56 protein-coding genes (1 of these 56 running past the window's edge) are annotated in these 57,671 nt (G+C 38.0%); 36 read left to right on the forward strand and 20 right to left on the reverse strand.

Annotated features, from left to right (window positions below; genetic code table 11):
- The first annotated feature begins 181 nt into the window (after nt 1–181).
- A complete protein-coding gene (locus JHD79_RS06860; RefSeq protein ID WP_199118475.1) occupies nt 182–1,450 on the forward strand; it encodes a voltage-gated chloride channel family protein in 1,269 nt (422 codons plus the stop codon).
- On the opposite strand, the gene JHD79_RS06865 is transcribed toward JHD79_RS06860, so the two are convergent.
- Nucleotides 1,447–1,767 (reverse strand): hypothetical protein, encoded by a 321-nt coding sequence (locus tag JHD79_RS06865; RefSeq protein WP_199118476.1) that lies wholly within the window; start codon nt 1,765–1,767, stop codon nt 1,447–1,449. The genes JHD79_RS06860 and JHD79_RS06865 overlap by 4 nt on opposite strands.
- A 172-nt stretch (nt 1,768–1,939) precedes the next feature.
- Here JHD79_RS06865 and JHD79_RS06870 point away from each other — a divergent pair, with 172 nt between their 5' ends.
- Nucleotides 1,940–2,350, forward strand: coding sequence for a DUF3052 family protein (locus JHD79_RS06870; protein ID WP_199118477.1), 411 nt, complete (start codon nt 1,940–1,942; stop codon nt 2,348–2,350).
- Nucleotides 2,351–2,396: 46 nt separating this feature from the next.
- Nucleotides 2,397–2,840 (forward strand): SRPBCC domain-containing protein, encoded by a 444-nt coding sequence (locus tag JHD79_RS06875; RefSeq protein WP_199118478.1) that lies wholly within the window; start codon nt 2,397–2,399, stop codon nt 2,838–2,840.
- Here the strand turns inward: JHD79_RS06875 and JHD79_RS06880 are convergent, their stop codons facing one another.
- The 3 genes from JHD79_RS06880 to JHD79_RS06890 form a co-directional block, all read right to left on the reverse strand.
- Entirely contained in the window at nt 2,841–3,869 is a 1,029-nt protein-coding gene (locus tag JHD79_RS06880; RefSeq protein ID WP_199118479.1) for a quinone-dependent dihydroorotate dehydrogenase, read from the reverse strand.
- Between the two features lie 162 nt (nt 3,870–4,031).
- Complete coding sequence (locus JHD79_RS06885) at nt 4,032–4,679, reverse strand: NAD(P)-dependent oxidoreductase (protein ID WP_199118480.1); 648 nt, start codon at nt 4,677–4,679, stop codon at nt 4,032–4,034.
- A gap of 78 nt (nt 4,680–4,757) precedes the next feature.
- On the reverse strand, nt 4,758–5,168 hold the full coding sequence (locus JHD79_RS06890; protein ID WP_199118481.1) for an Rrf2 family transcriptional regulator: 411 nt from the start codon (nt 5,166–5,168) through the stop codon (nt 4,758–4,760).
- Nucleotides 5,169–5,293: 125 nt separating this feature from the next.
- On the opposite strand from JHD79_RS06890, the gene JHD79_RS06895 reads away from it, so the two are divergent.
- The 4 genes from JHD79_RS06895 to JHD79_RS06910 all read left to right on the forward strand — a co-directional run bounded on the left by JHD79_RS06895 (nt 5,294) and on the right by JHD79_RS06910 (nt 12,836).
- Entirely contained in the window at nt 5,294–8,407 is a 3,114-nt protein-coding gene (locus JHD79_RS06895) for an AsmA family protein (protein WP_199118482.1), read from the forward strand.
- Between the two features lie 173 nt (nt 8,408–8,580).
- Complete coding sequence (locus tag JHD79_RS06900) at nt 8,581–10,491, forward strand: ABC-F family ATP-binding cassette domain-containing protein (RefSeq protein WP_199118483.1); 1,911 nt, start codon at nt 8,581–8,583, stop codon at nt 10,489–10,491.
- A 30-nt stretch (nt 10,492–10,521) separates the two neighbouring features.
- Complete coding sequence (locus tag JHD79_RS06905; protein WP_199118484.1) at nt 10,522–11,499, forward strand: Gfo/Idh/MocA family protein; 978 nt, start codon at nt 10,522–10,524, stop codon at nt 11,497–11,499.
- Nucleotides 11,500–11,576: 77 nt separating this feature from the next.
- Nucleotides 11,577–12,836, forward strand: a complete 1,260-nt coding sequence (locus tag JHD79_RS06910) for a DUF5103 domain-containing protein (protein ID WP_199118485.1) — start codon at nt 11,577–11,579, stop codon at nt 12,834–12,836.
- A 34-nt stretch (nt 12,837–12,870) separates the two neighbouring features.
- On the opposite strand, the gene JHD79_RS06915 is transcribed toward JHD79_RS06910, so the two are convergent.
- The 4 genes from JHD79_RS06915 to JHD79_RS06930 all read right to left on the reverse strand — a co-directional run bounded on the left by JHD79_RS06915 (nt 12,871) and on the right by JHD79_RS06930 (nt 17,899).
- Nucleotides 12,871–14,340 (reverse strand): alpha-amylase, encoded by a 1,470-nt coding sequence (locus tag JHD79_RS06915; RefSeq protein ID WP_199118486.1) that lies wholly within the window; start codon nt 14,338–14,340, stop codon nt 12,871–12,873.
- A 337-nt stretch (nt 14,341–14,677) separates the two neighbouring features.
- Nucleotides 14,678–15,523 carry a hypothetical protein gene (locus JHD79_RS06920; RefSeq protein ID WP_199118487.1) on the reverse strand — a complete coding sequence of 282 codons (846 nt, stop codon included), beginning with the start codon at nt 15,521–15,523 and terminating at the stop codon, nt 14,678–14,680.
- A gap of 65 nt (nt 15,524–15,588) precedes the next feature.
- Nucleotides 15,589–16,359, reverse strand: a complete 771-nt coding sequence (locus tag JHD79_RS06925; RefSeq protein WP_199118488.1) for a hypothetical protein — start codon at nt 16,357–16,359, stop codon at nt 15,589–15,591.
- Nucleotides 16,360–16,363: 4 nt separating this feature from the next.
- Complete coding sequence (locus JHD79_RS06930; RefSeq protein ID WP_199118489.1) at nt 16,364–17,899, reverse strand: phosphodiester glycosidase family protein; 1,536 nt, start codon at nt 17,897–17,899, stop codon at nt 16,364–16,366.
- A gap of 341 nt (nt 17,900–18,240) precedes the next feature.
- Between JHD79_RS06930 and JHD79_RS06935 the strand changes: the two genes are divergently transcribed.
- Both JHD79_RS06935 and JHD79_RS06940 read left to right on the forward strand, forming a co-directional pair.
- The gene (locus JHD79_RS06935; RefSeq protein WP_199118490.1) at nt 18,241–18,762 is read left to right on the forward strand and encodes an acyl-CoA thioesterase; all 522 of its coding nucleotides are present in this window, start codon (nt 18,241–18,243) and stop codon (nt 18,760–18,762) included.
- A 154-nt stretch (nt 18,763–18,916) separates the two neighbouring features.
- Nucleotides 18,917–20,143: a cation:proton antiporter gene (locus JHD79_RS06940; protein ID WP_199118491.1), complete on the forward strand. Its 1,227-nt coding sequence runs from the start codon at nt 18,917–18,919 to the stop codon at nt 20,141–20,143.
- Nucleotides 20,144–20,148: 5 nt separating this feature from the next.
- On the opposite strand, the gene JHD79_RS06945 is transcribed toward JHD79_RS06940, so the two are convergent.
- Both JHD79_RS06945 and JHD79_RS06950 read right to left on the reverse strand, forming a co-directional pair.
- Nucleotides 20,149–20,685: a hypothetical protein gene (locus JHD79_RS06945; RefSeq protein WP_199118492.1), complete on the reverse strand. Its 537-nt coding sequence runs from the start codon at nt 20,683–20,685 to the stop codon at nt 20,149–20,151.
- A gap of 74 nt (nt 20,686–20,759) precedes the next feature.
- Nucleotides 20,760–21,167, reverse strand: coding sequence for an EVE domain-containing protein (locus tag JHD79_RS06950; RefSeq protein WP_199118493.1), 408 nt, complete (start codon nt 21,165–21,167; stop codon nt 20,760–20,762).
- Between the two features lie 381 nt (nt 21,168–21,548).
- Here JHD79_RS06950 and JHD79_RS06955 point away from each other — a divergent pair, with 381 nt between their 5' ends.
- Nucleotides 21,549–21,947: a hypothetical protein gene (locus JHD79_RS06955; protein ID WP_199118494.1), complete on the forward strand. Its 399-nt coding sequence runs from the start codon at nt 21,549–21,551 to the stop codon at nt 21,945–21,947.
- A 383-nt stretch (nt 21,948–22,330) separates the two neighbouring features.
- Here the strand turns inward: JHD79_RS06955 and JHD79_RS06960 are convergent, their stop codons facing one another.
- On the reverse strand, nt 22,331–22,681 hold the full coding sequence (locus JHD79_RS06960; protein WP_199118495.1) for a 4Fe-4S dicluster domain-containing protein: 351 nt from the start codon (nt 22,679–22,681) through the stop codon (nt 22,331–22,333).
- 79 nt (nt 22,682–22,760) lie between these two features.
- Here JHD79_RS06960 and JHD79_RS06965 point away from each other — a divergent pair, with 79 nt between their 5' ends.
- The 5 genes from JHD79_RS06965 (at nt 22,761) to dnaJ (ending at nt 26,822) form a co-directional block, all read left to right on the forward strand.
- Nucleotides 22,761–23,786 (forward strand): acyl-CoA reductase, encoded by a 1,026-nt coding sequence (locus JHD79_RS06965; RefSeq protein ID WP_199118496.1) that lies wholly within the window; start codon nt 22,761–22,763, stop codon nt 23,784–23,786.
- Nucleotides 23,787–23,912: 126 nt separating this feature from the next.
- Nucleotides 23,913–24,116, forward strand: coding sequence for a fructose-6-phosphate aldolase (locus tag JHD79_RS06970; protein ID WP_199118497.1), 204 nt, complete (start codon nt 23,913–23,915; stop codon nt 24,114–24,116).
- Between the two features lies 1 nt (nt 24,117).
- Nucleotides 24,118–24,798, forward strand: a complete 681-nt coding sequence (locus tag JHD79_RS06975) for a cell division ATP-binding protein FtsE (RefSeq protein WP_199118498.1) — start codon at nt 24,118–24,120, stop codon at nt 24,796–24,798.
- Between the two features lie 125 nt (nt 24,799–24,923).
- Nucleotides 24,924–25,508 carry a nucleotide exchange factor GrpE gene (locus tag JHD79_RS06980; RefSeq protein ID WP_199118499.1) on the forward strand — a complete coding sequence of 195 codons (585 nt, stop codon included), beginning with the start codon at nt 24,924–24,926 and terminating at the stop codon, nt 25,506–25,508.
- Between the two features lie 147 nt (nt 25,509–25,655).
- Nucleotides 25,656–26,822 carry a molecular chaperone DnaJ gene (gene dnaJ, locus JHD79_RS06985; protein WP_199118500.1) on the forward strand — a complete coding sequence of 389 codons (1,167 nt, stop codon included), beginning with the start codon at nt 25,656–25,658 and terminating at the stop codon, nt 26,820–26,822.
- Between the two features lie 258 nt (nt 26,823–27,080).
- Here dnaJ and JHD79_RS06990 read toward each other — a convergent pair whose 3' ends face one another.
- The 3 genes from JHD79_RS06990 to JHD79_RS07000 form a co-directional block, all read right to left on the reverse strand.
- The gene (locus tag JHD79_RS06990; protein WP_199118563.1) at nt 27,081–27,824 is read right to left on the reverse strand and encodes a LytTR family DNA-binding domain-containing protein; all 744 of its coding nucleotides are present in this window, start codon (nt 27,822–27,824) and stop codon (nt 27,081–27,083) included.
- 182 nt (nt 27,825–28,006) lie between these two features.
- Nucleotides 28,007–28,948, reverse strand: coding sequence for a TraB/GumN family protein (locus JHD79_RS06995; protein ID WP_199118501.1), 942 nt, complete (start codon nt 28,946–28,948; stop codon nt 28,007–28,009).
- A 124-nt stretch (nt 28,949–29,072) separates the two neighbouring features.
- Complete coding sequence (locus tag JHD79_RS07000) at nt 29,073–30,098, reverse strand: sensor histidine kinase (protein WP_199118502.1); 1,026 nt, start codon at nt 30,096–30,098, stop codon at nt 29,073–29,075.
- 11 nt (nt 30,099–30,109) lie between these two features.
- On the opposite strand from JHD79_RS07000, the gene JHD79_RS07005 reads away from it, so the two are divergent.
- The 4 genes from JHD79_RS07005 (at nt 30,110) to JHD79_RS07020 (ending at nt 34,604) form a co-directional block, all read left to right on the forward strand.
- Nucleotides 30,110–30,280 carry a hypothetical protein gene (locus JHD79_RS07005; protein WP_199118503.1) on the forward strand — a complete coding sequence of 57 codons (171 nt, stop codon included), beginning with the start codon at nt 30,110–30,112 and terminating at the stop codon, nt 30,278–30,280.
- Nucleotides 30,281–30,313: 33 nt separating this feature from the next.
- Nucleotides 30,314–31,189 (forward strand): DUF5694 domain-containing protein, encoded by an 876-nt coding sequence (locus JHD79_RS07010; RefSeq protein WP_199118504.1) that lies wholly within the window; start codon nt 30,314–30,316, stop codon nt 31,187–31,189.
- A gap of 66 nt (nt 31,190–31,255) precedes the next feature.
- Nucleotides 31,256–33,670 (forward strand): outer membrane beta-barrel family protein, encoded by a 2,415-nt coding sequence (locus JHD79_RS07015; RefSeq protein WP_199118505.1) that lies wholly within the window; start codon nt 31,256–31,258, stop codon nt 33,668–33,670.
- A gap of 214 nt (nt 33,671–33,884) precedes the next feature.
- On the forward strand, nt 33,885–34,604 hold the full coding sequence (locus tag JHD79_RS07020) for a DUF72 domain-containing protein (RefSeq protein ID WP_199118506.1): 720 nt from the start codon (nt 33,885–33,887) through the stop codon (nt 34,602–34,604).
- A 7-nt stretch (nt 34,605–34,611) separates the two neighbouring features.
- Here JHD79_RS07020 and JHD79_RS07025 read toward each other — a convergent pair whose 3' ends face one another.
- The gene (locus JHD79_RS07025) at nt 34,612–35,112 is read right to left on the reverse strand and encodes a hypothetical protein (RefSeq protein ID WP_199118507.1); all 501 of its coding nucleotides are present in this window, start codon (nt 35,110–35,112) and stop codon (nt 34,612–34,614) included.
- A gap of 177 nt (nt 35,113–35,289) precedes the next feature.
- Here JHD79_RS07025 and JHD79_RS07030 point away from each other — a divergent pair, with 177 nt between their 5' ends.
- From JHD79_RS07030 to JHD79_RS07075, 10 genes are all read left to right on the forward strand, one after another.
- Nucleotides 35,290–35,589, forward strand: coding sequence for a hypothetical protein (locus tag JHD79_RS07030; RefSeq protein WP_233164602.1), 300 nt, complete (start codon nt 35,290–35,292; stop codon nt 35,587–35,589).
- 82 nt (nt 35,590–35,671) lie between these two features.
- A complete protein-coding gene (locus tag JHD79_RS07035) occupies nt 35,672–36,313 on the forward strand; it encodes a hypothetical protein (protein WP_199118508.1) in 642 nt (213 codons plus the stop codon).
- A gap of 71 nt (nt 36,314–36,384) precedes the next feature.
- On the forward strand, nt 36,385–37,200 hold the full coding sequence (locus tag JHD79_RS07040; protein WP_199118509.1) for a helix-turn-helix domain-containing protein: 816 nt from the start codon (nt 36,385–36,387) through the stop codon (nt 37,198–37,200).
- A gap of 256 nt (nt 37,201–37,456) precedes the next feature.
- Entirely contained in the window at nt 37,457–37,930 is a 474-nt protein-coding gene (locus JHD79_RS07045) for a DUF6265 family protein (RefSeq protein WP_199118510.1), read from the forward strand.
- A gap of 97 nt (nt 37,931–38,027) precedes the next feature.
- Nucleotides 38,028–38,516: an SRPBCC domain-containing protein gene (locus tag JHD79_RS07050; RefSeq protein ID WP_199118511.1), complete on the forward strand. Its 489-nt coding sequence runs from the start codon at nt 38,028–38,030 to the stop codon at nt 38,514–38,516.
- A 116-nt stretch (nt 38,517–38,632) separates the two neighbouring features.
- Nucleotides 38,633–39,355, forward strand: a complete 723-nt coding sequence (locus tag JHD79_RS07055; protein WP_199118512.1) for a class I SAM-dependent methyltransferase — start codon at nt 38,633–38,635, stop codon at nt 39,353–39,355.
- Between the two features lie 109 nt (nt 39,356–39,464).
- Nucleotides 39,465–39,854, forward strand: coding sequence for a hypothetical protein (locus JHD79_RS07060; RefSeq protein WP_199118513.1), 390 nt, complete (start codon nt 39,465–39,467; stop codon nt 39,852–39,854).
- A gap of 153 nt (nt 39,855–40,007) precedes the next feature.
- Nucleotides 40,008–41,087 carry an efflux RND transporter periplasmic adaptor subunit gene (locus tag JHD79_RS07065; RefSeq protein WP_199118514.1) on the forward strand — a complete coding sequence of 360 codons (1,080 nt, stop codon included), beginning with the start codon at nt 40,008–40,010 and terminating at the stop codon, nt 41,085–41,087.
- Between the two features lie 19 nt (nt 41,088–41,106).
- Nucleotides 41,107–44,280, forward strand: a complete 3,174-nt coding sequence (locus tag JHD79_RS07070; protein WP_199118515.1) for an efflux RND transporter permease subunit — start codon at nt 41,107–41,109, stop codon at nt 44,278–44,280.
- Nucleotides 44,273–45,706, forward strand: coding sequence for a TolC family protein (locus tag JHD79_RS07075; protein ID WP_199118516.1), 1,434 nt, complete (start codon nt 44,273–44,275; stop codon nt 45,704–45,706). Before JHD79_RS07070 ends, JHD79_RS07075 begins: the two co-directional genes overlap by 8 nt.
- A 165-nt stretch (nt 45,707–45,871) precedes the next feature.
- Here JHD79_RS07075 and JHD79_RS07080 read toward each other — a convergent pair whose 3' ends face one another.
- Together JHD79_RS07080 and JHD79_RS07085 are read right to left on the reverse strand one after the other, a co-directional pair.
- Nucleotides 45,872–46,129 carry an EamA family transporter gene (locus JHD79_RS07080; RefSeq protein WP_199118517.1) on the reverse strand — a complete coding sequence of 86 codons (258 nt, stop codon included), beginning with the start codon at nt 46,127–46,129 and terminating at the stop codon, nt 45,872–45,874.
- A 79-nt stretch (nt 46,130–46,208) separates the two neighbouring features.
- Nucleotides 46,209–46,400 carry a hypothetical protein gene (locus tag JHD79_RS07085; protein ID WP_199118518.1) on the reverse strand — a complete coding sequence of 64 codons (192 nt, stop codon included), beginning with the start codon at nt 46,398–46,400 and terminating at the stop codon, nt 46,209–46,211.
- 190 nt (nt 46,401–46,590) lie between these two features.
- Between JHD79_RS07085 and JHD79_RS07090 the strand changes: the two genes are divergently transcribed.
- From JHD79_RS07090 to JHD79_RS07110, 5 genes are all read left to right on the forward strand, one after another.
- A complete protein-coding gene (locus JHD79_RS07090) occupies nt 46,591–47,499 on the forward strand; it encodes a GyrI-like domain-containing protein (RefSeq protein ID WP_199118519.1) in 909 nt (302 codons plus the stop codon).
- 41 nt (nt 47,500–47,540) lie between these two features.
- Nucleotides 47,541–48,023 carry a DinB family protein gene (locus tag JHD79_RS07095; protein WP_233164603.1) on the forward strand — a complete coding sequence of 161 codons (483 nt, stop codon included), beginning with the start codon at nt 47,541–47,543 and terminating at the stop codon, nt 48,021–48,023.
- 414 nt (nt 48,024–48,437) lie between these two features.
- Nucleotides 48,438–49,346 carry an ABC transporter ATP-binding protein gene (locus JHD79_RS07100; RefSeq protein ID WP_199118521.1) on the forward strand — a complete coding sequence of 303 codons (909 nt, stop codon included), beginning with the start codon at nt 48,438–48,440 and terminating at the stop codon, nt 49,344–49,346.
- Nucleotides 49,339–50,673: an ABC transporter permease gene (locus JHD79_RS07105; RefSeq protein ID WP_199118522.1), complete on the forward strand. Its 1,335-nt coding sequence runs from the start codon at nt 49,339–49,341 to the stop codon at nt 50,671–50,673. The genes JHD79_RS07100 and JHD79_RS07105 overlap by 8 nt, the downstream gene beginning before the upstream one ends.
- A 199-nt stretch (nt 50,674–50,872) precedes the next feature.
- The gene (locus JHD79_RS07110) at nt 50,873–51,778 is read left to right on the forward strand and encodes a Ppx/GppA phosphatase family protein (protein ID WP_199118523.1); all 906 of its coding nucleotides are present in this window, start codon (nt 50,873–50,875) and stop codon (nt 51,776–51,778) included.
- 111 nt (nt 51,779–51,889) lie between these two features.
- Here the strand turns inward: JHD79_RS07110 and JHD79_RS07115 are convergent, their stop codons facing one another.
- A complete protein-coding gene (locus JHD79_RS07115) occupies nt 51,890–53,110 on the reverse strand; it encodes an FtsX-like permease family protein (protein ID WP_199118524.1) in 1,221 nt (406 codons plus the stop codon).
- A 79-nt stretch (nt 53,111–53,189) separates the two neighbouring features.
- Between JHD79_RS07115 and JHD79_RS07120 the strand changes: the two genes are divergently transcribed.
- Nucleotides 53,190–54,437 carry an exo-beta-N-acetylmuramidase NamZ domain-containing protein gene (locus tag JHD79_RS07120; RefSeq protein ID WP_199118525.1) on the forward strand — a complete coding sequence of 416 codons (1,248 nt, stop codon included), beginning with the start codon at nt 53,190–53,192 and terminating at the stop codon, nt 54,435–54,437.
- Nucleotides 54,438–54,654: 217 nt separating this feature from the next.
- Here the strand turns inward: JHD79_RS07120 and JHD79_RS07125 are convergent, their stop codons facing one another.
- A complete protein-coding gene (locus JHD79_RS07125; protein ID WP_199118526.1) occupies nt 54,655–55,311 on the reverse strand; it encodes a protein-L-isoaspartate(D-aspartate) O-methyltransferase in 657 nt (218 codons plus the stop codon).
- Nucleotides 55,312–55,637: 326 nt separating this feature from the next.
- Between JHD79_RS07125 and JHD79_RS07130 the strand changes: the two genes are divergently transcribed.
- Nucleotides 55,638–56,321: a hypothetical protein gene (locus JHD79_RS07130; protein WP_199118527.1), complete on the forward strand. Its 684-nt coding sequence runs from the start codon at nt 55,638–55,640 to the stop codon at nt 56,319–56,321.
- On the opposite strand, the gene priA is transcribed toward JHD79_RS07130, so the two are convergent.
- A protein-coding gene (gene priA / locus JHD79_RS07135) for a primosomal protein N' (RefSeq protein WP_199118528.1) crosses the window boundary here: on the reverse strand, nt 56,318–57,671 show its 3' portion. Its footprint extends 1,121 nt past the window's final position; only the last 1,354 of its 2,475 coding nucleotides appear in the window; its start codon lies beyond the right edge, outside the window — the gene reads right to left on this strand; it ends in the stop codon at nt 56,318–56,320. The two genes, JHD79_RS07130 and priA, sit on opposite strands and share 4 nt — an antisense overlap.

Below are 57,671 nucleotides of genomic sequence, written 5' to 3' on the forward strand. Positions count from 1 at the left end.
CCCCCCCCCCCCCCCCCCCCCCCCCCCCCCCCCCCCCCCCCCCCCCCCCCTCCCCACCACCCGCCCCCCACCCAGACCTACACTATGGCTCGATCGTCGGCAGCGTCAGATGTGTATAAGAGACAGGATGGCGTCTACTTAATAAGCTCAAAAAGCTAACGTAGACTTTATTTGATAAATCATGCCACAAGACATCCACAAAAATCTTTCCTCCTCCTTTCTTTCTATCTTAAAATGGAGTGCCACTATACTGAGTATTGGTGTAGCTATAGGCTGCTCTTGCGCGTTATTTCTATACTTGTTAGATCAGGTCACCGGTTACAGAGAAAACCATAAATGGATCATTTCCCTTTTACCTCTAGCCGGGTTGAGTATCGGCCTGGCCTACCATTATTGGGGAAAGGAAATTACCAAAGGCAATAATCTTTTGCTTACAGCATATGAAAATCCAAAAAAAGTAATCCCCTTTAGAATGGCGCCATTTATTTTAATAGGCACCCTTATAACCCATTTATTTGGTGGTTCTGCAGGACGCGAAGGCACAGCCATACAAATGGGTGGAGCTATAGCAGACCAGTGTACCAAATATTTCAAGCTGACACAGCACAGCAGAAGAACACTAATCATCATGGGCATTAGCGCTGGTTTCTCTGCTGTTTTTGGCACCCCCCTTGCCGGAGCCTTATTTGCAATCGAGGTTTTGGCTTTCAAAAAAATTGATCTTAAAGCAGTCATAGGTAGCATTTTGGTGGCCTATATTGCTCATTATACCTGTATATCATTAGGTATTCACCATACTCCTTACCTGGTTAGCTCTAACCAAGTGCTTAACTTTAAAAGTTTGAGCTGGAGTGCTTGTACTGGATTAATATTTGGCATAACCGCTCTATTGTTTAGTCGCCTACTACATTTTTGGAACAAAATTTTCTCCAGTACGATTAAATATCCACCTTTTAGGCCATTACTTGGCGGAATATTTATTGTCATAGCCGTGTGGTTGCTCGGCACGAAGTACATAGGCTTGGGCATCCCAACCATAGAAGCTGCCTTTAAAACCCAGCTGAATAGTTACGATTTTCTCCTTAAGATCATACTAACCACCTTTACGCTAGGTGTCGGCTTTAAAGGCGGAGAGGTTACTCCCCTGTTCTTTATTGGGGCAACATTGGGCAATGTACTGATATGGATTGTTCCATTGCCCCTAGATTTACTTGCTGCGATGGGGTTTGTGGCCGTTTTTGCCGGAGCAACACATGCACCTATTGCCTGTACTGTTATGGCCGTAGAATTATTTGGAATTAAGGTCATGCCATTCATAGCGGTTTCATGCTGTATATCTTACTTTTTTTCAGGAACCCACGGCATTTATGCAGACCAATTCATTAGCCGGCCAAAACTCTATTTTCACAAGAAAGTTTTAAGAAGGTATAAAAAAGAAGTTAAACATTAGCTATGTATAATTTCATATACTTTATGCATATAGACGGCCTCATCCATGGCATGGATAAAATCATATAGTTCTGCCCTACTAAACTTCAGGCATAAATCTGGAAAGGGCGTAGAAAGCATAACAATACGATTACCATCTGGACCAAACTCATGATACTTATCAAAATTGAGTTGCTTTGCCACGTTCACAAACTCAAAAAACTGCGTATATGAAAAGCTTAAAAGCACTCCCGGCTTCCATATGTTGATCATCCTACAATGATTACACTGGGTAATCTGAATATCTCCTGAATTGGCTATAATGGTTTTTTCGCACATGATTTTAAAACTGGATTTCACAAATATCTCATTATTTAGAATAATTCCAAATAACAAGAGCTATTATTTATATTTTGTTATCAACATGTGACAAATTAATTCAGCACATCAATTCAACTCTTTAAAAAAATCCGACTAATAACTAACTTAGAAGTTAATTAAATTGAATTCAATGAAAACAACTGGATATTCTGGTACACCCTTGGCAAAAAAATTGGGCATAAAGGAGCATTTTAAATTATTATTAATCAACACCCCCGCTCATTACTTTGACTTATTAGTGGACCTTCCCAAAATTCTAGAAATAAACGAATCATCACCTCAAGACCTCATACACTATTTCACCAAGCAGCTTTCAGAATTAGATCGTGAGTTACCCTTCTTAAAGAGCCAAATAAAAGACAATGGAATGATATGGATTTCTTGGCCCAAGAAATCGGCCAAGGTGCCAACAGACCTAACTGAAGACTTAATTCGAGAAATTGCAATCAAAAATGGCCTTATAGATGTTAAAGTATGTGCAGTAGATGAAATATGGTCTGGTTTAAAACTGGTAATTCCAGTTAAGAACAGAAGAATATAAGCACCTCTACTGTCGGCATTTATACATTTAATCTAATAACAGAACCATGAAGACAGACAGCATTGTAATAGAGAGGACACTTCATGCACCCATAGCTAAAGTTTGGAGCGCTATTACCAACAAAGACGAAATGAAGGAATGGTATTTCGATCTAGAAGAGTTCAAACCAAAAGTGGGCTTTAAATTCGATTTTATAGGTGGGGATAAAGATCAAGCACAATACTTACATCTTTGCGAGGTTCAAGAAGCTGAAGCAGAGACTAAACTATCCTATACTTGGCGATATGACAATTATCCTGGAAATTCATTAGTTACTTGGGAACTAATGGACAAGGGAGAAAAAACCATACTTAGGCTTACCCATGCTGACGTACATACGCTCGCGGAAGGAGGACCAGATTTCGCTAGAGAAAATTTTGTAAAAGGCTGGACCTATATTATACATACTAGCCTAAGAAAATATCTAGAGGCCAATAACATAGAGAAATGATCAGATCAAAGCCTTACAAATTCTTTTGATCAAACCAGGTCCTTCATAAATAAAACCCGTATATAATTGAACCAATGAAGCGCCTGCATCTAATTTTTCTTTCGCATCTTCTGGTGTATGTATACCACCTACCCCTATAATTGGAAATGATTTGCCAGATTTTTGTGCCAAATAACGAATGACTTCAGTTGAACGCTTGGTCAATGGCTTGCCACTCAAACCTCCCATTTCACTTTTCAATTTTTCCTCTGCATATAGACCATTTCTGTCAATGGTGGTATTGGTCGCTATTACTCCGGCAATATGGGTTTCCTTTACAATCTCAACAATATCGTCTAATTGTTCGTTGGTCAGATCTGGAGCAATCTTCAATAAAATGGGTTTAGATCTATTGTCTTTGTTATTACGTTTCTGTAAAGTATTCAGCAATTCTTTAAGGGGTTCCTTTTCTTGCAAGGCACGTAAACCAGGTGTATTGGGCGAACTTACATTTACCACAAAATAATCGACCACGTCAAACAAACAATCAAAACACTTCACATAATCGCAAATGGCATCTTCATTCGGCGTATTCTTGTTTTTACCAATATTTCCACCTACAATAATACCCGGTTCCCTATTCTTCAACAGGCGAAGCCGCTCTGCCATTACATCTACCCCCTTATTGTTAAAGCCCATCCTGTTAATAATCGCATGGTCATCCTGTAAACGGAACATTCTTGGTCTGTCGTTACCAGGTTGTGGCAAAGGCGTTACCGTACCCACTTCAATAAAGCCAAAGCCCAGATTACTTAAAGCCTCTACATATTCGCCATTTTTATCAAAGCCTGCAGCCAAACCCACCGGATTTTTAAACTTTAGGCCAAAAACTTCGCGTTCTAATCCTTTATAACTGATATCATAATTTCCACGCAATATGGTTTTTCCCAAAGGGAAGAAATCATGGAACCATTTTAAGCGTTTAACCACAAAATGATGAACATTTTCTGGATCAAATTTGAAAAATATGGGTTTTACAAGGCGATACATAGTGCGAAGATAGGAAAAAAGTCAAATCTATTAAAAGACCAAATCGTTTTGTTCCTTTTCCTAAGTAAAGACCAAGATGTCACCCTTCAAACTTCATCATCTCCACTTTTTTTTGAAGATGATGAAGGATAGAGTTTTGTACAGCGTTTCAAAAACATTCTTTTAATAAGCTGCCGTAAATCTTTGTTTTGGGTGTTTATTTTGTTCTATTTCATCAACTACGGCTACTGCCAAATCTTGAACCGAAAGTATGCTTCTGCCTTCTTCGTTAAAAACCGGATTTTCTAATCCCAGACGATATTTTCCTGTACGCCCAGTGGTAATCCCTTGGTGCATTTCAATAGCGGGGCTAAAGAAAGTCCAATCCAGGTCCTTTTCTTTCTTGAGCAGGTCCAGATAATCTCTAGCTGCAGTTGCTCCAGGTTTAATCTCTGCTGGAAAATTTGGACCATCTACCAGTTGCTGCCCATCTATGAACAAGCTACCTGCCCCACCAATTACCACCAAGCGTTTAACGCCAGCCTCCTTCACAGCCTTTTGTATGGATTCTGATCCTTTAATAAAATCGTTGTAGATGTTAGGATTGGTCCAACCAGCATTGAATGCACTCAACACTACATCAGCACCTTTTAAAGCGGCTGTTAAAGCAGTCTCGTCAGTCACATCTACACTTTGAGAAATTACATTTTCTTTCTGCGCTACTTTAGTGGCATCTCTTGCTATTGCTAAAACTTCATGTCCCCTATTAGCTAATTCTTCTACTAGATTTTGGCCAACAAAACCTGTGGCACCAATTACTACTACTTTCATGTTTTATTTTTTTTAATTTATCATTCTCTAAATTGTAACTTAATTTATTACAGTTTTGTTTAAAAAAATATCAAATACCTAAGTAAAACGATGGCTAAAATCGGCCAAGGTCTGTTTATTAAGTTGGGATATTAAAATCTGTTCTGTTTCATCATATAGATCATTCAAATGCGAGTTGATGTGCTTCCCTACTGTACATGATGGATTAGGCTCATTTTTTTGGCTACCTAATAAATGCGATTGTCTTACGCTTTCATAAAGGGCTCCAAGCGTAATCTCTTCTGCCGGCTTCGCTAATGTTGCTCCGCCATTTTTTCCCTCTTTACTAGCTACAAAACCTTTTTTCCTTAAATTAATCAATTCCTTTCTTACCAAAACAGGATTAATGTTAATGCTTCCCGCCATATACTCCGACGACAGCAATTCACCTTTTGCCTTATCAAGCAAAACCAAAATATGTAGAGAAATGGCAAATTTTCCGTTGTTCATTCTGTAATATTAATTATTACAGTACAAATATAATGCATTATTTTCCATTCTGCCAAATGTGTTGCAAAATTTTGTTAAAAAAGTTGGCACATGGACAAAATCAGCTATTTAAAACTATCTTTGCAATGAACGCCAAAATCTATTTTATCTTGAAGAAGTTTTTTAAAATCCTTGCCATAAGCGTCATATCGCTTCTAGCTTTATTGTTCATCATCCCCTACCTCATTCCACAAACCATCAACAAACAGATTACCCAAACCATTAACCAGAACATTAAAGGTAAAGTAAGCTTTAAAGGTACGGGACTGTCTTTTTTCAGCCATTTTCCCTCTCTTACCCTAAATCTGGAAGAGTTTCTATTAAAAGGTTCTGCGCCTTTTAAAAATGACACCTTGATCTACACCAAACAATTATCCCTTGGAATTAATCTACTTTCGTTATTTAGTAATCAGATCAAAGTTGATGAATTTTACCTGGACAATGCCAAGATCAATATCCTTTCCGATGAACAGGGACATGCCAACTATAATGTGTACGATAGTAAACCGAATGGTAAACAAGCCAGCGACACTAGCAACACGGCCATAAAAATAGAAGGTATATATATTAAAAATAGCGATTTGGTATATAATGATAAATCAATACCCATGCAGATTAATGCAAAAGGAGTCAATTATTCGGGCACTGGAGATCTGAGCCATGCCATTTTTGATTTAAAATCAAAGCTATCCATTGCCGATGCCGATATCTATTACAACAACATACCTTACCTATTAAACAAAAAACTAAATGCCAAACTGATTACCAAAGTTAATACCAACTCTTTAGATCTTGTATTTGATGAAAATGATCTTAAAATCAATTCTCTACCTATCCGTTTTGTGGGCCGTTTTTCTTTCTTGAAAGATGGTTACGATATGGATTTTAAGACCGACGCCAAAGAAACCGATCTGCACAATATCTTTACTGCGCTCCCACCTGAAATTGCGGAAAGGTTAGAACGTACCAACATTAAAGGCTATGCAGAGATTGACGCCTCATTGGTTGGAAAGTACATTGCCCAAAGTAACACCATGCCTACCTTAAACTTTAACATGAAGGTAAGAAAGGGCGAAATTACGAATCCAAATGCACCAGAATCGATTAAAAATCTTTTCCTAAACCTACAAACAAGACTTCCAAGTTTGAATCCAGATAGCCTGTATCTTAACATGGATAGCCTGTTCTTCAACATTGGCAACGATTATCTATCCTCAGTCACCAAAATACAGGGCCTAAAAGAACCTGAAATCTATACCAAAACCCGTTCAAATATCGATTTAGAAAAATGGGCCAAAGTAGTCAACTTAGATAGTCTAGATCTTAAGGGACGATTGTTTATGGCCATTCATGCCGATGGTAAATACAGCAAAAAAGTGGTTAAAAGTGGCATAAGAAAAATAGATACTGTAATTGCTACCGTACCAAAATTCGAGGCCAAAATCAAACTTACCGATGGTTATTTCAAATATGCCCCATTGCCTTCTCCCATCGACAAAATTGCTTTTGATTTTACGGGTTCAAACACCAACGGCGATTACAAAAACACTAAACTGGAAATCATCAATATTGACATAAATGCCATGTCAAACTATATTAAAGGTTATTTTAAGCTACAAACTGTTAACAATATTACGGTAGACCTGGGATTAAAAACAGCTATCAACTTTTCGGAGATCAAAAACTTCTATCCGATCAAAGGCCTGGTGTTAAATGGTAAACTTTCTGTAGACCTAAATAGCAAAGGCTCATATGATAAAACCAAGAAATTATTTCCAGTTACCCATACCCTGATCAAACTGGATCATGGTTATATCAAGACCAGTCATTTTAGCGAAGCTTTAGAAAAAATTGATATTGATGCTGCGCTTACCAATACTGATGGCACACTGAAAGGCACTTTATTAAACGTAAAACCCATTTCATTTGAAATGGCGGGACAACCATTCATGCTGAAAGCCAATGTGAGTAATCTTGAAAATGTATCTTATCATATTAGTTCGAAAGGCACCTTGGACATTGGCAAGCTCTATAAAGTCTTTGCTATCCCTGGCTATCAGGTTAATGGTCTCATCTACACTAATGTTTCGTTTAAAGGTTTACAAAGTGATGCTATGGCAGGTAGGTATGGTAGACTACAGAATAACGGCATGATGAACATCAAGGAATTGAATGTACGGACAGATATGTTCCCTCATCCATTTCTAATCAGGAATGGAAAGTTCTCTTTTACTTCTTCTGCCATGAAATTTGAAGAGTTCAATGCTTCTTATGGCGGGTCTGACTTTAAATTGAATGGAAATTTAGGGAATTATATCAATTATGTCTTTGATGAAAAGGCCAAACTTACCGGAAGTTTTATGCTCCACAGCAACAAGATCGTTGCCGATGAATTTATGGCCTACGCTGGCGAGACCAGTACGCCTACAAACAGCACCAGCAAAGGCGTTATCCTTATCCCGAACAACCTCAACATCAGTTTCAGTGCCAATGCCAACAATGTTGCTTATAATGGACTGGACCTGAAGAATGCCAAAGGAACGCTTACCGTAAACAACGGCCAATTGACCTTATCACAAACTGGATTTGACGTGGTTGGTGCTAAAGTAGCTATGGATGCCACCTACAAGAGTTTAAGCCCTACCTCGGCCAATTTCGATTTCAAGCTAAGCGCCAAAGAGTTTGATATTGCCAGGGCCTACAAAGAGATTAAATTATTTAGGGAAATGGCTACTTCTGCCGCCAAGATTAAAGGTATTGTAGGCTTAGATTACCAATTAGCAGGCCGCTTGAATGAAGAAATGTATCCTGTTTTCCCCTCTATTAAAGGAGGCGGCACATTAACGCTAAAAGAAGTCAAGCTAGCAGGCTTTAAAATGATGAATGCGGTAAGCAAGGCTACAGACAGGGATACCTTAACCAATCCCAACCTTAAGGATGTGGTAGTTAAAACCACCATTAAAAACAACATCATTACCATTGAGCGTACCAAAATGAAAATTGCCGGATTTAGACCGCGTTTTGAAGGTCAAGTGAGTTTCGATGGCCGGTTAAACCTTAGTGGCAGATTGGGTCTTCCGCCCTTTGGTATCATTGGTATTCCCTTAAGTGTTACAGGAACACAGGAAAAACCAATAGTAAAACTAAAACGAAACAAAGAAGGCAAACTAGAAGAAACAGAGGATTCAGAAAGCAAATAATTGACATCGAAATTATCCTTAGGATAACGGCCTTCTATCAATGTCCTACTTTATTGGCCCTTGGCCCATTACAGTAGGGCATTTTTTCTTAAAAAATCATTCCCAAACAGAATACTCAAAATCGTAAAGCCGAATCCCAATTCGTCAATCAAATTACGTACTTTTGTGCCCAAATGATTTCTATAAACGATTTAACTTTTTTAATTGGCTCAAGGGCCTTATATGATGAAGCTGATTGGCACATCAAGCCAGGCGATAAAGTGGGATTGATTGGTGCCAATGGAACCGGAAAATCTACCTTACTCAAAATAATTGTTGGCGAATATGCCCCTACATCGGGTAGTATTTCGATGGCCAAAGACCTAAAAATCGGCTATCTGAACCAAGATTTACTTTCTTATGATTCACACCATAGCATTTTACATGTGGCCATGGAGGCTTTCGAACGCCAGAACAAATTACATGATGAGATTGAAGACCTGCTCAAAAAAATCGAAACTGATTACAGTGAAGAGATCTTAAATAAACTAAGTGACAAACAACAAGAATTTGAAGCTTTAGATGGCTATAATATCGAGTATCGTGCCAATGAGATCCTAGCAGGTTTAGGATTTAGCACCAACGATCAGCAAAGGCCATTGAATACCTTCTCTGGAGGTTGGCGCATGCGGGTAATGTTGGCTAAAATTTTACTACAAAACCCTGATATCCTTTTACTCGATGAGCCTACCAACCACATGGACTTACCGTCTATTAAATGGTTGGAAACCTATCTGGGTGGTTTCGAAGGAGCCATTGTAATCGTATCGCACGATAGGTATTTTCTAGATAAAATCGTTAACAAAACCGTCGAATCAAGAAAAGGAAAACTGACTACCTATGCTGGCAATTATTCCTTCTACCTGGAAGAAAAAGCATTAAGGTCAGAAATACAACGTGGCGAATTCAAAAATCAGCAGGCCAAGATCAAACAGGAAGAACGTTTGATTGAACGTTTCAGGGCCAAGGCAAGTAAAGCTAAAATGGCACAATCGCGTATGAAGGCCTTAGATAAGATGGAGCGTGTAGAAGATGTTGACGATGATAACCCTACGGTAAACTTTAGCTTTAAATTCAGCAAGCCTTCAGGCCGTCATGTGGTCCGTATTGAACATGCCTATAAAAGTTATCCTAACGTTGATATCCTGAAAAATGCCGAAGGGGTAATAGAAAAAGGAGATAAAATTGCATTGATCGGAGCCAATGGTAAAGGTAAATCTACCTTATTGAGAATTATTGCTGGTACCGAAAAATTTGAAGGCTTCTGTGAAACCGGACATAATGTAACCACTACCTTTTTTGCCCAACATCAATTAGAATCCCTACACTTAGACAATTCTATATTGGAAGAGCTCCAAGCTTTTGCCCCTAAGCATAGCGACACAGAGTTAAGAGGTATACTAGGCTGTTTCTTGTTTACTGGTGATGATGTATTCAAAAAAATTAAGGTATTATCTGGAGGGGAAAAATCAAGAGTGGCCTTGGCCAAATCACTAACGACCGATTCGAACTTTTTAATACTGGATGAGCCTACCAACCACTTAGATATTCAATCGGTTAATATACTGATTCAGGCTTTACAGCAATATGAAGGTACTTTTATTACCGTATCGCACGATAGGTATTTCCTAGATCATGTGGCCAATAAAATTTGGTTCATAGAAGACGAAAAGATTAAGGAATATCCAGGCACCTACGCAGAATACGAAGAATGGGATTCTAAACGTGTTAAGCCCACTCCTAAACCGATCCCTGTAAAACAGGAAGAGAAAAAAGCTAAAGTAGCAAATGAGCCTGCTTCTCCCAATACGCAACAAAGGTTAAAAAAACTAAATGATCAGCTTAAAAAGGTAGAAGAAGAAATTGCTGCCTTTGAACATAGCGTAACTGAAAAAGAAGCAGAATTAACTAAAGAAGAAGTATTTAGCAATCAACAAAAGCTCGATGAGGCCAATAAAAAATATTTGGCCGAAAAAACTTTATTGGATGATGCGCAAAAAAGATGGGAAATACTGGCCTCAGAAATCATGGAACTTGAAGGCTAATCTGGACTTATCGTCATAAAGCACCTTACAATGAATGAAATAAAATGGGGAATTATAGGTTGTGGAGATGTAACCGAAGTTAAAAGTGGTCCTGCCTTTAACAAGGTTCCCCATTCGCAGTTAGTGGCCGTAATGCGACGAGATGCCCACAAGGCAGCAGATTATGCCAAAAGGCACCATGTTCCAAAATGGTATAGCCGGGCAACCGACCTCATTCATGACCCTGAAGTAAACGCCATATACATTGCCACACCGCCCCTACAACATGAAGCTTATACCATTACCGCACTTGCTGCAGGCAAGCCCGTTTATGTAGAAAAGCCCATGGCCATAGATAGTGCCTCGGCCAAAAGAATGACAGAGGCATCCAATCAATACGGTGTAAAGCTAACCATAGCGCATTATCGCAGGGCACAACCCTTATTCTTAAAAATAAAATCGCTGCTAGAAGAAAAGATTATTGGCGATGTTCTTTTTGTTGATCTAAAGATGCTACAGCCCAAGGCCAGTAATATTATTGCCAATACTGCAGAAAATTGGAGGCTAAATCCGGCTATTTCTGGCGGCGGCCTATTTCATGATCTGGCTCCCCATCAGCTCGACCTGATGTTATATTATTTCGGGCAGGTACAACATTTCAATGGTCTTTCCAGTAAACTGGATCCTTTACAAGCAGTAGACGATTTGGTAACGGGCCACATTTTATTTAAAAATGGTACAATATTTAATGGCCTGTGGTGCTTTTCTGCTTCTGCCGACCAACAAACCGATAGTTGCCAAATTTTTGGTTCAAAAGGTAAAATTAGTTTTTCCGTATTTGGACATCACATTAAAATCAGTCAAAACAATCAAGAAGAAATATTAACTTTCAATCCCCTTGAACACGTTCAACAACCTATGATCGAAAAAGTGGTAAGCTATTTTAGAAATGCGGGTAACAATCCCTGTAGTGCAGAAGAAGCTTTACAGAGTATGAAACTTTTGGATGGATTTACCAAACCATATTAAGCATTTTAAATAATACCGTTTCTCTATTAGGTATAAATCATTTGTTTAGCTAATTTAGTTAACTTGTAATTAAAGCTATGATAAAACTTAAAATACTTATTTGTCTTTTATTCCTCTTTCGCTTATCTGGTGCAAATGCCCAAGCCGAATATCAGAACAAAATATATCAGCCATACATTAAAACTGTAGAATGCTACAATACCATTAAGGAGCAATCTTTCCCTATTATTGCCTTAAAAAGTGGCGAAACCTTAACTTTTGGCTTTGATGATTTACGTGGTGGACAGAAAAACTATACTTATACCATAGAACATTGCACGTGGGACTGGAAACCTTCTGGAATTAATCAAATGGATTATCTGGAAAGCTTTAAGGAGGATATCATCTTCAATTACAGGTATTCTTTTAACACCCTGGTAAAATTCACTCACTACCAGCTCACTTTTCCCAATGACCAGATTAAACCTAAAATAGCTGGTAATTATATCCTGAAGGTTTATGAAGACAGTGATCCAAATAAAGTAGTCATTACACAACGTTTTTACATTGTTAGCAACACTGTAAACATTGGTGCCGAGGTGGTACCAAGTACAGAAGTGGCCAGCAGAAATACCAAACAAAAAATTAATTTTAGCATCTTCTATACTACGCCAATTGCCAATCCTTACTTAGAAGTAAAAGCCGTGGTTATGCAGAATGCCATACCACAAACTGCTATCGTAAATACCAAGCCCTCTTTTGTTAAACAAGGTTCATTGGTTTATAATGATATCAATACCAATCTTTTTTGGGGTGGTAACGAATTTAGAAAATTCGATATCAGAAGCTTCAGGTACAAAGCGGAACATGTAGCCGATATTTATCTTGATAGCACCCAAAATGTTATTCTGTCTACAGATCTGGAAAACAGTTCTTCCAGGTATAGTAACCAATTTGATGAAGATGGTAATTTCTTTATTCGAAATATGGATGGCAGGGATAACATTACCGATAGCGATTATGCCTATGTTCTGTTTTCTTTAAGCGCCCAACTTCCCACACCAAAAGGAAATGTGTATGTGTTTGGACGTTTTAACAATTACGCACTTACAGAGGATAACAAACTCACTTACGAATCCTCAAGAAGAAGATTTTATGGTAACATTAAACTAAAACAAGGGTTATATGATTTCAAATATGTTTGGGTAGACGAAAATAATAAATTTGATGATACCGTATTTGAAGGTTCTTTTTTTGAAACCGAAAACAACTATCAAATTTTGGCCTATTATAGAAGACCAGGCAGCAGATATGATGACCTTGTAGGTTTTACCAATATCAATAGTATAAAAAGGTAAGTTAACCCAACCGGCACACAAAGCTTTCGCTAAACTATTTCAATATCCAAACACTTACACTTCCTGCATTACAATAAAAATCAGCAAAACCATCTTCACCTATTACTATTTCTTCTGCCCTGTAATTTAAGCTATCTATAAAAGTTTTACCGGCAAAATGTTGCCCTACTTCCATTTTTTTAGTCCCAGCCTCTCCATTGCTCAATAAAACGGCAAGGCCTGAATTTTCGAATGCTACATCTCCTTCCCTGGTCCAGCCAATGCAATTGGGATGATCGAGATAATCACGTTGTAGGCCATAGGCAAAATATCTTCTTGCCTTCAACAGTAGCATCAACTCTGGCAAAGCAGCTAACGTTACAGGTGTTTCATTATCCTCATAATCTGCTCCGTAGAGATCGGGAAAGAATATACAGGGTATGCCCTGCTCCCTTAACAATATCATGGCATAGGCCAAAGGGCGAAACCAAAAATCGACATAGGATTGTAAGGCTTGCATAGGTTGAGAATCATGGTTATCGACAAAAGTGACAGCCAATAAGGGATTGACCTGAACCAAGGTATCATCAAAAATCTTGCTGAGATTGTAAGTATTTCCTTCTATAGAGGCCAGATAAAACTGGTGGTGCAACATCGAATCGAAAAGCTGCGTCCTTCCCTCTGTAGTTTCAATATAGCCCTGAAGTTCACCAACATTTTCAATGGTCCAGTTTTCCGAAACAAAAAATAGGTTTTCACTACATTCGGCCTTTACAAAGTCTATCCACTCTATTACAAACCCTGGCGAAATGTGTTTCACCGCATCTAATCTGAAACCGTCTATCTTACAAGTATCATAAAACCACTTGGCCCATTTCTTTAACTCCTCTTTTACGGCAAGGTTTCGGAAATCAATGTCATTACACATCAGGTAATCAAAATTACCGTGCTCTGTAGAGGGTACATTTTCCCATTTATCACCATATTGGTTCTGTATGGAATATATCCCCGTTTCCTTCAGGTCTTCAGCCCAATCGGTTCCACTAAAACATTGAAAATCCCAGGTAAAGTCAGAATATGTTCCCTTCCTACCAGGAAAAGTAAACTTTGTCCAAGCAGCAATTTCAAAGATTTCGGAAATGAACTGATTACGGTTTTCAGGATCAACCTTCCTTACGGGTATATTTTCCAATTCATCGCCACCTGCCTTATGATTGAATACCACATCGGCAATCACTTCAATATGATTTTGCTGAAGTGCTTTTATGGCCGTGAGCAATTCTTCTTTGGTGCCATATTTTGTGGCAACGCTGTTCTTTTGATCAAACTCCCCTAAATCATACAGGTCATAGGTATCATAGCCTTGTGCATGTACTCCATCAGCCCCCTTAAAAGCAGGTGGTATCCACAATTTGGTAATTCCCAAATTGGCCAAATTTTCTGCTTCCTTTGCTATTTTTGTCCATAAGTTGTCTTTTTCGTTATAATACCAATGAAAATATTGAACCAGCGTTTGATTTTGCATATTGAAGAATTAGAGGCTTATTTATTGCAACAAAATCTTCGTTCTTAATGTTTGATATTGGTTCAATTTTATTCAATGATTTGGGGAAACTTTTAAAATGAACAACATACCCATTATCAAAAGACAAATTGACTTACCAAGCCAAATAAAAAGTTCTATAAAGCCTTGGTTTATATCCACGAAAGATGAGCTAACTTAATGGGAAACCTAGTAAAAATTTACTTGGAAAAACAACTCACTTATCCACAAAACAGCAACATTGCCTAATAAAAAAGGATATTGAAACTTATATAGCCACCTTAATCATTATTAGCTATTATTCTATAGCCAAAAGCAATTAATAACCCCTACCGTAAATCTCTATTTTTTCAGCGCCTTGCGAACGATTTTCTTGCGTAGAGAAGATAGAAAAATAATTTGAGCTTGGACATTTCATCTCAGTATATCGCCCATCATGAAAAGGTGCTTCAACCAACGCACCATTCACCATACGATAAATGTAGGTCACTTTCCATTCTGCTCCAACAACCTTCGTATTGGTGGCCTGAACAGGTTTACCTTCGTTTGATACTTGATCAATAGCGTTTACTCGTTTAAACTCTCCCTTGCCAGCAAAAGTGTAACCACCGCACTCAAAATCTCTTTCAAATTTCTTTCCCCCACCCTCAACAGTAAGCCTCAACATACCATTAGAAACGATTTTAACTGACATCCATACCTCTTCTCCAGGATACCAGTAATACCTGGCTTCAGCAGGAGCATTTTCATATAAAGCTGCCTGACCACTCCCTGCATGGGAAGATCTCCTTAAAAATGGTCTAAAAGCCCTCCTATCTGCGGTTACAGCCCCATTCTCCTCACGAATAACTTCCCAAGTTAAACCAATATCGGTTTCCTGTCCGCCCATATTTCCTCCCATATAGATAGAGGGGTTATCTAAAAATTGAGCGGGCTTAGCCGGATTAATCCTAGAAGGATCAAAAACAATGGTGGGCAAAATCACTCGCCCACCAATGCCTCCCCATATGTCTACACTTGAAACCAATTTGCGATAATAAGCACCGGCAAAACAGCTTTTTGAAGCTGCAGGCTGTACCTCTCCTACAAAGAACGTATTATTTGAAGGACTTGGCGATGTGGGTACTACCGTAGTCTTACTGTCCTTCTTTGAACAGGAAAACATCAAACAGCACCATAAAGACAAAATTAGATGACGAATGGACATTGGGTAATGGAGTAAATCAAAAACTAATAATAAAACTTATAAGCATTTTTTTCCGTTGCCGAAGACAGCAAGGCAATCAACAATTGAGGAGAAGCATTTAACGTGTACTCCAATACATTATTTCCTTTTTGCAGGGAGACATTTTTAGCATTTAGCAATACACGACCATTTACATCAGAAACCGTAAAACCAGCTATGCGATTAACCGGCGAATACACATTTACCTTGATGTGTTGATTTGCCGAGCTTGCAATTACGGTAATGTCAGTCTTATTAAGGTCAAACTGAACGGCCACAACAATGGAAGTGGTAAAAGTGCCATCCCTGTCTACACTTTTAAGCTGGTAATAATTTGTTCCATTTACCGGCTTTGTATCCCTATAAGAATAATTTATCAACTCATTAGCATTTCCCTTTGCCCCAATAGTAGCAATACGTTCAAACTTTTTGCCATCTGAAGAACGAAGAATTTCGAAATGTAAGGCATTTTTCTCCATTGAAGTTGCCCAAGTTACATTTACCGCATCGGCATCTTTTCTGGCATTAAACTTACTTAAGGTAATTGGCAACACCTCATTTCTAAGTGCTTGTATAAATGCCCTGTTGGCTACACTGAAACCATCACCCCAACTAATATCTGCATGCGTGTTAATGGTCCCACCCTGTTCATTGATAGTCGCAAAAGCAACGTTTCCTCCATTAACATCCTGTAAAAGTTTTATAGGGTCTACCTTTTGTGCTTTGGTGTAGGTAGATAAGCACAGCATAACCAGTAATATAAAAATATTCTTCATGATCTTAGTTTTTTGATTTGATTAAAATTACTCCAGGCATAGTACGTTCAGTACCGCTATCTGAAGGGCGAACGGTTAATTGATTATTTATACGCAAAGTGGTAGAGCCTCCTCCATCTAAGTTTAATGCAGAAACACAGCCCATATCTTTCATCAAATTGGCCAATTCATTCAAAGTAAGACCCAATACGTTAGGCGTTACTGTGGTATTACCTCCTTCAACCGCTAGCAATATTACTTTGCCAGTAGCGGTGTAACCAATTGCTGATCTTCCCCTCATAGAAGTGTTATCAAGATCGGCAAGCTCTTCAGTTGACGTAACATTTACCACACCATTTTTCACCAGAACAGGCGATCCGCCTACGCCACTTACTACATTCCAAATCGTTCCTCCTGCTGCTGTTGGGATAGGTTGCGGCGCATTATTTACGTTATTTGGAGAGGGTGTTTGATAAGAGTAAACATTGGAACCTACTTTATAGGTCCAAGTAATATCTGGTTGCCAAGTTGGTGACAAACCAAAAGTTCCCCTGGTTGGATAATAGGTACTATTAACGCCATTATAGACATTACGTACAAGAGAAGCCACATTATTTGCAGCGGTAGTACCATTATATTGCAAATGGCTTAATGCCGTAGTATAAAAGAAACCTGCATTTAAACAGGCCAAAACCGTTCCTGTTTCTGCAGAAACAAAACTTTCTGGTGTTTTAAAAGTTGATGAATAGGTAGGTTTAAACTCTACTAACTTTGGATCAAAAACCACAATATAAGCGTTCATTTGCCGTGTCATATAAGGAGTGGTGCAGCGGTAAATCTGTATCCCTGCCGGAAAATTTCTCATTAATTCAGTTTCTTTTTGCCAATAAGATGGTAATGCAACCAATTCGGCATTGCTATCAAAAACAGTGGTATACGATTGGTAGTTAGGATTGGTTAAGTGAACTACGCCTTTTACATTATTTCCTCCCGTATAATTATCATATAAAGATTTAGGACTGGTAATGGCATTCCATACTGGTCTATTAAAATAGTTACCTATACCCAAGCCCAATGCGTGGACAGCTTTATTTGCACCATCGCCAGTAACATCTTCCGTATCTGCCCTAACCAATACCACCTCATTGACCGTAAAATTCCATGCCTTGCCCGGAGCCAAGTCTTCCATATAGCGGGTATCATTTACAGCAATGCTGATTTTAAAATCAGAAGCATCGATATCTGGCGTATAGGTGTTTAGCTCGGTTGCTGAAAGCCTTCGTAAGACAATGGTAGTGCCCGATCTAAGGTTTCTCCACAAATCGATATTATTAAATCTGAATTTAGATCCGCCGTCATCTAGATTGGAACCCCCATTAGCGTAATCTTTAATGATGTATTTTCTGATATCCAAGTGGTCCTGTACCACCAAAAGTTCAGCAACATCATCTACCCCATCTGAAGTACCGCTGTTGAAATAGCGGTTCACTAAGATACTTTGAGCTTTGCCATTATTAAAAAAGCAAATTGCAAAGCAAACAACAAGTAAAATTTTTTTCATAAAGTTTGGTTATTTTGTTAAAAAATTCAAAATCAACGATAAACTTATTAAAATATATAAATAACACGAAATAATTACTAAATTATTTTACTAACTATCGGCAATCACTTAAAAATGAAAGCAATACATTAGGCCACATCAGATATTCAAATCAAACATTAGGGTTAAACTGTCCTTAAAAGAGTTTCATTACTTTCTAATAATTTTAATCAAAAAGCTGGCAGGCAACATAAGCCCGTCTATAAAGAAACGATATATGAATTGCCCAAGCAATATCTTGCAAGCGCTACTTTACATAAATTTAATCTTGAGAACACGCTTAATTTAGTTAATTTAGCCGCATGAGTTTAAACGTTAAAAGCCCTAAAAACTCGTTCACCATTATGAATGAGCTTGTTCTGCCCAACGACACCAACACGTTAAACAACTTAATGGGTGGACGTTTATTACACTGGATGGATATTGCCGCTGCTATTTCTGCTCAAAAACACTGCAACAGGATCGTAGTTACCGCCTCGGTAGATAACGTATCGTTTAAGCAACCCATTAAATTAGGCGATGTAATTACCATAGAGGCAAAAGTAACCCGTTCTTTTCACACTTCTGTAGAGGTACGTTTGGATGTTTGGGCCGAAAATATCCCTTCTGGCAGTAGAGCTAAATCTAATGAAGCTTACTATACCTTTGTAGCACTCGACCAAAATGGGCAAACTATTCCGGTACCTGAACTAAAACCAGAAACAGAAGAAGAAATTGAATTATTTAATGGCGCCTTACGCCGTAGACAATTACGCTTGGTATTGGCAGGCAAAATGCAGCCTGAAGATGCCACAGAACTTAAAGCCTTATTTTTTAAAGATTAAAGTTGCCCATCACAGGCTAGCCTGTATAATTTATCACACATAGGTATAATCATAGTGCTGTTATTACAAAACAAATGGGCTAATTTTCAATAAAGACATTGGCATCTATTTTTATTGGGGCATACTAACCATTCAACTTATTAGAACATAACAGATGAACTTAGATATTCCACATTTCGAACTTCCTTTTTTTACCAACCTACTGATCTTATTAGTTGCCGCCCGATTATTGGGCGAGCTTTTTGAACGGTTCAAGCAGCCCGCAATGATTGGAGAAATTATTGCCGGGATAATTTTGGGGCCCAGCTTACTGAACATCATCCATAGAACTGAGGATATAAAAGTAATTTCCGAGCTCGGTGTTTTCTTATTGGTCATCATTGCCGGACTGGAAATCAACATTGATGATATTTTGGACTCTTTTAAGGGGAAAAATATCATTATTTCTATCATGGCCTTTTTCCTACCTATCCTAAGTGGATTTGCCGTTGGTTATTTCTTTGATAAGGATGTAGCAACCACTGTATTTATTGGTTTATGCGTGGCCATAACTGCTTTGCCCGTCAGTATTAGAATTTTAATGGATTTGGGCAAGATTAATTCCAGTGTGGGCAAGAAAATAATTTCTGTTGCTATTTTTGATGATGTATTGGCCCTCACTATTTTGGGTGTCATTTTACAGGTAAAAGATACCGACCAAACTTTAAATGCCATTATCAAAGTTTCCGCAATATCGCTTTTAAAGCTTTTCATTTTTATCGCTATTTTAATTATCAGCTATTCGCTCATCAGAAAAATTTCAAAGCGGGAAAACTATATTGAAAACAATATCAATAAACTCCTGTCCTTCCTCAAAGGGAAAGAATCGTTATTTGCTTTGTTCTTTGTTTTCGTATTGATCTTTTCAACAATTACGGAGACCCTGGGCTTCCACTTTATTATTGGTGCTTTTTTTGCCTCCATGCTCATCAGCGAAAAAATAATTGGGAAAAGCCATATTGACACGATACACGCCACCACAAATGGGCTGGCCATGGGTTTCTTGGCCCCTATTTTCTTTGCCGGTATAGGCTTAGAATTTAACATTGCAGCAATCAAAAATTATGGATTGCTAATTGCCATACTTGGTGTTTCTTATTTATCAAAGATTTTAGGTGGATTTCTTGGAGGAAAATTTGCCGGATTTAGCAACAAGGTTTCCCTGGTCATGGGAATAGGCCTAAACGCCCGGGGCATTATGGAACTTGTTATTGCCAACATTGCCTATAAGGCTGGCCTTATAGACTTGGAAATATTCTCAATATTGGTCATTATGGGCGTATTAACTACATTAAGCACCCCTTTTATGTTAAAGCAAAGTTTCAATAAATTAGAACGCTAGGGCTGTTAATTACTTACATGCTGTATCGTTGCCGGGTTTACGTACGGTACCAACTTTATATAGTTTTTATTAAAGTATTCCTGATTGCCATTAATTCTTAAGGTCAATTTATGGTTAATAACTTCTGCAATTGCTCCAATAAGAGTACCACTCATTGCACCTGTTGCGGTTAATGCTATGGTCAGCTTGGCCATGTCGGCAAAGTCATTGCCATTTTCATCTACCGACCAAATACCACCTCCTATGCCCAAACCTGTTAGTGCACCGGCACCAGCACCTTTTCCTATGGTCAACCCCCTTTTTTTAATTTTTATCCTGATCAGGTCTGCTGTTCTAAAAATATAATAATTCCCTTTATCATCTTCTATACCAATACCTTCGGCATTTACTTTTTTCAACTGTCCTTTAACCGTCTTATATTGATAGGAAACTACTTTAATCTTATAATCGCCCTGTTGTGCCTTTGTAGCCGTAAAACTAATAATGAGCAGCAATACAAAAACAAAGCGTACCACAATACAGTATAGATTATTTTTTGCCATTTTAATTAAATGCTCCTAATTCTTCATGATGAACATTGTAAATAATTTGCTTTATTTCCATAGCAATTCAAGCACTAAAAACTACCCATTTCAAGAATCTTATCAAATTCTTCGACTTTTAGAGGCATTACCGATAAACGACCCTGACGCACTAACGAGATGTCTTTTAAACTTTCTTCCGCTTTTATTTGCTCTAGTGTTACTGGTTTTTGAAGGGTTTCTACCGGCACCAAATCTACCACTACCCAATTTGGATCTGAAGTAGTGGGATCTTGGTAAAACTCCCTAGCTACTTTGGCCACCCCTACAACGTGCTTGCCTTCATTACTGTGATAAAACAATACCAGATCGCCTTCTTTCATTGCTTTGAGATTATTGCGGGCCTGATAATTGCGCACTCCATCCCAAAAGGTTCTTCCATCCTGATTAAATTTTTCCCAACTGTATTTAAAGGGTTCTGATTTGACAAGCCAATGATTCATATATTAGTTATTTATAGATATTCTAGGGCATATTAGCAATCCTCAAAGGATTGTTGGCAAATGTGGCAAAAAAAATCAGATTTATGAAACAAAGAAAGACTTCCCATTTGATATATGTACGCATGGTAAAATGATAAATTTAACCTCAGCATTTTACAAACTTTCGTAGGCACTTCCCCCCTTATCTTCCATTATTACTAGAGATCAAAACTAATAAAAGAATATGAACACGAAAATACATTAGCGATACAATTTTAGAACATGCGAAAACTTGAAACATTTTGTTTATTTTAGTTATACAGGTTCCATTTTGCAAGTAATCAAGGTTTAACGTAAATCTGCAAACCATGAGATGGATTTATCTAGACAACAAAGAAAAAAGTGAAAATATTAAAATTAACTTGTATTTCCTGGCTCATTTGGCTGACAAGTTGTAGCGACCAGCCAACCAAGCTTTCGGGCAAGACAGAAACAATTGAAGTTTCATACCTAAACTGGGCTTGTGACTGTGCAGACTTTATGGAAACGAAATTTTATACACAGAATGCCAACTATGAAGCTAAAGAGGAAGATTGCATTTTTATTGAACCATCAAAAAAAGGCAATGAAATACCCGATCAATATTATAGGCAAGGACAATTTGAGTATTATTTGAAATTACGTGGGCAATTTTATATTGACAAAGGAGTCCCTAATTCCTATAACCGTAAAACAGCTGAACAACCTAAAAAATCAAAAGTTTTTCGATATGACAGTTTCGAACTTGTAAGGAAGCAATGACCATAAATAAAAAAGCTACAAAATATGGGTTTTGCACCAGCTCCATTGCGCTTCAAGGCCTCCCACAGCTAGTCGCAGAATCTTAACTATAGTTGACTTATTTCTTTAAAGGTCAAGTTAATAATTAGAAAAATTTTGTTTTATCATTACAAGTTTTTTATCTTTATTTAAAATCAACTTATATTCAGCACTTACAAAAATAAAAACTGATGTTTTTCCTGTTGATGATTGGATAAGCGCAACCCTCGAACTTTAATAAACTAAACTATACTGGGTAGGTCAATGTGAAAACATTGGCCTATTTTTTTTATAAAATATAGCTCATAAAAAAAGAGACACCTAATGGCACCTCTTTTTATATCTTTTTAGAGTTGGGACTAAAACTAATTTTCTTGGTGTAACCAAGCTTTCTTTGCCAATAACTCTTCCTCTGTTTCACGTACATCCTCGTCGTCTACACAACAATCGACCGGACATACTGCTGCACATTGAGGTTCGTCATGAAATCCCTTACATTCTGTACATTTATCAGATACGATATAATATACCTCATCTGAAATTGCATCTTGGGCTGCACCGGCATCAATTTGTTGATATCCAAAATCAATAATACCATCTAAGCTGGTGCCATCAGAAAATCTCCAAGCGGTACCGGCGTCATAAATTGCATTATTTGGGCATTCTGGCTCACATGCCCCACAGTTTATACATTCGTCTGTTATTTTAATTGCCATCTTTTCGTCTAAATCTAAATGCTAAGTTTAACTTTGCTGCGCAAATATAATACATAATCCATTTAAAATAGTTCTAAATATGTCATCACTTCATAAAGAACATCTAATTAGCGCATTTAAACAACTTGGTGAGTTCATGGCTAATCCGAATGAAGCGTTCAAAACAGTTGTGAAATCTGCCAACCATCATAATGCCTGGTTTACAGAAGAAGAAGTGAATAAATCATTATTGGCATTGTCCAATATGCTAAATGAAGCCGATTTAAAGCAATGGTTTAGCACCATAGAGATAAGCAAAAGCCCAAAAAAAATTGGTTTAATTCTAGCAGGGAATATCCCTTTAGTAGGGTTCCACGATGTATTATGCGTTTTGGCCACTGGAAATATAGCACAGATCAAACTTTCTTCTTCTGACGATAAGCTATTACCTGCACTGCTTCAACAACTTGTTATTTATGAACCTCTGTTATTGCCACATATCATTTATGCGGAACGTTTAAAGGACTTTGATGCAGTTATTGCAACCGGCAGCAATAATACTTCCAGATATTTTGAATATTATTTTGGAAAAGTGCCCAATATCATCCGTAAGAATAGAAATAGCATTGGCATTTTAACGGGACAAGAATCAGCATTAGAGATCGAAGCGCTTGGCCATGACTTATTCGACTACTTTGGCATGGGCTGCAGGAGTGTCTCCAAACTATATATCCCCCAAGGTTATGACATCAGACAATTTTTCGAACCTTTAGAAAAGTTCCAGCCCATTATTAACCATTTTAAATACAATAATAATTACGATTATAATAAATCCATTTACCTGGTTAACCTACAACCTCATTTCGACAATGGCTTTATGCTGCTTAAAGAGGAAGAAAGTTTTTCTTCTCCATTGGCCGTACTCTATTATGAAACTTATACCGATTTAGCCCACTTGGCCAAAAAGTTGAATGATAAAATAGATGACATCCAATGTATTGTAGCTAAGACTGATCTTAACCTAAAAAAAGCTATACTAGGTTTCGGGGAAAGCCAAAATCCAAAACTTTGGGACTATGCAGATGAGGTAAATACCATTTACTTTTTAAATAACTTGGCGGGTTAGTTAACTCATTTAACTGGCTTATTGTTTAATAGTTGAAAAGCCAGTTGACCGGTCCAAACCGACCGCTTTCAACTTTTTACTTTAACTTTTACTTTTAACTTAATTTTAAACACTATTTTTGGGCTGATGTATATTATTAAAGTTAAAGGCATTGCAAAAATACCCGATTATGTACAATTAAGGGATGAGAAGTTTACACTCCTCGCCTACTTCAGGGTAGATAGACCAGATAAATCTTTGGAGAAGCTGGGCTATGGCGATAAGCAGGAATACATTATGCGCATTATTAACGACCTCCCTTTTGGACAGGTCACCAAACTAGATATTTAACATGGCAGAAAATGTAATTAATCTACAAAACGTCGATGTTTTTCAACAAAAACATTTGGTTTTATCGAACGTTGATCTCAATATAGCCAAAGGCGAGTTTGTTTTTTTAATTGGGCAGACTGGCTCTGGAAAAAGTAGCTTATTAAAAATTATTTATGGAGATCTGCACATTGGCAACGGCAGTGGTAAGGTCGCAGATTTCGACCTCAAAAATTTAAGCGATAGGGACATTCCCTACCTACGAAGAAAATTAGGCATTGTTTTTCAAGACTTTCAACTACTCAGTGACAGAACCATTGAGCAAAACTTAGAATTTGTATTGAAAGCTACAGGATGGAAAGATAAAAACCTGATCAGTGAACGCATTAAGGATGTATTGGAAAAGGTTGGCCTTCGGTCTAAGATCAAAAAAATGCCACATGAACTTTCGGGGGGCGAGCAACAGCGAATTGTCATTGCAAGAGCCCTGTTGAACAACCCAGAAATTATCTTGGCAGATGAACCTACTGGAAATTTAGATCCCGAAACTTCGGAAGAGATTGTGCTTTTATTGAAACAGATTAGCCAAAACGGTACAGCCGTACTTATGGCTACCCACGACTACCATATCATCCGTACCTTTCCTTCACGAATTATTAAATGTGAAAATGGATTGATGCACGAGGATGCGCAAATTGCCTAGTCTATTTCTGACAAAAATTTAATGATCAGTCATTCTGTTAGCTAAATTTTAAATAAAACTGACAGCATGACTGTTTTTTTTCATTGGCAAAGCTTTTGAGCTGAACCCCAAAAACACCAGTACACATGTTTAATAAGAAGAAAAAGGAAGAAGAACCTATTGTAGAAAACAATACGGCTGAAGAAGCTTTACAAAACACGGTCACAGAAGACACTGAAAAAGAAGCGCCAACTGCTACAGCAGAAACTGGTACCGAATTAAGTGTAGAAGAAAAATTGCAACAAGAAATTGCTGCTTTAAATGACAAATATCTACGCTTGTTCGCTGAGTTTGACAATTTTAAACGCCGTACACAAAAAGAACGTATAGAACTTTTACAAACTGCCGGAAAAGATGTAGTGGTTTCTCTTTTACCTGTTTTAGACGATTTTGAACGTGCAATAAAAGCGACAGAAAAAGCGACAGAAATTGAAGCTGTTCGAGAAGGTGTAGTGTTGGTTCAATCTAAGCTGAAAAGCATTCTAAGCCAAAAAGGATTAAAAGAGATTGAAAGTCTAAATACACCTTTCGATACCGATCTACATGAAGCCATTACCCAAATTCCTTCCCCTACCGAAGAGCAAAAAGGAAAGGTAATTGACGAGCTAGAAAAAGGATATACGCTAAATGACAAAGTGGTTCGTTTTGCGAAAGTAGTTGTAGGGGCATAAAAATTTAAGTGTTACAAGGTTGAAAAGTTGAAACATCCTAAATATCAACATGATAACCTTAAAGACAAATAAAAACTGAATGTTTGTTATTGAACACTTAACCTTACAAGGTTTCTTCAATCTTCAAGCATTTCAACGTTTAAAAAAATGAGCAAAAGAGATTATTATGACATACTAGGGGTTGCTAAAAATGCATCAGCTGAGGAAATCAAAAAGGCCTATCGTAAGTTAGCTATCAAATACCACCCTGACAAAAATCCTGACGACAAATCAGCTGAAGATAAGTTTAAAGAAGCAGCAGAGGCTTATGAGGTATTGAGCAGCCCGGAAAAGAAACAACGCTACGACCAATTTGGTCATGCTGGTGTAGGTGGAGCCGCAGGTGGTGGATATGGCGGGGGCGGTATGAACATGGAAGATATCTTCAGTCAGTTCGGAGATATTTTTGGCGGCGGTGGCGGCAGCCCATTCGACAGCTTTTTTGGCGGAGGTCAATCTCGTGGTGGAGGTGGTCGTAGAGTGGCCAAAGGTTCCAATCTACGTATCAAGGTTAAACTAACGCTCGAAGAAATTGCCAATGGTGCGGAGAAAAAAATCAAGGTAAACAAGCAGGTAAGCTGTAAAACCTGTGATGGAACGGGAGCAAAAGACAAATCGTCAGTAAGCACTTGTAAAACCTGTGGCGGTAGCGGTGCCGTACGTAGGGTAACCAATACCATTTTAGGCCAAATGCAGACTACCGCAACCTGTCCTACCTGTCATGGTAGCGGACAACAGATTACGGCCAAATGTAATGTTTGCCATGGTGACGGAACGGTGCGTGGTGAAGAAACCATTTCAATCAACATCCCGGCAGGTGTAAGCGAAGGCATGCAATTGAGCATGGCAGGAAAAGGTAACGCAGCGCCTAATGGTGGTATTCCAGGTGATCTGATTATCCTGATTGAAGAAACTCCCCACGAAACGTTAAAACGTGAGGGAAATAATGTAGTTTACGACCTTCACGTAAGCATTCCTGAGGCAGCTTTGGGCGCAAGTGTCGAAGTACCTACCATTGATGGCAAGGCCAAGATCAAGATCGAACCAGGTACACAGAGTGGCAAATTGCTACGCCTAAAAGGCAAAGGCATCCCAGAAGTAAATTCTTACCATAGGGGTGATCAGATTATACACGTAAACATCTGGACACCAAAAGCGTTGAGTAGTGAAGAAAGGTCATTATTAGAAAAACTTAAAGAGTCGCCTAATTTTAAGCCACAACCTAGTAAAAATGACAAGAGCTTCTTTGATAAGATGAAAGAATATTTCGAATAAACAATACCCAAAAATAGAAAAATGGGGTTTGAAAAAGTTAAAACAATTTTGTCATTCTGACACCAGGACGAATCTATGCTGATAATTACATCTCATAGATTCATTACTAGGCGCTGAACAACAAAAATGCCTTTTCAAGCCCCTTATTTTTTATTTCACATTGTCTTAGCTAGTGCTAAATAGCCAATTAAATTGAAAAAGGTTAAGGTGTATTTCCCATCCAACCTTACAAAGTAATATTTCACTTCATATTACCCCTTACAACCTACCTTCTTTAATCAACCTAAAAAAATCATCTCTATAGGTCTCCCCTATAGGCAGAGACTGCTCTCCAATAAATACAGAATTACCATCGATCATTTTAATATGCTCCGTAGAAACAATGTACGATCGATGTATCCTATAAAATGGCGGTTGGGGTAGCTGCTCTTCAAATTCCCTTAAAGTTTGATAAGTAATAATTCTTTGGGTCGCGGTATAAATAGATACATAATTCTTCAGCCCCTCTATATATAGAATTTCATTGTAGTTCACCTTGATGAATTTATTTTTAGTATCACCTTTAATGAACATAAAGTCGTTGGGCATAGGCACATTAGCTATGATTTCTTCGCTTTCTGGCAAAACCGATGCATGCTGTACACCACCCAACAATAATTGTTGTGCCTTTGATGCCGCTTTATAAAAGCGCTCATAAGAAATAGGTTTAAGCAGATAATCCACTACATCCAGATCAAACCCCTCCAACGCATACTCGGTATAAGCTGTTGTCAAAATTACTTTGCACTTTCCTCCACAAATTTTCAAAAATTGTATCCCAGTCAATTCGGGCATCTGTATATCTAAGAACACCAGGTCTACAGCTCCTTGTTGTACCAAATTTAAAGCTTCGAAGGCATTGGTCGTAGTACCCACAAGTTCCAAAAAAGGTGTTTTCTTGATATAATTTGAAATAATTTCCGAAGCATAGGCTTCATCGTCAACGGCAAGACAGCGGATCATCATCTGATAAGATTGTTTAAATTCTGGTATCTATTTGTGAAATATATTCATTAAAATACAATTTTATTGGAATAATCTTCCATCTTAACTAGAATAACAGGATTTACATAGAAGATTTGTGCTAAATTTTCTTAAACATAAAAGTATTCAACTTCATAGCTTCAGCAGGTACTAGACAAGTGTCAATCTGCCACCAACCTGATTACCAAATCAGGGTATTGCTTCTGCAACTCATTTTTTAAGCCAATCACATGGCCAGCTCCAACCACCACTACGCTTTTCGTATAATTATGCGCTGTAAGCTGGCTCACAATATTTTGAGCCATACGCTCATTTCTTTCATCCCAATACCTAGTAGCCAGTGTACAAGCCTCATTCTGATGAAGAACATACCTAAATGAGTTAAGTTGATGCATTCTTTGTAAGGAAGCTAGCTTATTGGTATGTTTTCCTAAGCGGCCTAAAAGGGCAGGAAGAATGGACCGATTATAATCTTGCTTATTGAGCTTGTTGTTCAACATGTTATCGCCATTACTGGCGCCAACTTTTAAACAGCCCCTCCATGCCAAATGATATTCCTTATTGGTCTGTTGATCGTCCATATTAAATAGCGTACGGATTCCTAAAAGAAGGGCGAGCTTATAGCTAAGGTCTTCATCTTCATTCCTCAACGGCTTTTTGGAACCCTTTATTCCGTATTTTTTAACATAGCGATAGAATTCATAATTGGCGTAGTTGCGCATATAGGCAAATGAAGTAATCAATGTATCCAATTCCTGTTGACTGAGCGTAGCCGTTTCCTTTCTCAATAAGACTTCCAATATCTTAGGGCTAACTTGATGGTACTTTTTTAACGAATCGGATAACTTATAGAATTGCTTATATGCATCAGACCATCCATCCTTAAGGTATGTCCAACTTATTTCATCATTGGGCATTGGACGTTCTATATAGATAGCTTCTGGCCGATATTTCAAAGCGACCTTAAGTAAAGGCTTATAGCTATGCTTTACGATTTTGGGCACCACATGCATGGTCCCTATAATCAGCACTTCTTTTTTAAGATTTTGGGCAAAAGCAGTTGCCGTAGTCAAAAAGACTATGAAGAATAATGACACTCTCATAAGTTATATTATTTTATGTTTTTATCGTTAAAGGGAAGCGTGATTTTCTGTTTCTATATCCATATCAATCTCCATTGTTTTCATTTTATTTTGACAACATATAGGACGGATTAGCAAATGGTTGTTACTTTAATTTTTTGGGCAAATGGATCATTAACGAAGTTTTATAAGTATTTCCATTATTAGAAATCAGAAGCTCATGCTCACCAGGATAGATCAGATCCAATCTCCTGTGAATATTGATCAAGCCTATACCACTGGAATGGTCTTTCTGCGCATGACTGATCTTATTGCTCACTTCAAAATTTAATCGCTGTCCCTGCACTTTTAAACTGATTCTTATCGGATGTTTTTCATCATTAATCACGCCATGCTTAAAGGCATTTTCTACGAAAGGAATTAACACTAATGCCGCTATTTCCTGCTGTTCATCTATGCCGTCCACTTTAAAATCCACATAAAAATTAGGTTCAAACCGCATTTTAAATAGAGCAATGTAATTTTTAAGGTAATCTATCTCTTTGTTAAGCTTCACATTTCCATCGACCCCTTCTGTTAAAGTATAACGCATCAGATCAGACAAACGGATCACCGCATTGGCCAAGCGATCGGATACCGGAATAGCCAAAGAATAGATATAATTTAAGGTATTATACAAAAAATGTGGGTTGATCTGCGACTTTAAAAAAGCCAACTCTGCTTTTACTACTTCGTCTTTCAGTTTTCTGTTGACCTGCTCATTTTTAAAATTTTGCTGCATGCTATATACCGCAGCAGCGATAACAATATATGAGATACCAAAATAGATATTATCGGTGATGTAATAACTGATCGTAGTCCCTTCGAAATAATTATGAAAACCGAATAGCTTCAGATAGAGCACTTCCTCTATCAGATACCTTAATAAGATAAAAGAAGCCATAGCCACTATAACACCTCCTAGCAGCTGAGCTATCTTGCCCCTTTTTAAATATTGGGGATAGACCCACAAATAGCAGATATAAAACTCTACCAATTGTATAAAAGACATTGAAATATCAAAAGCTGCCGAACTAAAACTTACCCCTTTTATAAGATAGCCACCATAACGATAAGTCAATATGGCTAGCCAACAGGCAATATGTATAAGTATTGTACGATTTCTATTCATGCCATAAAACTATGAAAAGCTTTTCCAACCCTATAGTTTTTAATGCCAATCCTGCCGAAAATTATCCCAACCCCCCATTTCTGGGGACGAACCCATTTTTAGCCTCCCAAAACGATTGGGATAATATTTTAGGGGCTTCGGATTATTTAATTTCCATAGTGGAGCACATTGCCAACCTTTGAGTAACAAATAAAGAACAATCAATTTAAACACACATGAAAAAGACCTATCCACTACTCGCCATATTAACAATATCTCACTTACTTTTAACAACTTATGCCATTGCCCAAGGCATAAAAAAGAAACAGCTATTGCTTATCGGTACTTTCCATTTCAACAACCCCAATGCTGATGCGGTAAAAACAATAGATTTTGATGTGACTACACCTACTGTTCAAAAAGAGCTAGAGCAAATTACAGATCGAATTAAGGAATTTGCCCCTCATCAAATATTTGTAGAATGGTCACATGATAAACAGTCACAATTAGACAGCCTCTATCATTTATACCAACAAGGCCAATACGAAGCTTATATTAACCAAAAATATAAAAGCCAGGAAAAACGTATGTCATACCTAAGAGACGAGGTCTCGCAATTGGCATTTAGGGCCGCCCACAAAGCAGGTTTGCCACAAGTTAAAGCCATCGACTATTTTCTACCCATGCCTTATGACACTGTAATGAATGCCATTAAAGTAGCCAAACAAACAGAGGTAATGAACGAGATCAACTCTTTTATTTCCACCATGGAAAAAGAGGCCAACAAAAAGAGGAAAACCATGTCCCTTACCAATATTCTGCTCGACCTCAATACCCCAATTTCCAGACAACAAAACAGAAGTATTTATTTAACCACACTTAATAGGGCTGGTAGTATTGACAATTTTGCAGGAGCATTTTCAGTTGCGGCATGGTACCAGAGAAACCTCTATATGTATGCCCTTATGCAAAAACAAATGCAGGCTAAAGATCAAAAAGCAGTGCTAATTCTTGGCGCTGGACATATTGCCATGATTAAAAAATTCATAGAAGATGACGGCAGATATGAGGTTGTTGAGCTTAAAGATGTATTGAATAAAACAAGCAAATAACTTGAATTCCCCAAGCAACGTTCCACACCAGAAAACCGTCTTTTTATTTATCAAACAAACTTTTATATGAAAACCTATTTATTGAGATCTATTTTTATACTTGCCTTATTATCGTGTTGCAAATGGGCAAATGCACAAACCTTTAAACTGAACGGAAAAATTATTGACCAACATACAAAACAACCTTTAGACTATGTTTCTATTGCCTTGATACAATTACCAGACTCTAGCACTACCGCTACACAAGTAAGCAATGAGCAAGGTAACTATGAATTCAAAGTGGTAAAAGCAGGGAAATACCTGATCAAAGCCTTAATGGTGGGTTATGACAAGGCCTCTACTGCTGTCTTTGAAGTGAAGGCAGATCTTTCCCTCCCCGTGCTGGCGCTCGTTAATCGTACCCAGCACCTTAAGGAAGTAAACATCATCTCCAAAATGCCGGTCATCGACCAAAAAGCAGATCGCACCATTGTCAATGTTGAACAGATGAATACTACTGGAGATAATGCACTGGAGGTATTGAGCCAAGCACCAGGCATTACATTAGACAAAGATGATAACATCATACTAAAAGGTAAAAAGGGCATTAATGTAATGATTGATGGAAAAATGAGCTATATGAGTGGTGCCGAACTTACTACTTATCTCAAGTCACTTCCTGGATCGGTACTCAGTAAAATTGAGCTGATCTCCAATCCTCCCGCCTCTTTTGATGCTGCTGGTACAGGTGGCTTTATCAACATCAAACTAAAACGCAATAAAATGCAGGGCATGAATGGAAATGCCAATATTGGTGGCGGATATGGCAAATATGAAAAAGTATACGGCGGGACCAACCTGAACTACAATACAGGTAAAGTAAGCACTTATGTTCGTTTAAATGCAGGTAGATATAATTCATTCAACCGGCTTACATTAGAAAGAACAATAGGTAATGAACAATATAACCAGAGCAATTATTGGCACCCTATTACCCATAGCTTAAACTATTCTACGGGAGCAGATTATTTTATCAATAATGAAAATACCTTGGGCTTTATGTTTAAAGGCTTTAATTCGCCAATGGAAACCGATGTAACCAGCACTTCGCCCAATTATAATGCCCAGGGCATTAAAATGGGATCTGTAAACATGCATAACCCACAAGATAACCACAGTGGCAACCATGCTTTTAATATAAATTATCGCTACAGAATTGACAGTACAGGTAAGGAATTGGGTTTTGATGCCGATTACGTATTCTATAAAACCAATAAAGATGAGGACTTTACCAACACTTATTACGATGCTCAAGACCAATTAAAGAATGGCCCCATCTATCTTCGTAATAAGGGATATAGTAACATTACCATTTATGCCCTAAAATTAGATTACACCTACCCTTTTAACAAAAATCTTAAATTAGAAACTGGCTGGAAAAGCAGTTGGATACAGGCTAAAAGCGATGTACAGTTTGATTCCCTCAAAACAGCAGGATGGATTAACGATCCAAGACGTACCAACCTGTTCAATTATAATGAAAACATCAATGCAGCCTACCTTTCCCTTAACCAAAGTACTAAACAATTAGATATAAAAGTTGGGGCCAGGATAGAACAAACACTAGGCGATGGCCATTCTTCGGGCACTAATACTATCATTGAACGAAAATATTGGAAGATTTTCCCTAACGCATCCATTTTATATAAAGCTACTGCCAACCATCAATTTACCCTCTCCTATAGAAAAAGTATCAATCGTCCTTCATACAGCAGTTTAAATCCCTTTGCCTTCTATACCGATCCGTATACTGCCCTACAGGGAAATCCAATGTTACAGGCTTCTTATGCCAATAATTTCGAATTCAATTACACCCTAAAAAACTTTAGGCTCCTCACGGTGAGCTATGCCACAACCAATGGGGCTGTTGCTGAAGTGATCTATCAGAATAACGTTTCCAAGGAAAGCATCAGCAGGCCAGAAAACCTCAATAAAGAAACGAACCTATACATGGCTACCGGTAGTCCTTTCGATATTAAAAAATGGTGGAATATCAATACTGAAATAGCTGTTTCTTATAATAAAACTTCATCTCCTATCCAAGGTACTGGTTTTAATGCTTCACAGTGGAGCTGGTCGGCCAGTACCACCAATACCTTTACCCTACCCAAAGATTATTCGTTAAATTTTTCTGCTTATTATTATTCCCCTTCAGTGAATGGCTTATTCCGAAATTTAGAAAATTATGCCATAAATGTAGGCGCAAAAAAGACCTTTTGGCATAAAAATGCCACCTTAGCCTTAAGGGTAAATGACATTTTCGCGACCAGCATGTTCAGGGCCACCTTGCGCTATAACAATATCAATACCTATTGGCAAAACGAATGGGAAAATAGAAAGGTAAACCTAAACCTTACCTATAAATTTGGTAACATGAAGCTAAAAACTGCACGTAACCGAAGAACCAGTACGGGAGAAGAAGAACGAAGAGTAGGACAGTAATAACTATCTTGAAGCAGTGTAGCCAAAAAAATCTCATTGAGAATGTTTAAATTCCCATAATTTGAAATTCCTATAATGGGTCTTTAGGACACACTGCTTTTATCCTAAACTTTAGTCAAATGATGATAATTCAGTACTTTTAAACAAGCTCCTTACCAAGGCCAACTTTTTCCTGAAAGAGAAAACCATTGCTGTCTTACCTTGTTCTTTACGTATGGATTGGAAGATTGGCTGCTCTGGCTTTTATTATAAAGAATGGAAGGAAGCTTTCTATCCAAAAGGCTTGGCCCCAAAAGATTGGTTCCATTATTATGCTGAGCATTTTAATACGATAGAAATCAATTCTACCTTTTATAAAATGCCCACTATAAAATCATTGGCAAAATGGCACGAAGAAAGTCCTTCAGCATTTTCGTTCACCATCAAAGCCCCTCGCATTATAACTCACTATCAGCAGCTAAAAGACAGCGAAGAACTACTCATTGATTTTTATAAGACTATACAAAGTGGCCTTCAAGAAAAACTCGCCTGCGTATTGTTTCAATTTCCGCCTTCATTCAGCTATAACACAATGAGACTGGAACTACTTATTAAAATACTTGATCCTTCTTTCGTCAATGTGGTCGAATTTCGACATCCTTCATGGTGGAAAGAAGATCTTTATCATCAACTTACAGCACACGATATTATATTTGCTGGACAGAGTTATCCTAGCGAACTGCCCAGCTTACTGATCAAGAATAATCCTACGGTTTATTATCGTTTTCATGGCAAGCCAATACTTTATAAGTCTGAATATCAAATCAACAGCTTAAAAGCTTTGGTTAGTCAAGTGCCAGATGACACCAAAACTATTTTTGTCTATTTTAACAATACTTGGGGTATGGGTGCACTACATAATGCTAAACAGCTTAAATTACTTACGGGAAACTAGCAGCTTATTATAGCACGATATAATATATATTTTTTAGATAGGCAGATACTGGGCCGGTTTCAACAGGTAGCTCGACTTTATTAACCAATAGTTTTTCTATTTTATAATCGGTATGGTCTATTGCCAAATTTATTTCTAGAGGCGCATGATCACCTACTTTGAGGTAGAAAGATTGATCTATGGATTTGGCAAGGGCCATTAACTCAGCAGAAATAAGCTGATAATAGTCAAATTTCTCATTTCCATAGGAAAATGATGGTCTTATGCCAAAGCCTATTTGTTTTAAACTTCCATTGCTCTCTTTTTGGTAAAGTTTTATTTGAGACGAAGTAAAAGAGCCAGAGACTGCTGGGTTTAAAAGATCTGCACCATTTGGTGATTTTACAACCAAGAACAACTGCGGATAAACAGTGGGAGAACAAGCGCAAAGACGTTCGGTTTCGGCTACTTTTTTGCAGCCAAAGTTGGCCATGAACACTACAAAAAGTACAATTAGAAATTTTCTCATATTTTAGTTTTTTGATAAAGGTTTTATTTTGTCTGCTTCAGAGACCATCATAGCTCCCTGTTTGTAAACCATACGTACAAGATCTTCCATTCGCTACAATTGTTCTAAATTTATACCTGTATTAAGCAATATTTTCAAGAAAGGAGTTTTGTATATTTGATTATAAGCAATAACAAAATGAATAAGGATATTCAAACGTACCACAATGTTATAGCAATGGAAGACTTTAAATTTTGTCAATTGTTAACTCAAGAGATCAATAAACATTTACCTCAAGCGGAAAACAAAATATGGCATGCCCACCCTGTTTGGTTTTTAGATGGCCACCCTATTGTAGGTTACAGCAAGTTGAAAAATAGAGTAAGATTATTATGTTGGAGCGGCCAATCTTTTAAAGAAGCTTTCCTAAAGAAAGAAGGAAGTTATAAAGCAGCAGAAATAAGACAGAATCCATTCAATGGAACTACAAAAATCTGATCAAACGTAAAGGAAACTTAAAGGCTAAACAAATAGCTTATTAATTAAAAAACATTCGACATAGTACTAAAGCAATATTGAGGTGAAAAATATTTTTTTTCTATTAATGGTTACTATTGGCCTACTAAGTGTAGCCAAAGCACAAACAACAGATATTAAGCCTCAGGGAATTTATAAAGAGATTGATATTTCCAAACAGAACAATGTTATTGAAATTTTAAAAGGTGAAAATAAAGAGCTGAAACAGCAGACAGTGGATAATATTTTACAAAATCCAAGCGATTATAACCCTCCTGTCATTTATGCTCTTTCAAGAGAACTATACCTACAAGACAAAAAAGAAGAAGCTACTTATTGGTTCTATTTAGCTCAACTAAAGGCCCGTTATGATGCAAACTTGTGTATGGATAATTCAGCAAAACAAGCTGTCCCTATGTTGAATAATGAATATGGACCAGAAATTAACAAATATGCATTTCAAGATATTAAAACACTTGAAAAGACAATATATAAAGTTGTTAACTTCATGAGAACTAACGAAGATCATTATGATCATAGATGGATAAATCTACATGGTATGGACGCTATTTTGGCTGGAATGGATAGCACATCTGAAAAGAAAGAGTTAAGTCAACCAAAAAAGAAATGGGATGAAATAAAAAAGAAAACTGTTGATGACTATTACAATGGATTTATCGAATATGTTAAAACCTTAAAAAAATAAGGAATATCATGCTTTGTCCAACAAACCACTAGAGCATACCTTTACAAAAAGTTAAATCTATATCCCCAACAATGAATTACCAGGTATTTGAGCCCCACCCAAATCTTAGTTCCTATGTAAAATGCTATTGGAGTTTGGAAAGCCTTAAAACCGAAAATCCACAACGACAAATCATTATCCCAGATGGCTGTATGGAAATGGTTTTTCATTACGGTGACCTATATAGACAATACATCAGCAGCGGCAAAAGTATTATACAACCCCGGTGCTTTGTCATTGGCCAGCTTACCCAGCCACTAGAGATCGAACCTACCGGACAGACTGGCATTTTCTCGGTACGTTTCCATCCCGAAGGATTTACGCCTTTTGCTAGCCTGTCTATCAGGGAAATGGAAAATAGAGCCATTGACCTAGAAAAACTCTTTGGAGCAGATGGACTGGAAATCGACAAAAGAATATTAAGCGCCAACTCCACTGCAGCAAGAATACAAGCCATAGAAACGTTTTTAACTGCCCGTTTGACCACCAGTGAAAGCATCGATCGTATGGTAAAATCTACTGTAGACACCATCTTGACGGCCAATGGACAACTTTCCATAAATGAGCTTTCAGCGCAAGCAAACATCAACCGTAGGCAATTGGAACGCAAGTTTGCTGCACACATTGGATTAAGCCCCAAACAGCTTTCCAAGATCATTAGGTTACAAGCTACACTCAAATTATTACTAGATAATAAATCTAGCAAGCTGACCACCTTGGCCTACCAAGGCGAATATTACGATCAGGCGCATTTTATTAAAGATTTCAAGGAATTTACAGGACAGACTCCAAAAGAATTTTATGGCGATAAGCTTAAAATGTCGGCCCTATTTTACAACGTAGAATAACATTGTCGCATTTTTACAATTTTATCTTTTTATTTAGGCTTCTCTTTGTTATAAAAAACAATATAAATATAACATGGGAACCATCATGATTTTAAAAGCACACTACTTGTCCCTAATTCATGCCGGGAGGGCATGGACAAACCGAGTTTACGAACGCATTAACCAATGCAAAGCCTTCTCTTGAACACCGTTGAAAATGGATACAATATGAAAAATACAAGAGAAAAAGAACAACAACTTATTAATTAATATACAAATGAAAAAGAAATTATTTATCGCTCTGGCATGCATACTAGCTTTTTGCAGCTGGAATACCAAACAAAAAAACGAAATCAAAAAAGCTATCTGGCTTATTGGTACCTGGGAAAATAAGACATCGAGGGGTAGTCTATATGAACAATGGACTAAAGCAACCCCCAATGAACTGCATGGTAAGAGCTATATGCTCAAAGAAAAAGATACCCTGGTATTTGAAACCATCAGGTTGGTACAAGAACAAGGCAGCATGTTCTATATTCCTACCGTTAAAAACCAGAATAACAATCTACCTGTACGCTTCGCCCTCAAAACCGTTTCCGACAGTCAATTGGTCTTCGAAAATCCAAATCATGACTTTCCTCAGGTCATATCATACACTAAAATCAATGCCGATTCGCTAATAGCAAAGATTTCAGGTATAAAAAATGGACAGGAACGGCAACAGACCTTTGCCATGAAACGCTTGAAATAATATTCCAGTCTGTCCAACCCACCCCTAATAATGTCTGTTTTGCCCCCAAATAAAATGCAATGCTGTCTTTAATTTTAATCATTATTTTTTTAAAGTCATGGCAACATCTAATTTCACACTTACTTTATGGTTCAACCAAACGCCTCAACAAGTATTTCAGGCCGTCACCAATGTTCGTGGCTGGTGGTCTGAAGATATGGAGGGCAGCACTGCACAAACTGGAGATGAGTTTATCTACCATTATAAAGACATCCATTATTGCAAAGTAAGGCTTATAGAAGTTATTCCATACCAAAAAGTGGTATGGCTTATTTTAAACAACTATTTTAGTTTTACAGAAGATCGTACCGAATGGAAAGACACCAAGGTTTGTTTCGAGATTTCAGAAATTGACGGCAAGAGCCAGCTCCGCTTCACCCATATGGGTTTGGTACCTGAATATGAATGTTACCAGGTGTGCCAAGATGGCTGGAACAATTTCATTAAAAATAGTCTATATCAGCTTGTCACTACTGGTAAAGGGCAGCCTAATCCCAAAGAAGGTGGGTTCAACGCCGAGCAGGTCAAAAAGTGGAAATTACAATAGAAAGTATATTGGTTGTTACTACAATCAGTTTTTTAAAGCCAGTACCGACACTTTGAACTGGAGTTTCCGCTATTAAAAAATTATGGTAAATTCGGCCTAGGGTACAATATAACAATATGGCTAAAGAAAACATAATAGCAGCCTATGAAGAAATGGCTGAAAAATACAACGAACTCATTGACCATAAACCTCATAACGCTTATTACGACAGACCCAACACGCTTCAGTTACTGCCTGAAGTACATGGAAAAACAATTCTTGATGCGGCATGTGGACCAGGTAAATATGCAGAAATTCTAATGGCCAAAGGAGCCATTGTAAAAGGTTTCGATATTAGTCCTAAAATGATAGAGCTGGCCATTCGTAGAAATAACAACCAGGGAGAATTTTTCGTACATGACCTGTCCAATCGGTTTGATAAGCTAGAAAATAGCTCGTGCGACATTGTGCTTTGTGCCCTGGCACTCCATTACGTTGAAGATTGGACCTTAACGATCCAAGAGTTTTACAGGGTTTTAAAACCTAATGGAATTCTTGTTCTATCAATTGAACATCCATTTTATGAATTCAATTTCTTTAAATCCAACAACTATTTTGGAGTGGAGCATGTAAAATGTACCTGGAGTGGATTTGGAAATCCAATTGAGGTGAATAGCTTTAGAAGACCTTTGGGCCAATGCCTATCTCCATTAACAGATCATGGCTTTTACATCGATAAATTGCTTGAACCTAAACCTACAAAAGAATTTGAGCAGTTAGACCCTAGACATTTTAAGGAACTAAACGAATTTCCTGCCTTTATGTGTATTAGGGCGGTAAAAAGAAATGACTTCACTTAAAAATGAACAGTACTTCATTTTCCTAAAAAACTTCATGACCTCTTTCTGACAATACATAGGCGATAAGTTCATAAAAACTTCATAAACCTCGTCTTATTTTTGGCGCCAGATGAGAGCTATAATTTTCTTTTTACTATCGCTATGTTTCCTGTTACTGAGGGGATATAATCATGTTTACGCACGTGCCCATCATGATCGTATGGTCTACTCGCCGGCACAAGTTCCACAAAAAGAAAAACGTAACAGCTTTGGCCTTGACCATCCCACTTCTCTTCACAAGACCCTACTTACCAAAGAAATCCATTCTACTTATGTAGAAGAAAATGAAGATGAGGATAATATAGCTGCAAGAAAGGACACCATACCCTACCCTATGTCTTTCAGTTATGAAGTATTGGCCAGCCATAGCGCCAATATTAAACATGCCTTGCCCTGTTGCAGGCATTTATCCTATACCTCTACCTACAAATACCTTACCCAGTGCGTCATCAGAATATGATATAATGAATATGGATAACCCACTTGAGGTTTTCCAGAGGAAGGTCATCAGGCCATTTCCACAAATATCAAATTAAAACACTATTGTTTGCCTAGGCAAGCAACTACAGATAAGGTATTTCCAAATAAAAATCGCTTAAAACAAATAGATAACATGAAGAAAACAATGATGCTCATGGGCTTGTGTACATTACTTTACTATACAAGCTGTACCCAAAAAAAAGAAGAAAAAGAAGAACAGACCAATTACACGGCAACCAGCCCGTTAACACTCGACACTTCTTTTACCAAGGAATATGTTTCGCAAATCCGCTCGGTACGCAATATTGAAATAAGAGCGCAAGAGAAAGGCTTTTTGCAAAACATCTATATAGACGAAGGCCAAAGCGTAAAAGCAGGACAATTGCTTTTCAAAATTATGCCTAAAATGTACGAAGCAGAAGTGATGAAGGCAGAGGCAGAAGTAAAAGCTTCTGAAATTGAATTGCAAAATACCCAATTATTGGCTGATAAAAACGTAGTGGCCAAAAATGAACTTGCTATGGCAAAAGCCAAACTGGAGCAAGCTAAAGCAAGTAGAGCACTGGCCAAATTACATTTATCATTTACGGAAATAAGAGCGCCTTTTGACGGTACGATTGACCGCTTGCCTAAAAAACTGGGAAGTTTGATTGACGAAGGTGAACTATTGACCACCCTTTCTGATAACAGCCAAATGTTTGCTTACTTCAATGTCTCAGAACCTGAGTACCTGAATTTCCAACAAGCAAAATCAAGTCATAATAAATCTGTTAGCTTAGTTTTAGCCAATGGCGAAACCCTAAATGGAAAAGGGGCTGTAGAAACTATTGAAGGTGAGTTTAATTCCGAAACGGGCAACATTGCCTTTAGGGCAAAATTCCCAAATCCAAATAAGCTATTAAGAAACGGGGAAACAGGCAAAGTGCAAATGGTAATTCCATTGAAAAATGCTTTAATCATTCCTCAAAAAGCAACTTACGAACTGCAGGATAAAACCTATGTTTTTGTCATTGATAAAAATGGTGTGGCAAAATCTAAAGAAATTAAGATTGGTGGCGAACTACCAGACATTTACATAGTGGCCAGCGGCTTGCAGCCAGGCGATAAAATTGTGCTTGACGGTGTACAAAAAGTGAAAGATGACGATAAAATCAAATTCAGCTTCATAGCGCCTAAAGAAGTATTAAACCAATTACAGTTAAAAGCAGAGTAGGTTCCTTTTCAAGAAAATTATGTTTAGTAAATTCATAAAAAGACCAGTTTTATCGATAGTGATATCGCTGGTAATTGTATTTATGGGCGTGCTGGCGCTTGTTGGCCTACCCGTAACACAACTTCCAAATATTTCGCCGCCAATGGTAAACATTGTGGCAGAGTACCCAGGAGCAAATAACGAGCTATTGATCAAAGCGGTGGTTATTCCTTTAGAAAGAGCCTTAAATGGTATTCCGGGAATGAAATACATGACTTCTGATGCGGGTAACGATGGCGAGTGCTCCGTCCAAATTGTATTTAATTTAGGTACCGATCCAGATCAAGCTACACTTAACGTACAAAATCGTGTAGCCGCAGTAACCAATAAATTACCGCCTTTGGTGATTCGTGAAGGGATCAAAATTAGCCGCGAGCAGCCCAACATGTTAATGTACTTGAACGTTTTCAGTAAGGATCCGCATATGAACGAGAATTTCTTGTACAATTATGCCGACATCAACCTACTGCCAGAACTGAAACGTGTAGATGGGGTTGGCTTTGCCGATATCTTGGGTAACCGTGAATATGCCATGCGTATTTGGTTGAAACCCGATAAAATGCTGGCCTATAAAATCTCTTCCGAAGAAGTCTTAGAAGCACTTAACAATCAAAGTTTAGAGGCATCGCCAGGCAAAACAGGCGAAAGTTCGGGTAAACGCTCAGCCTCTTTTGAATATGTATTGAAATACCCAGGACGTTTCACCAACGAAGACGGCTATCGAAACATTGTGTTACGTGCAAGCGCAAATGGCGAATTATTGAGGTTAAAAGATGTTGCCGACGTTGAATTTGGCAGTTCGATGTACGATTTATATTCACACATTAATGGTAAGCCATCTGCCGCTATCGTGCTAAAGCAATCTTATGGCAGTAATGCGCAGGAGGTAATTGATAATGTGAAGAAACGCATGGAGGAAATCAAAGCCACCTCGTTTCCCAAAGGAATGGATTATGAAATCAGTTATGACGTTTCTAAATTCTTGGATGCTTCCATCGAGAAAGTAATTCACACCTTAATTGAAGCGTTTATATTAGTGGGTTTAGTGGTTTTCATTTTCTTGGGCGATTGGCGTTCAACCTTAATTCCAGCCATTGCCGTACCCGTTTCTTTGATAGGCTCATTTATGTTCATGCAATTTTTCGGCATTACCCTCAACCTCATAACCCTTTTTGCATTGGTATTAGCCATTGGTATTGTGGTGGACGATGCCATTGTAGTAATTGAGGCGGTACATGCCAAGATGGAAGCAGACAAGCGTTTATCGGTACTTAAAGCTACACAGTTGGCTCTGGGCGAAATTGGGGGTGCCATCATAGCCATCACCTTTCTAATGGCTTCGGTATTTATTCCCGTAGCTTTTATGTCTGGTCCGGTGGGGGTATTTTATCGCCAGTTTTCCATTACCATGGCCACTTCTATCATTTTATCAGGAGTTGTAGCATTAACTTTAACGCCAGCTCTGTGCGCCATCATGTTAAAGAAACACAGTGCTAATCACCATAAGAAAAAATCGATTATTGATAAAGGTCTAGATACCTTTAATTCATGGTTCTTTAAGTTAACTGGTCGCTATCAGAAAGTGATGACCAAAGTGGTTACCCGTAGGGCTACAATCTTTGGTGTGCTCGCTATTTTCTGTGTGGCCACTTATTTCTTGAGCAATTCTGTACCATCAGGATTTATTCCCAATGAAGATCAGGGAATGATTTATGCCATTATCCAAACGCCCCCAGGCTCTACCTTAGAGAGAACCAATCAGATTTCTGAAAAATTAGAGAAAATCTGTGAGGAAATTGAAGGGGTAAAATCAGTTTCTGCCTTAGCAGGATATGAAGTTTTAACAGAAGGTACAGGCTCTAACTCAGGTACCTGTTTAATTAACCTAAAAGATTGGAAAGACCGCAAAAATACCGCTCAAGATATCATCAGGGAACTCGAAGAGAGATCTAAAGATATGCCAGGTGCCATGATAGAATTCTTCCAACCGCCCGCGGTTCCTGGTTATGGTGCCGCTGGAGGTTTCGAATTACGTTTGCTGGATAAGGCAGGGAGAAATGATTATGTAGAAATGGAAAAAGTGAGCAAGGATTTTGTGAAAGAACTGAACAAACGTCCCGAACTGCAATCTGTATTTACCTTTTATAGCGCAAGTTTCCCTCAATATATGCTGAATATAGATAATGATAAAGCGCAACAAAAAGGCGTAACGCCAGAAAAAGCATTGGAAACCTTATCAGATCTAATCGGTAGTAACTACGAAACCAATTTCATCAAATTTGGCAGGCAGTATAAAGTTATTGTTCAGGCCTTACCGCAATATAGAGCACTGCCAGCAGATGTGATGAAGCTATATGTAAAAAACAACAAAGATGAAATGGTGCCTTTTTCATCGTTTATGACCATGAAAAAAGTATACGGGCTTTCGGAAATCACTCGTCACAACATGTACAACTCGGCAGAAATCAATGGCTCTGCGGCTAGTGGCTACAGTTCTGGCGAAGCATTGAAAGTGGTAGCAGAGGTTGCTAAAAAAACATTACCGAGGGGTTATGGTATAGACTGGGCAGGTATTTCTAAAGACGAAAGTAATAGAGGTAACGAAGCCATTTATATCTTCTTAATCTGTTTAGGCTTCGTATATCTGGTCCTTGCGGCACAGTATGAAAGTTTCATTTTACCATTAGCGGTAATCATTTCTTTACCAGCAGGGATATTTGGAGCGTTCCTTTTCCTGAAGTTATTTGGACTGGAAAACAACATTTACGCACAAGTTTCAATGGTCATGTTGATTGGTTTACTTGGTAAGAATGCGGTGCTGATTGTAGAGTTTGCGGCACAGAAACATGCAGAAGGCAAATCTATTTTGGCAGCCGCGATGGAAGGTGCCGTAGTCAGGTTCCGCCCTATTCTGATGACCTCATTTGCCTTCATCGCAGGTTTAATTCCTTTGGTTTTTGCAAGTGGTCCAGGTGCAATCGGTAACCGCACTATTGGTTCAGCCGCCGCTGGTGGTATGTTATTGGGAACCTTGTTCGGTGTAGTCATCATCCCAGGCTTGTACTACATCTTTGGCACCATTGCCAGTAAACGTAAATTGATTAAAATCGAAGAAGAACATCCATTAACCGAAGAATTTGAGAACAATGCTTAAGAATCACTATAAATTTTTTGGATTTGCAGCCTTATGCTTGGCTTATACCAGCTGTAAAGTGCCCACTCTTGTCCAAAAAACCGAAAACAAAAATGTTCCAGGGGCTTATGCCAACACCGTTAGCGATACAACTAATACGGGCAAACTAAAATGGAAAGAATATTTTAAAGACAAACATTTAATTGCATTAATTGACACTGCTTTAAAAAACAATCAAGAGCTGAACATCACTTTGCAGGAAATTGAAATCACCAGAAACGAAATTAGGGCCAAGAAAGGTGAAATATTACCAAGTGTTGGGCTAAGGGCTGGTGCAGGGCTAGAAAAAGTAGGCCGTTACACCAGTCAGGGTGCAGGTGATGCTGCGACTGAGATAGACGAAGGCAAAAAAATGCCTGATCCACTACCCGATTATCTGGTAGGCCTTTACGCCAATTGGGAAATAGATGCATGGCATAAGTTACATCATGCAAAAAAAGCTGCAGTTAGTCGTTATTTGGCCACTGTAGAAGGCAAAAACTTTGTAGTAACCAATCTTATTGCAGAAATTGCCAATTCCTATTACGAGCTTTTGGCGCTCGATAACCAACTGGATATGGTGAAAAAAAGCATCCAGCTTCAGACCAATGCACTTGAAATTGTAAAGGTGCAGAAAGAGGCTACCAGGGTTACCGAACTGGCCGTACGAAAATTTGAAGCAGAAGTTTTAAATTCGAGAAGCTTAGAATATGACATCCAACAAAAAATTACCGAAACAGAAAATCGTATCAATTTTCTTTTGGGTAGGTATCCACAGCCTATAGTAAGGGATATGGGCAGTTTCACAGACTTAGTACCTTCTAGCGTTCATGCCGGCCTGCCTTCGCAACTTTTGGCCAACCGTCCTGATGTTAAACAGGCTGAGCTCGAACTGGCCGCCACAAAACTGGATGTAAAAGTAGCCAGGGCGCAGTTCTATCCTTCTTTGGGCATCAGCGCATCATTTGGAATACAAGCTTTTAACCCCTCCTATCTGGTAAAATTCCCCGAATCGATGCTTTATTCGCTGGCAGGAGATATAGCTGCACCCTTGATCAACAGAAATGCCATAAAGGCCAGCTATCTTAACGCCAATGCCAAACAGTTACAAGCTGTATATAACTATGAACGCACCATTTTAAATGCCTATATAGAAGTGAGCAACCAACTGTCCAATATCAGCAACCTTGAAAAAAGCTACGGACTAAAATCCAGTCAGGTGAAAGCACTTACCCAATCCATTGACATTTCCAACGACCTTTTTCGCTCGGCAAGGGCAGATTATCTGGAGGTATTGATGACACAACGTGATGCTTTGGAATCAAAACTAGAGTTGATAGAAACCAAAAAGCAACAATTGGCAGCTGTGATCAAAATCTATCAGGCGTTAGGTGGCGGATGGAACTAATTAGTTAATTAATTAGGTGGATTATTTACTAGTGGAAGTCCCGGGAAACCGGGGCTTTTTTTGTTTAAGAACAAACCATTTCATCAGCCGAAAAATTTAAGAGAATATATCATTACTTCTCTGTTTTGCTAAGTATGAATATGGTAGAGATAATGCACAAACTGCCTACCCAATCAATAGCATGAAACGCACCTTTAGCCAAACTACCGATAATATAGCTGCCGAAAGCGGCTCTGCCGATGCCAATAAACTTGATTTTTGCCTACCAATTAGTTTTATAGCAGTTAAATAAGTATAAAATACAATTAGCGTACCAAATACAATAATAAATATTGCAGCTATAAAACTATAACTGTCCCAAATTCCTTCAACTTTCCAAGGAGCCTTAATGAATGAAAATGCCCCCCAATTAACATCGCCCATCCTACCACAATGGTAGATTTGTACTTGTTCAATAGGCCTACCGGTTGCAAAGTATAAATGGCTAAAGCAAAAGCTGAGGCTATGCCCATAAAGAAAGCTGTTCTAGAATAGATAAGGTACCTATATCTCCATGTTTGACCAACAAAAACGTACCTAACACCGCTAGACCAATGGCCAATATTTCTAGCCAACGTGGCCATCTTCTGTTTTTAAATGCCAGATAGGTTGCAATAACTACAGGGTCCTGTATATTACAACATTGTAGCTGCATTAGCATACTTAATGGCAGCAAAATAGGTATATTGTACCGCTATCATCCCCGTAATTCCGAAAATTACCAATTGCAACGCATTCCGTTTATGCTTCCAAATTGAGAAGGTCTCATGTCTATTGGTCACATAGGAAAACAATAAAAGAGGTGATAAGCAAAGAAAACCTGCGCACCGCACTAAAAAAACAAAATGGATATGCATACCGATTATATCAAAAGCATAAATAAAGTACTGATCTACATCGACGAAAATCTGGGAAACGAATTATCATTGGAGCTTATTTCGAAAATTGCCTGTTATTCTCCATTTCATCTGCACCGTCTTTTTAAGGCCATCACCAATGAAAATCTAAATGCCTACATCATAAGAAAACGGATAGAAAAGGCATCTTCATTGTTAGTTCATCAAAGAATGCTAACTGTTACCCAACTTGCACTACAATGTGGCTTCAATAGCAATTCTTCCTTTACCCGTGCTTTTAAAAAACATTACGGACAAAGTCCTGCTGCCTTTCGGCAGTCATACCCCAAGCATTTTAGCAAGATAGGTAAAGTAAATAGCAAGAATGGACAAGTCGATTTTATGTCAGAGGCCTACATTTGCAACATTAACCACCTTAAAAACTGGATAACAATGAATGCAAAAGTAGAAATTAGAGAAGTACCTACATTAAACATAGCTTATCTTACACATATTGGTATAGATGCCCTAGATCAGACCTTTGAAAGGCTCATTAAATGGGCCGTACCAAGAGGACTGTTCGAAAATAACGGTGCTAAATTGGTCAGGGTTTATCACGATAGCTTTAAAGTAACTGAAGCAGATAAGGTAAGGATGAGCTTAGGAATCATTTTAAAAGAACCTATACAGGTAGATGGAGGAATTGGGCTCACCACCATTAAGAAGGGGAAATACCTTTCAGGACATTTTATCATCGAACCGAAGGATTTCGAACCATCATGGAGCAGCCTTTTCATTTGGATGAACGAGAAAGGCTATAAAAAAGCTGATGGAAATCCATTTGAAATACTACACAATGACTTCAATGAGCACCCCGAAAAAAAGTGTATCGTAGATCTATATATTCCTATTGAATAAGAAAAAACTATATATTACATAAATTTTTATAGCCCTGAACTATGGTTGGGCTTATCGCCAACCATATAAATCTTAAAAAGATGACCGTAGAACAATCTATTAATCGACTCGAGTTTTTAACAAGCCACATTCCCCGTCTACTTTCAGAAATTGAGGAAGCAAACCTTTCTTTGAAAATCTCTCCTAAAAAATGGAGTAAAAAAGAAATTATAGGTCATTTAATAGATAGCGCTACCAATAATCACCAGAGGTTTATCCGCGGACAATTTGAATTAAATCCGGAAATAAGCTATAATCAAGACAAATGGAATGAGTTTAATTTTTACAATGACATATCGGGTAAGCAGATAATATCCTTTTGGAAATTTTACAACCAGCAGCTTATGGAAATTGTGAAACGAATTCCAAAGGAAAATTTGAGTAAAGAAGTAAGAATTGAAGACAAAAGCCTAACATTAGCATTTCTGTTTATTGATTATGTAAAGCATTTAGAACATCATTTAAAACAGATTGTGGAGTATTAAAATAGTTAGCGACATCAAGTTTTACAGATATAACTGCCTGACATATATTCAATAACCTCAAGCACAGATTTCTCCTCATGTTGGAATAACAAAACACTCGTATAGCCAATTGAAAATGCTCCCAATAAAAACACTGAACAAGAGATTCTAATCATAAGAAATTTCAGAAGCTAAAAAGAATTAAGATAGAAGCAGTTTACTAAACCCGACTGGCAGCGTTATCCAAATGAAATTGGATTAAGCCAAAGGCAAGACCATAGGTCGCCAAATGTACCTTGCCTTGTTTTTCTAAAAGTAACATACTTAAGTTTTTTAGCCTATTTTATGATAGCACACAGAAAGCGGCTTAAAATTCATAAAAAAAGTAACAAAACCACATTTTTTGTATCTTATAGGCAAACTAAAATTATTTATATGTTAAGTGTTAGAAATATTGTCAAACAATATGCTACGCATCTTGCCCTAGATCAGGTTAGTCTCGAAATTGAAAGGGGAAAGATTTTTGGGCTTTTAGGACCAAATGGTGCTGGCAAAACATCATTGATCAGAATCATTACCCAAATTACGGCACCCGACAGCGGAGAGGTTTATTTTAATGGCGAAAAACTAAATAGCAATCACATTGCCCAAATTGGCTATCTGCCCGAAGAACGTGGCTTATACAAAAAAATGGAAATTGGCGAGCAGGTGCTTTACCTGTCCAAACTCAAAGGCCTGAATACCGCCGAGGCCACTAAACGCATCAAATACTGGTTCGAAAAACTGGAAATGAAAGACTGGTGGAGCAAAAAGGTTGAAGACCTGAGCAAGGGCATGCAGCAAAAAGTACAATTTGTGGCCACCGTACTGCACCAACCAGAACTTATTATATTAGATGAGCCTTTTTCGGGCTTCGATCCTGTAAATGCCGATATCATCAAGAACGAAATTTTAGAACTCAACCAACAAGGTGCTACCTTTATTTTCTCTACCCACCGTATGGAAAGCGTAGAAGAGCTCTGTGACAACATTGCACTGATCAACAAATCTAAGAAGATATTGGATGGCAGTGTAGATGAAATTAGGGCCTCCTACCGTAACAATACCTATTGGATCGAATACGAAGGTGATTATCCGGTTGCCTCTAATGATATTTACGACGTGCTGCAAACGGAAAAAGTAAAGGCCAATACGCTGATCAAAGTACAGCTAAAAACAGGCAAAACTGCCAATGAAGCACTGGCTAGCCTATTGCCTTATGTTCATCTGCACCGCCTAGATGAAGTAATACCTACTATGAATGATATTTTTATTGAAAAAGTGAAAGGACAACACCATGAATAAGATTTTACTCATTATACAAAGAGAATATTTTTCGAGGGTTAAAAAGAAATCGTTCATTATCATGACCTTTTTAACCCCATTATTAATTGCAGGCGTATATGGATTGATCGGCTATTTTACCTATAAAGGCATTAAAGACACCTTCGACAAGGTAGCCGTAGTGAGCCAGAACAAAACGCTAAGCGAAAGACTTCTTTCAGACAAAAATATATCTTATACCTATCTGGATGAAAGTCTTGATGAAGCTAAAAAGAACATCAAAAAGTCTGATTACGACTATGTGCTGTATCTACCCGAATTTAGTTTAGATGATCCTAAGGGCATTGCACTGTTTGGTAGTAAACAAGCAGGCATGTCATTAAACAGGCGAATTTCTGGAGATATTGAAGAACTGATCCGTAATCAAAAACTCAAAGAATCGGGCATTTCACAAAGTGACCTCGACAAGCTGAAAACCTCAGTAGATATTGCCATCAAAAAAATTGCCGAAACGGGAACCGAACAAGAATCGAGTGCCGGGGCAAGTACTTTTATTGCCTTTGCCGCAGGTATCCTCATGTTTATGTTTATTATGCTCTATGGTATACAGGTAATGCGGGGCGTTATTGAAGAAAAAACCAGTCGCATTATCGAGGTGATGATTTCTTCGGTTAAACCTTTCCAGTTGATGATGGGCAAGATTATAGGCATAGCTATGGTAGGCCTAACACAGTTCGTCCTATGGATCGTACTCACTTTTGCCATCAGTACAGTTGCAGTTAGTGTATTTGTCAACAAAGATGAGGTCAAAAAAATAAGTACTTCTACGCAGGTACAGCCTCAATTGACTGATGCCACCCAGGCAAGTGCTACGGCTGCAGCAGGACCAATTGGCGATATCCAAAAAAGCTTAGCAGGATTAGATATTGGCAAAATTGTTACCATATTCCTATTCTTCTTCCTAGCAGGCTATCTTTTCTATAGTGCTTTATATGCGGCCATAGGCTCGGCGGTAGATAATGAAACCGAAACCCAGCAATTTATGATGCCCGTTATGTTACCCTTACTATTAGGCTATGCCCTTTCGCTTAGCGTAGTGACCAATGATCCTTATGGCAATACTGCCTTTTGGTTATCTATGATCCCTTTCACCTCACCTATTGCCATGGTGGTACGCCTACCTTATGGTGTTCCCAATTGGGAACTGGCCTTATCTATGATCATATTGGTACTTGGTTTTATTGGCACCGTTTGGACGGCCAGCAGAATTTATAGGGTAGGAATTTTAATGTATGGCAAGAAAACCACCTTTAAAGAAATGTTCAAATGGTTCACTTATAAGAACTAAATTTCTGTAAAACTACTTATAAGCCGCTTAAAGATGGATAAGAAATTTAACGAGCTACCTTTGGCGAGGATGCCAAAGGTAGCCATTAGACCGGAGAGCGGCGTCCCCGCTGCTCCCATTTTTTTGATTTGAATTTAAACGGCTTCTATTCAACTTTAGGCATAGTAAATATTTAGGTAGATAAAAGACGAACAACACCATGAAAATCGCTGCTATAGATTTGGGTACAAACACCTTTCATCTCATTATTGCTGAAAAAAGGGATAGTGAGATGAATATCATCTACAAGACCAATCAGCCCGTCAAATTGGGTGAAGATATTACCAAAGAAAACCGTATTATCCCAGTGGCATTTGAGCGTGGCATAAATTGCTTGAAAGATTTTAAAACCAGACTTGATGCCTATAAAGTAACCCGTCTTAAGGCTGTAGCTACATCTGGCGTACGCAGTGCCAGTAATGGACAGCAATTTATAGATAAGGTAAAAACAGAAACAGGTATAACCATTGATATTATAGACGGCCAAGAAGAAGCGAAGCTGATCTATGAAGGAGTAAAATATAGTGGCGCCATACAAGGAAAATCTGTAATAATGGATATTGGTGGCGGAAGTACAGAATTTATATTTTGTGATGAGCACCAACTCTACTGGAAAAAAAGCTTCGATATTGGGGCAGCAAGACTGATGCAAAAATTCTTCCATACAGACCCTATAAGTATTACAGACCAGCAAAGTATTAAATCCCACTTACAGGAAACCTTATCTGAATTGATCACATTTGGAAATGACTTTGGTGCCCAAACCCTAATTGGCTCTGCCGGTGCTTTCGAAACCTATTCGGCCATGTTAAATCCATCCATTGACATCCATAAAATCTCCAAAGGAGAAATCGACATTATAAGTTATCACCGGTTATCAAAACAACTCATTAACTCAACTCACGAAGAACGCAGCAAAATGCCTAATCTTATTCCATTAAGGGTTGACATGATTGTAATGGCCAGTTTAATTACAAATTATGTATTGCAAGAGCTAAACGTTGAGAAAATAACACTGTCTACTTATGATTTAAAAATGGGAGTTTTACAAAGTTTGAGGTATTAGAATTGTATTTTTTCACTGCCTTAGATATTTTAGAAGATTTTAGACGAAATGCTTAAGTATACTTAGGTTTCTAAGGAGGTAAAAAATTATAAGGTAAAACTTACAGGTCTCCTACTTAAACCTAATCGCTTTCAAAGGACTGATCCTACTCACCAACATGGAAGGAATGATCAATACCATTGTACAAATTACTATAGTGGCGATATTGAGCAATAATACATCCGTAAAATGAACTTCCACCGGGACATAAGCTAAATAATAATTGGTTTGGTCCAATTTAAACAGGTGAGTGTATTCTTGTAAAAAGGCAAGCCCCAGGCCCAAGATATTGCCCAGAAGTAAGCCAATTCCCACCAGATATACCGCATTATAAAGGAAAATCTTCATCATGCTGCTGTTCTTCATCCCCATGGCTTTTAGAATACCGATCATATTGGTCCGTTCCAAGATCATGATCAATAAGGCTGTAATCATATTGATCACACCTACAATGAGCATGAGTATCAACAGCACCTTTGTATTTACATCCAGCAATGACAACCAGGTAAAAATTTCTGGCGTACTCTCTACTACCGATCTCGATCTCAGTTTAAGCTCCAGGTTATTGTAAACTTCATCGGCTACCACCTTCAACTTCTTAAAATCTTTAATACGGACTTCAATTCCCCCCATTTGGTTGGGTTCCCAATTATTTAATCGCCTGATCAGGTTAAGGTCACCTATGGCAAAACTCTTGTCTATATTTTCTATACCAATGGAATAAATACCCACAATGGTAAGCTTACGTTTTCTGGGCGGATCTTGAACAAAATGCATGATAAAACTGTCTCCCTTCTTAAGCATCAACCGTTTGGCCGTATACTCCGAAATCAATATCTGCTGCATCGCCTTGGCACTGTCAGCAAAATCAATAACCTTTCCACTTATTAAATGCTTCTTAATATAGCTCCAATCGTAGCTTTGCTCAATTCCCTTAAAATTAATGCCCTCTACTTCGCCATTGGCCACAATGATGGCTGGTTTTGTAGCAAAAGGATAATAGGAAGCCAGCTCTTTATTTCCCTTTAAGTTATTGATCGTTGTATCATTGGGCACAAAAGGCGATTTTTCAAAAGAACCATTTAGATCATACCTATAGATTTGGATATCGCCAATAAATCCCCTCACCTTATCTTGTATTTCCGTTTTAAACCCTTTAATAATGGCGATAGAAAGTATCATCACAGCCAAGCTGAGCATCACTCCAGCAATGGCAATACGAACAATGAGCTTGGAAAAGGTCCGTTCAGATTTTAGGGATATTCTACCCGATATGAAATATTCTACATTCAATTTTTCGCAATAAATTGTACCTTAGCAAAAATGCTGATTCAAATTCGAATTAGTGGACAAATGTTAAAAAAACCTGAAAATGAACAAATCTATTTTACTGTTAAAGGTACTATTAGCCGTATTTACCTTTAGTGCCTGCGGACAGGCCACTAAAACAGCAAAAAAAAAGCCTGTAACCAAGGTATCAAGCCCAAAGACTACTAAATTTTTAACGGGTGCCGAACAAACAGAGCTATACCTGCCTTTATTAAAAGGAAAAAGAGTAGGTATGGTGGTTAATCCCACTTCTATTATGGGCCAAACCACTACTGTAGACAGCCTATTGAAAAGAGGCGTAAACATTGTCAAGATTTTTGGTCCAGAGCATGGCTTTAGGGGTAATGCAAGTGCAGGTATCCATGTTGATGATGATGTTGATCAAAAAACAGGTATTAAAGCCATTTCCTTATATGGCAAACACAGCACACCAACCAAGGAAGATTTAGCAGACATAGACGTAATGATTTTTGACATACAAGATGTAGGTGTACGTTTCTATACCTATATCAACACGCTACAGCATGTTATGGAGGCCTGTGCATTATATGAAAAAGAAGTCATGATCTTTGACCGCCCCAATCCAAATGGCTTTGTAATTGATGGGCCTATACTAGACCCTCAATATAAATCTGGCGTGGGCATACAGCCCATTCCCGTTGCCCACGGGCTTACCGTTGGCGAATATGCCCACATGCTAAATGGCGAAGGATGGCTAAAGGACAAGTTGAAGTGCAAGATTACGGTCATCAAAAATGCTAATTATACACATGATATGCCTTATGTACTACCAGTTAGCCCTTCTCCAAATCTCAATACTGCACAATCTATCTTATTATATCCCAGCACCTGTCTATTTGAAGGTATTTACATAAACCACGGTAGAGGCACCAAGTTTCCCTTTACCATATTGGGTGCACCTTATTACAAAGGGATCTACGATTTTTCATTCACACCTACAGGCATAAAGGGAATGGCCGAAACACCTATATTCAAAGATGAAGTATGCTATGGCGTTGACCTAAGAAACTATGACACTTCTATATTTAGGAAAACCAGACAAATCAATATCCAATGGATAATGGAGCTCTATAAAGCTTCTCCCCGCAAAGCTGACTTCTTCAATTCGAAATTGAGCAATCAAATGCTCACCATAGAAAAATTAATCGGTGTGGGCACCTTTAGACAACAAATTATTGATGGAAAAAGTGAGGCTGAAATTAGGGCAAGCTGGGAACCAGGCCTAAGCAAATACAAGCAAATAAGAAAGAAATACTTGCTTTATCCTTAGTTGACGTTTCGGGCTACGAATTAAGGTTACAGGGCAATACCCCCACTAAATGTTATGTCCTTAGTTAGAACAATGATAAAGGAACAAAGAGCAAAGATAAAAGACTTTATATATAGCGAAGTTTTTCTTTACTCCTTGTTCCTTTATCTTTACCCCTTTTTTACTCTTTACTTTTTATATCAAATCGTAATTCGTAAATCTACAATCGTAAATTTTATCACCAGGCCTGATCACCTACCAAAGGCACGAACCTAAACGTATCCAGCTCTATTCTATCGTATTCGTTCTCACTCACCCTGATGACGGTAATCATTTTCTGTGATTTTTCATCACCTACTGGAATAACCAAAATACCCCCTATCCTTAATTGTTTAAGTAATAACTCGGGTACGAAAGGTGCACCAGCAGTCACTATAATCTTATTATAGGGGGCATGTTGCTCTATGCCTTTTGAGCCATCGCCCAAAAAGAAATGAGCATGATAGCCCATTCCAGGCAATACTTTAATGGTTCTGGCGTAAATATTAGACTGACGCTCAATGGTAAATACTTCTGCACCCAATTCCATCAAAATACAGGTCTGGTAGCCAGAACCCGTACCAATTTCCAATACCTTATCTCCTTTTTGAATGTGCAGTAGTTCTGTTTGATAAGCTACCGTATAAGGCTGCGATATCGTTTGCCCATCGCCAATGGGAAAGGCAATATCCCGGTAAGCTTGATTCCAAAATGTTTCATCGAAGAAAAAATGACGGGGTACCTTAGCAATGGCCCTTAAGACTTTGGCATCTGATATTCCCCTTTCCTTTAAGATCTCTACAAGTTTTTTTCTTGCTCCTTTTTCTCTATAATTATCTACAAACTTATATGCCATTTGCCCCAAAAATAGCTTTAAACTCTTTATTTAACCAAATAAACCGCTTCTAAAATTGTAAATATTTATCCACAGCCAGCACTTTGGTCAAGCTAAAAAACTACAATTCAACAAGATCTAGAAAATGTTCTAAAATAGGAGAATATTCAAGAGGAATAATTCGGTGTAGGACAACAAACCCAAATATAGAGCTATAGACTTGGCTTCCCCACCAACCTAAATATTTTACATTTATCGAAATTAAAACCGTTTCTTAATTTATTAGGCTTTTTAAACAGCTCGAAGTAACAAATAATTCATATTTTTGGACTAAACTTATATAGCGCATGAACAAAAACTTATTGTTTATTTTTCTTTTATTCATTAGCACTTCTGCTTTTTCACAACTCGATGGTAATTATAATTACAGCATTGGGATAAAAGCTTTTAATATAGGACAATTGCCAAAGATATTAAACCAGTCCAATACCGATGACTATACCCAAACCTGGTTTAATGGAGGTATTATTAGGTTTAATGACAACCAGATGAGTTTTAGGTTAAGTGGGCATTATTTGTTCAAGAGAGATCTTAAATTTAGCAACCAGTGCGACAATTGCGAAAGCGCAAATGGTAATTTAACAGATTACGCTATTAAGATCGGTTTCGAGAAAAATTTCAACTATTCTATTATCCAACCTTATTTTGCTGTTGATTTAGGTTTTCGTGCCAATAGTTTCCACGGCGAAATCACCTCTACCAATACCCTAAATACCAATGCCACCTATTCGGCAATTACCAATAAGAACGGCGCTACCCTTTCACCTGTATTGGGTTTTAAAATCAATGTATTAAAACAGTTGAGCATCTTTGCAGAATCGAGCATTGATTTTTATTATGCCTATGAGCGTCAGGAAACCATACTACGTGATGCTGCCAACACAAGAACCTTTGCCAAATATAACAAACTAGAATCTCTGCTAAATCCGGTTTCAATAGGCATACAAATCCACTTGATTGGGAAGAATTAATAAGGATCTACATCTATCTGTGTAATTACACTCTTAAATTCTTTCTGGGCATTAAACTCTTTGATGGTAGTAGATAGTACAGTCTTTACTTTTTGAATGGCTACCGTACGCTCAATTTTAATGATAATCTGTTTGATGTAATAGTTCCTTATCCTCGCTACCAAAGGTTGTTCTGGTCCGAGTATCCTATGTCCTAACTGTGCCCTTAAATGATTGGCCAAAGTTTGTGATGCCTTATTAAGAATATTGGCATCTTTATGTTTCACATTCACAAAAATCAACCGGGTAAAAGGAGGATAGTGGAATTGGCGGCGTTCCTCTAGTTCGTCGGCATACATTTGCTCATAATCATTCGCAATTACCTGCTTAATAATACGGTGGTCATCGGCATAGGCCTGAATACAAACTTTACCTTGCTTATCTCTTCGGCCAGCTCTACCAGCCACTTGTGCCAATAATTGATAACTACGTTCAAACGCCCTAAAATCGGGAAAATTTAATAGAGTATCTGCATTGATCACCCCTATCAGGCTTACATTGTCAAAATCTAAGCCTTTGGCCACCATCTGCGTACCGATAAGAATATCATGTTTTTTTTCCTGAAAATCGGCAATGATCTGCTGCATCCCATTCTTGGTACGCGTACTATCCAAATCCAGTCTCGAAATTCTGGCTTCAGGAAAAATCAAGCTCAGTTCTTCTTCAATTCGCTCTGTTCCAAAACCCTTTTGCTCAATATGCACTGAGCCACAGGCAGGGCAAATGTTAATGCTGCTCTGGTGGTAACCACAATAATGGCAGTGCAGTTTACCACTTGACTTATGAAAAGTAAGGCTAACATCACAATTCACACATTTTGGGGCATAACCACAAGTAGCACAAATCAGAATGGTAGCATAACCCCTACGGTTCTGGAACAAGATAACCTGTTCTTTATTTTCCAATGCCATTGCAATATCATCTACCAGTACACTGGTAAAATAGGAAACCATTTTTTTTCTTTTTGTTTCTTCTGCAATACTAATCACTTCTTGTAAGGGTAATTGAACGCCTCCAAAACGTTCTTTCAATACCACAAATCCATACTTGTCTATCTGAGCATTATAATAGCTCTCCATAGAAGGCGTGGCCGAACCCAGCACCACTTTGGCCTGATGAAGAAAGGCTAAAAAAACAGCCGCATCTCTAGCTTGGTAACGCGGTGCAGGATCATATTGCTTATAAGAATTTTCGTGTTCTTCGTCAACAACTACCAATCTTAGATCTGAAAAAGGCAATAAAACTGCAGATCTGGCTCCCAAAATTACTTGATAGGCCCCATTCAATACCTTATTCCAAATCTCTACACGT

It is taken from the genome of Pedobacter sp. ASV28 (genome assembly GCF_016428855.1).
Taxonomy (GTDB): Bacteria; Bacteroidota; Bacteroidia; order Sphingobacteriales; family Sphingobacteriaceae; genus Pedobacter.

Excerpts from the sequence above, each read along its gene's own strand:
- JHD79_RS06880 (WP_199118479.1), bottom strand. The coding sequence starts at position 3,869 with ATGTATCGCCTTGTAAAACCCATATTTTTCAAATTTGATCCAGAAAAT.
- JHD79_RS06920 (WP_199118487.1), bottom strand. The coding sequence starts at position 15,523 with ATGTTTTCCTGTTCAAAGAAGGACAGTAAGACTACGGTAGTACCCACA.
- JHD79_RS07125 (WP_199118526.1), bottom strand. The coding sequence starts at position 55,311 with ATGGCATATAAGTTTGTAGATAATTATAGAGAAAAAGGAGCAAGAAAA.
- JHD79_RS06930 (WP_199118489.1), bottom strand. The coding sequence starts at position 17,899 with ATGAAAAAAATTTTACTTGTTGTTTGCTTTGCAATTTGCTTTTTTAAT.
- JHD79_RS07005 (WP_199118503.1), top strand. The coding sequence starts at position 30,110 with ATGAAAAGCTTTTCCAACCCTATAGTTTTTAATGCCAATCCTGCCGAA.
- JHD79_RS07110 (WP_199118523.1), top strand. The coding sequence starts at position 50,873 with ATGAAAATCGCTGCTATAGATTTGGGTACAAACACCTTTCATCTCATT.
- JHD79_RS06895 (WP_199118482.1), top strand. The coding sequence starts at position 5,294 with ATGAACGCCAAAATCTATTTTATCTTGAAGAAGTTTTTTAAAATCCTT.
- JHD79_RS06975 (WP_199118498.1), top strand. The coding sequence starts at position 24,118 with ATGGCAGAAAATGTAATTAATCTACAAAACGTCGATGTTTTTCAACAA.
- JHD79_RS06980 (WP_199118499.1), top strand. The coding sequence starts at position 24,924 with ATGTTTAATAAGAAGAAAAAGGAAGAAGAACCTATTGTAGAAAACAAT.
- JHD79_RS07015 (WP_199118505.1), top strand. The coding sequence starts at position 31,256 with ATGAAAACCTATTTATTGAGATCTATTTTTATACTTGCCTTATTATCG.
- JHD79_RS06910 (WP_199118485.1), top strand. The coding sequence starts at position 11,577 with ATGATAAAACTTAAAATACTTATTTGTCTTTTATTCCTCTTTCGCTTA.
- JHD79_RS06970 (WP_199118497.1), top strand. The coding sequence starts at position 23,913 with ATGTATATTATTAAAGTTAAAGGCATTGCAAAAATACCCGATTATGTA.
- JHD79_RS07065 (WP_199118514.1), top strand. The coding sequence starts at position 40,008 with ATGAAGAAAACAATGATGCTCATGGGCTTGTGTACATTACTTTACTAT.
- JHD79_RS06875 (WP_199118478.1), top strand. The coding sequence starts at position 2,397 with ATGAAGACAGACAGCATTGTAATAGAGAGGACACTTCATGCACCCATA.
- JHD79_RS07120 (WP_199118525.1), top strand. The coding sequence starts at position 53,190 with ATGAACAAATCTATTTTACTGTTAAAGGTACTATTAGCCGTATTTACC.
- JHD79_RS07025 (WP_199118507.1), bottom strand. The coding sequence starts at position 35,112 with ATGAGAAAATTTCTAATTGTACTTTTTGTAGTGTTCATGGCCAACTTT.
- JHD79_RS07030 (WP_233164602.1), top strand. The coding sequence starts at position 35,290 with ATGAATAAGGATATTCAAACGTACCACAATGTTATAGCAATGGAAGAC.
- JHD79_RS07020 (WP_199118506.1), top strand. The coding sequence starts at position 33,885 with ATGGATTGGAAGATTGGCTGCTCTGGCTTTTATTATAAAGAATGGAAG.
- JHD79_RS06900 (WP_199118483.1), top strand. The coding sequence starts at position 8,581 with ATGATTTCTATAAACGATTTAACTTTTTTAATTGGCTCAAGGGCCTTA.
- JHD79_RS07060 (WP_199118513.1), top strand. The coding sequence starts at position 39,465 with ATGAGAGCTATAATTTTCTTTTTACTATCGCTATGTTTCCTGTTACTG.
- JHD79_RS06940 (WP_199118491.1), top strand. The coding sequence starts at position 18,917 with ATGAACTTAGATATTCCACATTTCGAACTTCCTTTTTTTACCAACCTA.
- JHD79_RS06925 (WP_199118488.1), bottom strand. The coding sequence starts at position 16,359 with ATGAAGAATATTTTTATATTACTGGTTATGCTGTGCTTATCTACCTAC.
- JHD79_RS06935 (WP_199118490.1), top strand. The coding sequence starts at position 18,241 with ATGAGTTTAAACGTTAAAAGCCCTAAAAACTCGTTCACCATTATGAAT.
- JHD79_RS06860 (WP_199118475.1), top strand. The coding sequence starts at position 182 with ATGCCACAAGACATCCACAAAAATCTTTCCTCCTCCTTTCTTTCTATC.
- JHD79_RS06990 (WP_199118563.1), bottom strand. The coding sequence starts at position 27,824 with ATGATCCGCTGTCTTGCCGTTGACGATGAAGCCTATGCTTCGGAAATT.
- JHD79_RS06950 (WP_199118493.1), bottom strand. The coding sequence starts at position 21,167 with ATGAATCATTGGCTTGTCAAATCAGAACCCTTTAAATACAGTTGGGAA.
- JHD79_RS07130 (WP_199118527.1), top strand. The coding sequence starts at position 55,638 with ATGAACAAAAACTTATTGTTTATTTTTCTTTTATTCATTAGCACTTCT.
- dnaJ (WP_199118500.1), top strand. The coding sequence starts at position 25,656 with ATGAGCAAAAGAGATTATTATGACATACTAGGGGTTGCTAAAAATGCA.
- JHD79_RS06965 (WP_199118496.1), top strand. The coding sequence starts at position 22,761 with ATGTCATCACTTCATAAAGAACATCTAATTAGCGCATTTAAACAACTT.
- JHD79_RS07080 (WP_199118517.1), bottom strand. The coding sequence starts at position 46,129 with ATGGGCGATGTTAATTGGGGGGCATTTTCATTCATTAAGGCTCCTTGG.
- JHD79_RS06890 (WP_199118481.1), bottom strand. The coding sequence starts at position 5,168 with ATGAACAACGGAAAATTTGCCATTTCTCTACATATTTTGGTTTTGCTT.
- JHD79_RS07010 (WP_199118504.1), top strand. The coding sequence starts at position 30,314 with ATGAAAAAGACCTATCCACTACTCGCCATATTAACAATATCTCACTTA.
- JHD79_RS06905 (WP_199118484.1), top strand. The coding sequence starts at position 10,522 with ATGAATGAAATAAAATGGGGAATTATAGGTTGTGGAGATGTAACCGAA.
- JHD79_RS07100 (WP_199118521.1), top strand. The coding sequence starts at position 48,438 with ATGTTAAGTGTTAGAAATATTGTCAAACAATATGCTACGCATCTTGCC.
- JHD79_RS07095 (WP_233164603.1), top strand. The coding sequence starts at position 47,541 with ATGGTTGGGCTTATCGCCAACCATATAAATCTTAAAAAGATGACCGTA.
- JHD79_RS07055 (WP_199118512.1), top strand. The coding sequence starts at position 38,633 with ATGGCTAAAGAAAACATAATAGCAGCCTATGAAGAAATGGCTGAAAAA.
- JHD79_RS07070 (WP_199118515.1), top strand. The coding sequence starts at position 41,107 with ATGTTTAGTAAATTCATAAAAAGACCAGTTTTATCGATAGTGATATCG.
- JHD79_RS06885 (WP_199118480.1), bottom strand. The coding sequence starts at position 4,679 with ATGAAAGTAGTAGTAATTGGTGCCACAGGTTTTGTTGGCCAAAATCTA.
- JHD79_RS07040 (WP_199118509.1), top strand. The coding sequence starts at position 36,385 with ATGAATTACCAGGTATTTGAGCCCCACCCAAATCTTAGTTCCTATGTA.
- JHD79_RS07085 (WP_199118518.1), bottom strand. The coding sequence starts at position 46,400 with ATGCAGCTACAATGTTGTAATATACAGGACCCTGTAGTTATTGCAACC.
- JHD79_RS07045 (WP_199118510.1), top strand. The coding sequence starts at position 37,457 with ATGAAAAAGAAATTATTTATCGCTCTGGCATGCATACTAGCTTTTTGC.
- JHD79_RS06945 (WP_199118492.1), bottom strand. The coding sequence starts at position 20,685 with ATGGCAAAAAATAATCTATACTGTATTGTGGTACGCTTTGTTTTTGTA.
- JHD79_RS07075 (WP_199118516.1), top strand. The coding sequence starts at position 44,273 with ATGCTTAAGAATCACTATAAATTTTTTGGATTTGCAGCCTTATGCTTG.
- JHD79_RS06865 (WP_199118476.1), bottom strand. The coding sequence starts at position 1,767 with ATGTGCGAAAAAACCATTATAGCCAATTCAGGAGATATTCAGATTACC.
- JHD79_RS06995 (WP_199118501.1), bottom strand. The coding sequence starts at position 28,948 with ATGAGAGTGTCATTATTCTTCATAGTCTTTTTGACTACGGCAACTGCT.
- JHD79_RS06960 (WP_199118495.1), bottom strand. The coding sequence starts at position 22,681 with ATGGCAATTAAAATAACAGACGAATGTATAAACTGTGGGGCATGTGAG.
- JHD79_RS07090 (WP_199118519.1), top strand. The coding sequence starts at position 46,591 with ATGGATATGCATACCGATTATATCAAAAGCATAAATAAAGTACTGATC.
- JHD79_RS06915 (WP_199118486.1), bottom strand. The coding sequence starts at position 14,340 with ATGCAAAATCAAACGCTGGTTCAATATTTTCATTGGTATTATAACGAA.
- JHD79_RS07000 (WP_199118502.1), bottom strand. The coding sequence starts at position 30,098 with ATGAATAGAAATCGTACAATACTTATACATATTGCCTGTTGGCTAGCC.
- JHD79_RS07050 (WP_199118511.1), top strand. The coding sequence starts at position 38,028 with ATGGCAACATCTAATTTCACACTTACTTTATGGTTCAACCAAACGCCT.
- JHD79_RS07105 (WP_199118522.1), top strand. The coding sequence starts at position 49,339 with ATGAATAAGATTTTACTCATTATACAAAGAGAATATTTTTCGAGGGTT.
- JHD79_RS06870 (WP_199118477.1), top strand. The coding sequence starts at position 1,940 with ATGAAAACAACTGGATATTCTGGTACACCCTTGGCAAAAAAATTGGGC.